The organism is Vreelandella lionensis (genome assembly GCF_044543515.1).
In the GTDB taxonomy this organism is placed as follows: Bacteria; Pseudomonadota; Gammaproteobacteria; order Pseudomonadales; family Halomonadaceae; genus Vreelandella; species Vreelandella lionensis.
On sequence record NZ_JBITWC010000018.1, the window covers coordinates 625 to 57,236 of the forward strand.

Sequence of the window (56,612 nt, forward strand, 5' to 3'; positions counted from 1 at the left end):
TCTCAGCAGTCTCAGCAGTCTCAGCAGTCTCAGCAGTCTCAGCAGTCTCAGCAGTCTCAGCAGTCTCAGCAGTCTCAGCAGTCTCAGCAGTCTCAGCAGTCTCATTCGCTACCGTCTGAGTCTGAGGCTCTTCTGTGGGCACTGTGCTTTCAGCAGCAGCTTCTGCCGCACTTGCTTCTGCAGCTGCGTCATTCGCTTTAGGCTCGCTCTCTGCGACGTGCTCGGCAGCGGTTTGCGGCGCTTCCGTGGCGTCTTGGGCTGCGGTTTCTTGAGCCACCGGCGGCTGTTCCGCTTTGAGGTCGTCAGTTTGAGCATCGGCGGCCTTGGTCTCGTCAGCGTTTGGCGCGCTCAAGGCTGCTGCATCGCTGCTGTCAGCCGCTGGTGTGCTGGTGGCTTCGTGCTGCACTGACTCAGGCTGAGCCTGACGGCGCTGGCGCGTCGACTTGCGCGCTTTGTCGGCGCTGTTGGCCGGGCGCTCAGCAGTTGTGCTGTCATCCGCTGCCGCTTGAGCCTGCTCAGCGCTATCGTCTTTTTCGCTGCTTACTTGCTCAGTTGCTGGCTTGTCAGCCGGTGTTGGCGGTGCTTCCGTGTTGTTGTCAGGCGCGCTTGCGGCTTCAGATGTCGCTGTGGCTGCCGGGGCTTCTTGGGGCTGAGGTGCCTGCTCCGCTTCTGCCTGCAGCTTCAGTTGTTCTGCTTCCGCTTGAGGGTTTAGCGCCTGCTTGCGCGAACGATGACGTGGGTTGTTACGCGTACGCTTCGGCTTGCCGTCGTCTTGCTTGCTGTCGTCAGCCTGGGCCGTAGGCGTGCGTTCATCGCTTTTGGGCTTGGCATCACGTGGCTTGTCACGACGGTTATCCGGCTGGGCGGCAGGCTTGGCTGCTTCCTCTTTAGGAGCGTCCTTGTTTACGGGCTCTTTCTGATGCGTGTTTTTCGCGCTCTCTTGGGCCTTGGCATCGTCCTGCTGCGGATGACGACGACGGTTGCGGGTGCGGCTGGGGCCGCTGCGCTTATCGCTTGCATCGTCATTGCGAGGAGTGGCATTACCGGATGGCGTGCTGCTGCGCTGCTCGTTTTTGGCCGTGGTATCACTACGCTGCTCTTGCTTGGGCGAGCTGTCGCTGCGCTCCTGAGCAGGTTTGGAGCGGCGTTCACTGCGTTGCGGGCGGCTACTCTTCGGCTGTTCGGTCTGCTTACTTGGTGCCTGGGCTTCCTGAGCTGGCTGCTGGCTGCCGTCATCGCCGCCCAGCAGTTTAGCAAAGCCGCGGATAAAGCGGCCAAGCACGCTGGGCTGTTCAGCAGTAGCGGCGGGTGCAGGGGTGGCTGCAGCCGCTTTAGCAGGCGTTTCTTCTGTTTGTAGCGATGCCGGTGCTGGGGCGTTGTGTACTACGCTCTTAACGGCCGCTTCGGCCCGCTGTGCGGGCGGTGCAAAGCTAGGGTCAGGTTCTTTGCCAACATCGGTGTCGGTAGACAGCTCGAAGCTGGAGAGCGTATGGCTCTCGTCTTCGTCCAAATGGTCATCCCGCAGGCGCTGAACATCGTAGTGCGGAGTATCCATTTCTGGGCTGGGTAGCAGCACCACGCGAACGCCTTGGCGAGACTCGATATCTGCCAGTACGCTGCGCTTTTCATTTAGCAGGTAAGTGGCCACCGGTACCGGCAAGATGGCGCGAATCTGCGCGCTGCGCTCTTTCATTGCCTCTTCTTCAATCAGGCGCATGATCGAGAGCGATAGTGAACGCACGTCGCGGATGGTGCCTTGGCCGTTACAGCGTGGGCACACTACGCCGCTTGTTTCGCCCAGGGAGGGGCGTAGGCGCTGGCGCGACATTTCCATTAAGCCAAAGCGTGAAATGCGCCCAATTTGCACCCGAGCACGATCTAGCTTCAGAGCATCGCGCATGCGGTTTTCGACTTCACGCTGGTTGCGCGCAGGGCCCATGTCGATGAAGTCGATCACGACCAAGCCGCCAATATCTCGCAAGCGAAGCTGACGGGCAATTTCGTCGGCCGCTTCGGAATTGGTTTGCAGCGCTGTTTCTTCGATATCACTACCCCGCGTTGCGCGGGCAGAGTTAATGTCGATAGACACCAGGGCTTCGGTATGGTCAATCACAATCGAGCCACCTGACGGTAGCTTTACTTCTCGCTGGTAGGCGGTTTCGATTTGTGACTCGATCTGGAAGCGGGAGAAGAGGGGAACTTCATCCGCGTAAAGCTTGATCTTCTGCTGGTAAGAGGGCATTACTTGGCGAATAAACGCCAGTGCTTCCGCATGAATCTCGGGGCTGTCGATCAGCACTTCGCCGATATCCTGACGAAGGTAATCGCGCATGGCGCGAATGATGACGTTGGATTCACGGTAGATTAAGAACGGTGCAGAGCGTTTGCCCGCTTCCGTGGTGATGGATTCCCACACCTGTACGAGGTAATCCAGATCCCACTGAAGCTCTTCCGGGCTGCGGCCAATGCCAGCGGTGCGCACAATCAGCCCCATTTTGTCGGGCACGGTGAGCTGGCCCATGGCGTCTTTTAACTGGCTGCGATCATCCCCTTCGATACGCCGTGAAATACCGCCCGCACGAGGATTGTTGGGCATCAAGACGAGGAAGCGGCCTGCCAAGCTAATAAAGGTGGTCAGCGCTGCCCCTTTGTTGCCGCGCTCCTCTTTATCGACCTGAACGATGACTTCTTGGCCTTCTTTGAGCACTTCTTTAATGCTCGGACGGCCAGAGACATCTTTGACAAAATATTCGCGGGAGATTTCTTTCAGCGGAAGGAAGCCGTGGCGCTCGGCGCCAAAGTCAACAAAAGCAGCTTCGAGAGAGGGTTCTACACGGGTGATTTTACCCCGATAAATATTGGCTTTTTTCTGTTCCCGAGCGCCAGATTCAATATCTAAATCATACAGGCGCTGTCCATCTACCAGTGCGACCCGCAGCTCTTCCGGCTGGGTCGCGTTAATTAGCATCCGTTTCATGTTGTCTCACGTAGCATGGCGTGCCGAAGCGCTTTTAAAGGCTAGCGTCGGCGAATCGCTGGGTGCTGCGTGCTTGTGCTCGGCGCATGGTTATGCTGACGCATTAAGCCGGGAAGGCAGTTTTGCCGACCCGGCCGAAAGGGCGTTGAGTACGTGGCGGCGGCAGAACATGTTTCGGTGGCTGTCACGTCCATCCGGCTCTGCTGACACCGCCCACACCTGGCATTCATCGATTCACCAACGCCGGTATCGGCACAGCGTTGATCTTTGCGCCCCAGAATTGACAGTGCCTTGTGACGAAAAGGGGCTGCCACTCTGAAGCGTAACGTTTATTTAATGACGGGCCTGCCGTTGCTGGCATGACCTGACGCTCTCTGTCGTTACCCATTTACTTAACGGCAGAGTTACTACATTTCAATACGTTATAAGCAGGTAGTGCGTACACTGATCCATGCTTTTTCGCTCTGACCTGCGTGTTTGTCGGGCAGGTGCGAAGGCAAAACGTGGGCAATCATTCGCCATACAAGAATTATATAAGCGGGCCACGTTCGGCCCGGCCACGTTGGCCGATGAGCGCTTTGGAATATAACAGTAAAGACAACCACCAGCAATTGACGCAATGCCGGTGGGTCTACGTTAGAATGCCGTTTTTAGCCTGACGTTAAAGAATGTCACCAGGAGTGCGCGGCAATGTCCGAAGGGCGTGAAGTACAGTGGGTGGATATCGCCCCGGAACAAGCGGGTCAGCGAATCGATAATTTTTTAATGACCCGGCTAAAAGGTGCACCTCGTGCATTGATCTACCGCATCGTGCGTAAAGGTGAGGTTCGGGTCAATAAGAAACGGGTAAAAGTGGATTATCGCCTACAAGCGGGCGATTTAGTACGTGTTCCGCCACTGCGCCTAGCGCCTAAAGAGGCGGTGAAAGAGGTGAGCGATAATCTGCGCGACCTGCTTGTCGGCAGCGTCATTATGGAAGGGCCCGACTGGATGGTGCTGAATAAGCCGTCAGGCTTAGCAGTCCATGGTGGCAGTGGCGTTAAGATTGGTCTCATCGAGGCGTTGCGCCAAGTGCGGGACGACCTAACGTTCCTGGAGTTAGTGCACCGCCTAGATCGTGATACCTCCGGTTGTTTGCTGCTCGCCAAGTCTCGCGATGCGCTGGTAACCCTTAACGAGGCGTTGAAAAAGCACGGCATGGATAAGCGCTATTTGGCGCTGGTGGCCGGGCGCTGGCCGGCCCGTAAAACTTATGAAAGTGCTCGGTTGGACCGTTTTGATGCAGGTAACGGCGAACGGCGCGTGCGGGTAGATCCCAACGGTAAAGTGTCGCGCACCCATTTCTCTGTAGTGGAAACCTTTGAAAAGGTCACGCTAATTGAGGCTGAGCCCGTTACGGGGCGCACACACCAGATTCGTGTGCACGCAGCCCATGCCGGCCATGCGCTGCTGGGGGATGATAAGTACGCTACTCGTGAGAGCGGCTTGTTAACCAAGCAGCTGGGGTTGGGGCGACTTTTTCTCCATGCACGTTCGTTAACATTCCCCGAGCCTGGCAACGGCAGGCCGGTGACGGTAAAAGCGCCGCTTCCGGAGGCGCTTGAAGAGACGCTCAAGCGCGCACGTCAATAAAAGAGAACTGTTATGCGCTACGAGCTAATTATCTTCGATTGGGACGGCACACTCATGGATTCTGTGCCGAAGATTGTTTCCTGTATGCAGGCAGCAGCGGCAGACGCTGAATGGGGTGAGCTTGAAGTCAGCGCCATAGAAGACATTATTGGGCTGGGTCTTCCTGAGGCGATTGCCAAACTCTGCCCAGACATTGATCCAGAGCAGGCGGAGCGCTTGCGCCAGCGCTATTCCCATCACTTTGTTCATGGTGACACCACGCCTATGCCCTTTTTTGATGGGGTTGAAGCGCAGTTGGCAAGGCTGAGAGAGCGGCCTCAGCAGCGACTTGCGGTGGCGACGGGTAAAAGCCGTCGTGGGCTTGATCGGGTTTTTAATGAAACAGGTAGCGGGGGGCTGTTCCACACTAGCCGGACTGCTGACGAAACGCGCTCTAAGCCCCACCCGCAAATGCTGCTAGAGATTTTGGCTGAGCTTCAGGTTCCCGCAGAGCGAGCGGTAATGGTGGGCGATACTGAGTATGATCTTGAAATGGCGCGTGCTATCGGTATGGATCGGGTGGGCGTAACTTACGGAGTGCATACTCCCGCTCGGCTAGCCGCTAGCCAGCCGGTGTGGGTCGCTGAAGACGTGCCGTCGCTATTTGACTGGCTGCGTCATGCATAAGGGCGTCCTTAAACGAAGAGTAGGAACCGACGATGAGTGATGAGCAGCAGCGCGGTGGTGACAGTGAAGAGGCTTCTCAAGGTGAAGATCAGCGTGGTGTTCATGATCGCTGGACCCAGGGGCCGGATGTCTCCACCAAGGCACAAGAGTCTCCGTTGCCAGGTGGGCAGGATGATGATGCGGAAATACTCAGAGAGCGTCAGCGCCTAGCGCAGCTTGAAATGATGGATCGCTGGATTGGTGGCGTCTTGACCGAGCAGCGTAGAACCCGCCGTTGGAAGCTGTTTTTTCGGCTGATGCTGCTGGCGCTAGTGCTGGTATCACTCACGGTTACGTTATATCGCGTGTTTTTAGCCGAGCCGTCAGCCGCGGTGCCTGCGCAGCAACATCTTGCATTGGTGGAAGTGCATGGCGTGATCGCCAGCGATTCGCCCGCTAATGCTGAGCGTATTATTCAAGGGTTAAACCAGGCTTGGGAGAGCCAAAGCGCGTCGGCAGTGGTGCTGCATATTGATAGCCCTGGTGGAAGCCCAGTGCAGTCGCAGCGTATTTACTCGGAAGTTATGCGGCTGCGTGAGCAGGGAGATAAGCCGATTATTGCCGTGATCGAGGATGTCGGTGCCAGCGGGGCGTACTATATTGCCGCCGCGGCGGATGAGATAGTGGCATCTCCCGCCAGCTTGGTGGGCTCTATTGGGGTGATCTATGCCGGTTTTGGCTTTCAAGAAGCCATTGATGAGCTGGGCGTCGAGCGGCGGGTGATGACTGCAGGCGAGAACAAGGCGTTTTTAGATCCATTCCAGCCCTTGGATGAGGAGGTGGCTCGTTTCTGGCAGAGCGTGCTCACTCAAACTCATGAGCAGTTCATCAATGATGTACAGGCTGGGCGTGGTGATCGTTTGAGTGATAGCCCGGAGATCTTTTCCGGGCTGATCTGGAGCGGTGAGCAGGCGCTTGGCTTGGGGCTGGTCGATGAGTTGGCAAGCCTTGAGCAGGTGGCGCGTGCTCAGGTGGGTGAGGCATCATGGGAGAACTATACGCCCCGCCTGGATCCCTTTGAGCGCCTAACGCGGCGTTTTACCCAGGCCGCAGCGGAAGTGCTTGGCTTGCACAGCGGTCATGCGCCTATAAAGTTTCAGGCGCAGTAGCATTAGGCATCGCCAAGCGGGTTCATGCCTGCTTGGCGAAGCATGTCGCACAAGGCAATCAGCGGCAGGCCGATCAGCGCATTGGGGTCACGCCCCTCTAAGCGCTCAAACAGAGCAATGCCTAAGCCTTCCATGCGAAAACTGCCGGCGCTATCCAGTGGCTGCTCTATTGCTACGTAGCGCTCAATCTCCCGCTCGCTCAGCGTGCGGAACACCACGTCAAACGGTTCGATATGGACCTGATGGCGCTGGTGGCGCGTGTCTAATAAGGCCAGGCCAGTTAAAAAAGTGACTCGTTGGCCTGAGAAGCGGGCTAAGTTAGCGCGGGCCCGCTCCGTAGTATGGGGTTTACCGAGAATATCCCCTTCAAACAGAGCAATCTGATCAGAACCAATAATGCAGTGGTTGGGGAAACGTTCCGCGACGGCATTAGCCTTGCTCAATGCTAGGCGGTGAACGAGTGCCTTTGGTGACTCGTCTGGAAGTGGCGTTTCGTCAATATCGGGCGAGTAGCATTGGTAGGGCAGGTGTAGCCTGTCCAGCAGCGCTTGGCGGAAGCGCGAGCTGGAGGCGAGTACGAGGGGGGCGTTTTGCGTTTGCGGCACTATCGTCTCCTTGTGGCCTGAATGGCGCAATATGTACTGGCAATGAGTGTAGCGAAAGCCCAGCGGCATGCCTATTGACGCTGTTTTCATCGATAAACCGATAAGAATTATGCCATGAGCTTTGACACCAGGAGGGCGAGTGCCTATCATTGCGCGCCTATGTTGACCTCACAACTCCCCAGCCGGGTTGAGCCTTATAAGCTTGCAGCCCGCCGCGAACGACTTGAAGGCTTAGTGGCGCTGAATAAGCTGCCCCGCCTCGCTGAAGAAGCAGGTGACCAAACCGGCGACTGTCACGTCGTGCTTGAGTTTGGTGTAGATGCCCAAGGCCGTCGCGAAATTCGTGGCCATTTGCAAGCGACCCTGGCGCTGCCTTGTCGCCGCTGTATGGTGCCGCTTAGCCAAGACGTTTTCAGTGACTTCCTGCTTGGAATGATTACCGACGAAACCTTGGCGGCCGAGCTGCCTGCCAGTCATGAGCCGGTGCTGGTGGAAAATGAACAGCTGGACTTGCTGACGGTAGTTGAGGACGAATTAATCCTCAGCCTGCCGCAGGTGGTCTATCACGATGAGACCGAATGCCATGTCTCGGCGGAGCAGCTGGTCAGCAAGACCGAAGGCGCGGCGGATGAATCCGCTTCAGCCAAGAATCCTTTCGCGGTGCTCAATGCTTTGAAAAGCAGTGGCGCTTTGAAAGGCAAAAAGTAAGCATCACTTACCCTACATACCTTGGAGTAAACACCCATGGCAGTTCAACAGAACCGTAAAACTCGTTCCAAGCGCGGCATGCGTCGTAGCCACGATGCGCTGAGCGCACCGACTCTTTCCCAGGATAAAGAAACCGGTACCACTCACCTGCGTCACCACGTTTCTCCGGATGGTTTCTACCGTGGTCGTAAGGTAGTTGAGGTTTAATCCTTAACTCTCTAACGAGTGGCGAAACAGAGTGGGTGCATTGCGCCTAGCGATTGATGTCATGGGGGGTGACCAAGGCCCTCGTGTCATCATAGAAGGCTCTGCAAGGGCAGTGATTGAACGTCCTGACCTAGAGCTCGCTCTGTTTGGCCCGCGTCAGCGTGTTGTCGCTGAGCTTTCGCGCTTGCCGCAGCCCTTGGCTGCGGCAGCGTCACGTTTAGTCGTCTGCGATGCGCCTGATACTGTGTCACAAGATGCTTCTGCTGCCTGGGCGTTACGCTCTGGGGATAAGACCAGCATGGTGCATATGTTGCGTTATGTGGCACAAGGTTATGCCGCCGCGGGTGTTAGTGCAGGAAACACAGGTGCACTAGTCGCGCTTGCAAGGCGTGAGCTTGGTATGCTGCCAGGCTTTTCCAGACCTGCTATCAGTACGGCGATTCCTGCACGGGGTGGTCGTCGCTGTTATTTGCTGGATTTAGGCGCAAATGTGGATTCGCCCGCATCACGGCTAGTGGATTTTGCCATGATGGGTGCGGCAATGGCGCAATGTATGGATGGTATTAATTGCCCTCGAGTCGCGCTATTGAATGTTGGCGCGGAAGCGACCAAGGGCAGTGCGACGGTGCGAGAGGCTGACCGGCTGCTGCGTGAGCGCGCTACCACATTAAGTTTTGCTTATCAGGGGTATGCCGAAGGTGGTGACATCTTCCAGGGCGATATTGATGTCATGGTCTGCGATGGCTTTGTTGGTAACGTGGTGCTCAAGGCGAGCGAAGGTTTGACCCGTATGCTGGTGGAGCGTGTGCAGATGGCGTTTGAATCGCGTCTTTGTGGCCGTTTAGCAAGCCTACTGGCCAAACCTGTGCTCAAACGGCTCAAGCAGGAGCTTGATCCCGTTCGCTACAACGGTGCCAGCCTACTTGGGTTAAATCGTATTGTAGTGAAAAGCCATGGTGGTGCCCGCGCAGACGGGTTCTACTATGCTATCCAGCGAGCATTGCAGGAAGTAGAGCATGATTTACCGACTCGGCTTGCCAGGCGTTGGGCTTAGCTCCGCTGGCAGCTGGGTGGGTGATAATAATACATTGCACGATTTTTTTGCGGGTTATTGGCGGCAGCAGGATGTGCCATAGCTGTTCTACAGTATTGCCAATAACGACGCCTATCGCTCAACTGAGCAAATGCCTACAAGAGCAAAGGTGAACGACATGTCTCAACCCCTTGCCCTCATTTTTCCCGGGCAAGGCTCTCAGCAGCTTGGAATGCTGCGAGAGCTAGCCGAGCGCTACAGTGTGGTGGGAACGACATTTGAGGAAGCGTCTGACGCGCTGGGCTACGATTTATGGAAAGTAGTCCAAGAAGGGCCGGAAGAAGCGTTGAATTCCACGGCTTGCACGCAGCCTGCGCTGCTGACATCAAGCGTTGCCATCTGGCGCGTCTGGCAGGAGCTGGAAGGTCCTCGCCCCAGCGTGATGGCGGGCCATAGCCTGGGTGAGTATAGCGCTATGGTCTGTGCGGGCGTAATGGGCTTTGCAGAGGGTGTCCAACTGGTGCGCCTGCGCGGAGAGGCAATGCAAGAAGCCGTACCTGCTGGTGAAGGCGGAATGGCCGCCATTCTTGGGCTTGATGACAGCGCGGTGGAAGCCGCTTGCACAAGCGCTGCCCAGGGCGATGTCGTTTCTGCAGTTAACTATAACTCCCCGGGTCAGGTCGTCATTGCTGGTAGCAAAGCAGCCGTTGAGCGTGCCATTGCTGCTTGCCAAGAAGCGGGCGCTAAGCGCGCACTTGCTCTCCCTGTGTCTGTTCCTTCTCACTGCGCGCTGATGCGACCTGCTGCTGAGCGTCTTGCCGAAGCGATGCAGGCGATTGAGCTACGTGCCCCTCGCTATACTGTTATTCAGAACGTCGATGCCCAGGCGCATGCAGATGTTGATACGCTGCGCACTCGTTTAATTGAGCAGCTCTACCAGCCAGTACGTTGGTCCTCCTGCGTTGAAGCAATGTCTGAGCAAGGTGCTAATGTCTTCATTGAGTGTGGCCCAGGCAAAGTGCTGACAGGTCTTAATAAACGTATTGTGCGCGGAGCCAAAGGACTTGCGGTCAATGACCCTGATAGTTTGGACGCAGCACTGGAGCTTGCGCGAGAAACGTTAGCGGGTAATGCGTGATAAACGGCCATTTTCAGCTACCCTTGCTTAGTTCAGTGGAAGGAAACGTGTTATGACGCAAGAAAAACGAGTTGCCTTGGTGACCGGTGCGAGCCGCGGCATTGGTCGCGCTATCGCCCATGAACTGGGCCGCCAAGGGCGTATTGTCATCGGCACAGCGACCAGCGAAGCTGGCGCAGAAAAAATCGATGCCGACCTGAAAGCTAACGGGGTTGAAGGCGCTGGTATGTGCCTGAACGTGACGGACCAAGCGAGCATTGATGAGGTCCTGAAAACCATTGGCGAGCGTTTTGGTGCCCCGACTATTTTGGTTAACAATGCGGGTATCACTCGTGATAACCTCCTGATGCGGATGAAAGAGGAGGAGTGGGATTCCGTCATGGATACCAACCTCAAATCTGTATATCGCGTCAGCAAGGCGTGTCTTCGTGGCATGACCAAGGCGCGTTTCGGGCGGATTGTATCGATCAGCTCTGTAGTGGCAACCATGGGCAACCTGGGCCAAACTAACTACGCTGCTGCTAAGGCAGGTATGGAAGGCTTTAGCCGGGCGTTGGCGCGAGAGGTTGCTTCCCGTGCCATTACCGTAAACGCCGTTGCGCCTGGTTTTATCGCCACCGACATGACCGAAGCGCTGCCTGAAGCCCAGCATGAAATGCTGCTAAAGCAGATTCCGCTGGCGCGTTTAGGTGGGCCGGAAGAGATCGCCGCAGCGGTTGGCTTTTTAACCAGCGATGCCGCAGGCTATATCACTGGTGAAACGCTGCACGTGAACGGCGGTATGAATATGCGTTGATGGCCTTAGGCTTGGCGGTTGCGTCAACTTAAGGGCGTCTATAAACTACCCCGCAGCTTTTGGCTTGCGGTTTCCAAATAGCTGGTTATCTCTAACGGCTAATGTGAACGACTGGAGTACGTTGATGAGTACTATTGAAGAGCGCGTTAAGAAAGTTGTGGCAGAGCGCCTGAACGTTAAAGAAGAAGACATCCAGAATAGCTCTTCTTTCACTGAAGACTTGGGTGCCGACTCTCTGGACACCGTTGAACTGGTGATGGCTTTGGAAGAGGAGTTCGATACTGAAATTCCTGACGAAGAAGCTGAAAAAATCACCACGGTTCAAGAAGCCATCGACTACGTAAACGCCCACCAGTAAGGGCGCGGTCGACGCTGTGAACCAGGGTGGGGTGCTCACCCATCCGTCTTAAAAAAGCCGTCCTGATATGGGGCGGCTTTTTTGCTTTACGCTCACAATGAATATAACGTTCAATCTCCGTTATACTAGTCACCAAATTTCTGCAGCAAATGACCCAGATGGGTCGTGTCACCATGGATGCCTGGAGGAAACTGATGGCGCGAAGAAGGGTAGTGGTAACTGGGTTAGGCCTGGTGACCCCAGTGGGCAATAGTGTCAATGAGTCGTGGGCGAACATTGTCGCCGGTAAAAGCGGCATAGCGTCTATTGAGCACTTTGATACCAGTGGCTTCAATACGCGGTTTGGCGGTTCGGTAAAGAATTTTGATATCAGCCCTTACCTGAACCCCAAAGACGCTCGCAAAATGGATCTGTTCATTCAGTACGGTATGGCTGCCGGTGCTCAGGCGGTACAGGATTCAGGGATAGAGTGCACAGAGGAGAATGCTGAGCGAATCGGCGTGGCGATTGGCTCTGGAATTGGCGGGCTGCCAATGATTGAGCATAACCATAATGCGCTCAATAAAGGCGGTGCACGTCGGGTATCACCGTTTTTTGTGCCTGGTTCTATTATCAATATGATTTCCGGCAACATGGCGATCCAGCACGGCTTTAAAGGGCCGAATATTGCGATTACCACGGCTTGCACCACCGGTACCCATAATATTGGCTACAGCGCGCGCACCATCGCCTACGGCGATGCGGATGTCATGATTTGTGGCGGCGCAGAAATGGCCACCACACCATTAGGTTTAGGTGGCTTCTCTGCCGCGCGCGCGCTCTCAACGCGCAACGATGACCCGCAAGCAGCGAGCCGTCCTTGGGATGCCGACCGCGATGGCTTTGTGCTGTCTGATGGTGCAGGGGTGCTGGTGCTAGAAGAGTACGAGCATGCGAAAGCCCGTGGCGCCACTATCTACGCGGAGCTGGCTGGCTTTGGTATGAGTGATGACGCCTACCATATGACCGCACCGCCTGAAGATGGCCGCGGCGCAGCGCTCTCCATGCGCAATGCGATTAAAGATGCCGCTATTGATCCGGCAGACGTGCAGTATATCAACGCCCATGGCACATCAACTGCCGCCGGCGATTTGGCTGAAAGTCGCGCTATTGAAAAAGTGTTGGGCAGTGCGGCCCAGCAGGTGGCCGTTAGCTCAACCAAGTCGATGATTGGCCACCTATTGGGTGCCGCCGGTGCGGTAGAGGCGGTATTCAGCATTCTAGCAATCCGTGACCAGGTCGCCCCGCCCACCATCAACCTGGATAACCCCCAGGAGGGCTGCAACCTCGACTACGTACCCCATACCGCGCGGGATATGCGTATTGATATCGCGCTCTCCAACTCGTTCGGGTTTGGTGGCACTAACGGCTCCCTGCTGTTCAAAAAGGTATAACTCTTTATGCCCATGCCCCAGGTGCCATTTGATGACCGCGGGCTAGCGTATGGCGACGGTGTATTTGAAACAGTGCTGCTGCGCGATGGGGTACCCGTACTTTGGGATTATCACCTCGCGCGCTTGGAACAGGGCTGTCGGCGCTTGAATATCCCGTTGCCTACCTCTCAACAGCTGGCGCAGGTGTGGCAGTCGCCCCCTGCGGCAGCGCTGGAAGTACTTAAACTAATATTGACACGCGGAAGCGGTGGCCGAGGCTACGCGCTGCCTGATCATCCTGAGCCCAGGCTGATCTTTCGGCGAACGCCTTTTGTTACCAACGGGCAGCGGTGGCAACACGGTGTCTGCGTACGTTTGTGCCATCTTCGTTTAGGGCATCAACCGCTGCTTGCGGGCATCAAACACCTTAACCGTTTGGAGAATGTGCTAGCTCGCCAGGAGTGGCAAGAGAGCCATATTGCCGAAGGTCTGTTAGCGGACCAGTCAGGCGAAATGGTGGAAGCAACCAGTATGAACCTCTTCTGGTCAACGGAAGGGCGTCTTTTGACCCCTCGGGTAAACCGCTGCGGCGTGGCAGGTACTCTGCGCGCTGCGCTATTGGCTAACGGCGTTATTGAAGAAGAGGGGCTGACAGTCTCGGAACTACCACAGGTTGAACGCCTTTGGGTGGGTAATTCGGTACAGGGCGTGTGGCCTGTGTGTGAATTGCTTGATACGCAGGGCGGCCTGATCGCGACTTGGCCTGTGTTAGCAGGGCCAGACCCACTGCAGCGTGAGGCTCACCGCCTGCTGGGCTATCCCAGTGTGTTTCTCGCATCAGAATCCAAATAAATAGATTGAGGTGTCAACGTGAAACGGTTACTTACCGTCTTTGGAATATTGGTTGTGCTGGCCGTTGCCGCTGCGCTCGGCGGTTATGCTTATTGGCAGCAGCGTCTAACGGCGCCAATTGCGGTAGAGGAACCCACCCTATATCAAGTGCCTGCCGGAGCTGGTTTTAATCAAGTCATTCGCGATTTAGAGGCGCAAGGAGTGCTTGAGGATGCCTGGGCATTTAAACTACTGGCGCGGATAGACCCAGAGCAGGTGCCAAGTCTACGGGTTGGCGAGTACCGCCTCACACCGGGGATGAGTGGGCGAGAGGTGATGGCCCTGCTGGGCAGTAATAACGTGGTGACTTATTCGCTGACCGTACCTGAAGGATGGACCTTTCGCCAAATGCGTGCGCTGCTAAATAGTGCGCCGAAGCTTGAACACCGTACGGCAGACATGAGTGACGAAGAAGTCATGACGCTGCTGGACCGTGAGGACACCTTTCCTGAAGGTTGGTTCTTCCCCGATACCTACCGCTATCATCTGGGCATGAGCGATGTCGATATTTTGAGCCAAGCGTTAAATCGGATGGAGCGCATTTTGGAGCAAGTGTGGGCGGAACGGGATGACGATTTAACCATTGAAACGCCCTATGAAGCGCTAATTATGGCATCGCTGATTGAGCGGGAAACCGGGGCGCCTGAAGAGCGCAGAGAGATTGCTGGGGTATTTAAGCGCCGGATGGAGCGTGGCATGCGTCTGCAAACAGACCCCACGGTAATATACGGCATGGGCGAGCGCTATGATGGTCGCATCACACGGGCAGACCTACGTGAAGCCACCCCTTACAATACTTATGTGATTGACGGCATGCCGCCGACGCCGATTGCCATGCCAGGGCGAGCCTCATTGGAGGCGGCGGTGAAGCCGCTACCCGGCGAAACGCTCTATTTTGTGTCCCGAGGTGACGGCACGCATCACTTCTCGCGCACATTACGCGAGCATAACAATGCCGTGAATCGCTATATTCGAAACCGTTAAATAGCTAAACACTGAACATGTCGATGGCGTATCTATTGAGTAAGGGGCAGCAATGAGCAAGCGCGGACGCTTCATCACCCTAGAAGGCGGTGAGGGAGTCGGTAAGTCTACCAACATGGCGTTTGTCGAAGCATGGCTAACGGCCCAGGGAATTGAAGTGGTGCGAACCCGTGAGCCGGGCGGCACCCCCCGCGCAGAAGCAATTCGTGAGCTGCTGCTTGACCCTGCCCCCCAAGAGCCGCTGAGCGTTGATGCCGAGCTGTTACTAGTCTTTGCGGCCCGTGCACAGCATCTAGCGGAAAAAATCCTGCCAGCGTTAGCACGGGGTGCCTGGGTGGTATGTGACCGTTTTACCGATGCCACCTTTGCCTATCAAGGCGGCGGGCGCGGGATCAACCCCGCACGCATTGCCCAGTTAGAGCAATTTGTACAGCAAGGCCTTGCCCCCGATCTCACTCTGCTGCTGGATATGCCGCCCGAAGCTGCCAAAGAGCGGTTAGAAGGCCGCCTACGCGACCTAAATACCCAGCGTGACCGGTTTGAGCAAGAGCAGGCGGATTTCTTTATGGCGGTACGCCGAGCTTATTTGGATCGCGCGGCCGCTTCGCCTGAGCGCTTTGCGGTGATTGATGCAGCTCAGCCGCTAGAGGTGGTTCAAGCGGCGCTAAGCCACGTATTGGAAGAACGGGTTGCCCAATGGCAATAACTGGCGTATTGCCCTGGCATCAGGCCACTTGGCAGCAGCTGGTGCGCCTTGCCAACAGTGGGCGCATGCCCCATGCCTTGCTGATTAGCGGTGCCCATGGGGTTGGCAAGCAGCAGTTGGCAGAAGCGTTGATCGCTAGAACGCTATGTGCCCAGCCCGGCGAGCAGGCTTGCGGGCAGTGTCACAGCTGCGCCATGTTGGCCTCTGGCTATCACCCTGATCTACTGCGGGTGTCGCCAGAAGAGGGCAAGCGCCAAATCCGCATTGACCCCGTTCGCGAAGTGAATCGGTTTGTCTCGCAAACGGCGCAGCAGGGTGGCTACCGAGTGATTGTGATCTCACCTGCTGAAGCCATGAATATTGCCGCCGCCAACGCGCTGTTGAAAAGCCTGGAAGAACCCGGCGATAAAACGTTATTTATCCTACTTTCAGATGTGCCCTCCCGCACGCTGCCAACGATTCGTTCGCGCTGCCAGCAGTGGCCCCTAGCAAGCGTGCCCTTTGATGATTGTAAAGGGTGGCTGACCCAGCAGTTGGGTGGCGATGAAGCTCACTTCTGGTGGCAAGTGTCAGGCGGCCTTCCCCTGTTAGCGGTTGAGCTGGCCGCTCCCGATGAACGGGCGCTGCGCCACCAGATTCACGACTGTTTCGAACAGTTAGTGCGCGGGGCAGAGCCTGTTTCAGAGGCGGCGAGGCTGGATCGCCAAGCGATTGATGCGATCTTATGGTACGGTATTGCTTGGCTTGAAGACTTGATTCGTCTGGGGCTATCGGGCGAGCAGAGCGTGCTACACAATCCTGATTTAACGCCGCTTTATCGCCAGGCGGTGAAAAATGGCCGCGTACAGGACTGGTTCCGGCTATTAGATTACGCCAGAGAGCAGCGCCGCTTGCTGGCCGTTGGAGCAAACCCGAATCCACAGCTGGTGCTTGAAGCTTGGCTGGTGCGCTGGTCTGCACTGCTGCGCTCCTGACAATCTAATGCAATGAGGTAGTGATGGCTGCTCAAAAAGCACTCTCTTTAACGATACCCGACGTGCCCACGCTGCTATCTGCCTACATGCCGTTTTTGGATCGAGGCGGTATTTTTGTGCCTACCAAAACGTTGTATAGCCTCGGGCAACCCGTTGTACTGCTGCTAACGCTGCCAGGGGAGAGCGAGCGCCTCTCCGTCACCGGTCAGGTGATTTGGATCTCGCCAGAAGGTGTTAGTGGCCGAAGACTGCCAGGCATTGGCGTGCACTTTAGTCAGCAAGATTACTCTGTGCGTGACCGTATCGAGACCCTGTTGGCCGGGCAGCTTGATAAAGCGCCTCCCTCGTTTACGCTCTAAGCTAGCTATCTCCTATTTACTTCCAAAGAGCACTGCATGTTTGTCGATTCTCACTGTCATCTAGACCGTTTATCAGAGCATACACATGGCGGCGATGTGGCCGCCACGTTGGATGCTGCCCGTGCTGCCAACGTTAGCCAGTTTTTAGCCATCTCTACGACGTTAGAAGAGCTGCCGGGCTTGGCCGCCATTGCCAGAGCACATCACGATGTGGCTATTTCTGCGGGCCTTCACCCGCTCCACCAAGCGCCAAATGAGCCGACGGTGGACGATATCGTAGAGGCTGCTGAACAGTATGGAGCGGTAGCGATTGGTGAGACAGGGCTGGATTATCACTACCAGGAGAGCGTGCCTGTCAGCGTTCAGCATGAGCGATTCAAGCGGCATCTCATCGCTGCGAATGAGCTAGAGTTGCCGGTCATCATTCATACCCGCGAGGCCAAAGAGGATACGCTGGCGCTGCTGCGTGAATACAGCAATCCTCAGGTGGGCGGCGTCATCCACTGCTTTACTGAAGACCTGGACATGGCGCGGGAGGCGGTTCGGCTTGGATTCTATATTTCTCTTTCCGGCATTATTACGTTTCGTAATGCGGCATCGCTCAGAACACTGGCACGTCAGCTTCCGTTGGATCGGCTGTTAATTGAAACCGACAGCCCTTATTTGGCCCCTGTCCCTTATCGCGGTAAGCCCAATGAGCCTGCCTGGGTCGTTGAAGTCGCGGAGTGTATTGCGCGTGAACGAGGCATCAGCGTGGATGAAGTTGCCATGCAAACGACCGTTAATTTTTACCATCTGTTCCGCGCTGCGGCACCAGACGCGCCTGCCCATGTCAAAGAGGCCTTGGCACAGTCTGGGCTTGTGGTGTAACACGCGGTGACAACCACTGGAGGTCGGTGATGAATATTGATCGACTATTGCAGCAGTCAGAAGGCTCAGCATCTATTCCCCCTGTTGATACCTGGCAGCCCGCGCTATCAGGAGAAATGGATATCCTGATTCAGGAGGATGGCTCCTGGCTGCATGAAGGGCAGCCGTTTGCTCGTCCTGCGATTGCCAAGCTGCTCTCCAGCCTGCTGCGTCTGGATGCCGATGGATACTGCCTGGTCACTCCCGTGGAGCGCTGGCGCATTGCCGTAGTGGACCGCCCCTTTGTCGTGGTCGAAGCGGATTTCCACGATGATGCCTGGTGGCTAAAGACTCAATTTGACGATGTAGTACGTCTGGATGACGAGCATCCCATTGCGCTGACCGCCACACCCGACGGTGAGCTGGCGCCTGAGTGTGCCATCCGGTTCGGCTTGGCAGCGCGGCTGCACCGCAACGTGTTTTATCGCCTAGTAGAGCAGGCCCGCATCGTAGAGAGCTCTGCGGGCGATAGCGAATGTCAGCTCTACAGCGCGGGCAGCTGGCACCTGTTGGGCCAGTGGAGCGATAGCGTACCAAGTGAGTCGCTGTGAAGTTAACTGCCGAGCAGCAAGCTGTTGTTCACCATAGGGAAGGGCATGCGCGTGTAGCCGCCGTGGCGGGCGCAGGTAAAACCACGACCATGGCTGCCCGAGTGCTCCACCTGTTAGGCAGTGGCGTTCCTCCCAGGCGAATGCTGGTGCTGATGTTTAACCGCTCAGCGAAAGATGACTTCCAGCGTCGCCTAGCCAGCATGGCCCCAGCAGGCCAGCCGTTGCCCGACGTTCGTACTTTTCACTCCCTAGGCCACCGGCTGACCCAAAGCCTGTGCCGCTGGGGGGCGCTCGCCCCCAGGCGGCTACTCTCTGCTGAATGGCAAATGGAGCGCTTGCTTCGTCAAGCTAGCCTGAATGTGCTTGCCGGCCAGGTAGATCGTCGCGACGCTGCGCTGGAAGGTGATCGGCTAGAGGCGTTGGCACATTTTTGTGGCCTAGTGAAGGCCGAAATGCTGCCTGCGGCGACGCTTTATGAGCGCCTTAATTACGAGCCGGATACCGACTATTTCCCTACGGCCTTCGAAGAAGCCGAGCGGCTGCTGCACGCTGAAGGCGTCATGACCTATGCGGACCTGCTCTACCGCCCACTGCAGGCCCTGGAAGCGGACGCCACGCTCCGCAAGCGGGTCGAAGGTTTCTTGGATCATGTGATTGTTGATGAGTACCAGGATATCAATACAGTTCAGCAGCGGCTGCTGGCCGTGCTTGCTGGGCCGAGTGCGAATGTGATGGCTGTGGGCGATGCTAACCAGTGTATTTATGAGTGGCGCGGTGCTCGTCCAGACACGATGCTGGAGAACTTTACCGCCACCTTCGGCAAAGCCACCGACTATCCGCTCTCCATGACCTTTCGCCACGGGCATGCCTTGGCGCTGACGGCTAACCACGCCATCATGGCCAATCAGCGTCGGCCCGATCAGCTCTGCTTGGCCGAAGCAGGTAATCCAGACACTCGCGTAACCGTAGGTCAAGGAAGCCGACTGTTACTGGATGCCTTGATTGACTGGCAGGCCCAGGGGAGGGCGCTCAGTGATGCTAGCCTGCTAGTGCGAAGCTGGGCGCTCTCGGTGCCTTTCCAGCTTGCCTTGCTGCAGGCGGGTATCCCCTTTCGTCTGCTGCGAGAAGATCGCTTCGTGTTCCGCTTGCCCCTGGTGCAGGCGTTGGCAGGTTATCTGAAGCTCTCCAGGCGTCCAGAACTGCTTCACGACCCAGAGCAGTTGCTGCTGCTGTTATCTCAGCCAACCCCCTTTGTCGCCCGTGAACGCCTGCAGCGTCTGGCTTACCAGTTAGCGACAACCCAGCAGTGGCCGGAGCGGCACGAGCCCGTTCTGGCAGCGCTAAAACCGTTACAGCGGCGCACGCTAAAAAAACGCTGGGAGCTACTGTGTGAGCTGCCCAAACTTAGCGCATGGCCCCCGGCCAAATTGCTCGGCCATGTGGTAGAGACGATTGACGCTGAAAAAACGCTGAAACGTGCCGCCGCTAGACGCGATAAAGGAGAGGAGGACGTGCGTTTGCTCGACGTGCTGATTGAGCAGGCTGAGAGCGTACAAGATCCAGACGCCTTCATTGAGCTACTTGAACGTCCGGTGGAGAATCAGGCTGGCGGCGTGCTGGTCAGTACCGTGCACGGTGCCAAGGGCCTCGAGTGGCCGCTAGTGGCCGTTGCAGGCGTTAATGAAGAAGACTTTCCCCACTATAGCCGCGATAACCCGCTGAATGATGAGCGCTTAGAGGAGGAGCGGCGGCTGTTTTATGTGGCCATCACACGTGCCAAGGAGCAGTTGCTGGTTCTTCACGACGGAGGAGCACATCGGCCAAGCCGTTTTATTGCCGAAAGTGCCTGGCAGGATGGTATGCGTGTCGCCGCTTGTTTAGCCAATCAGCAGGCGCCAGATACGCCGTTAGAAGTGCAATCCCCTAGCTTAGTGGCCCGTTACTTGGAAAGAGTAGGGCGCGCCGACATTGCCTTAGCCGCACCACAGGTGAAGGAGTCTTCAGCTGGTTACCAAGCGGGTAGCCACTACTACCCCGGTCAGCGCTTGCTGCACGCAGTGTTTGGAGAAGGCGAAGTGGCGGCAGTAGAGGGTAATCCGTCCGACCCGGTGATTGATGTGCGGTTTGTGCAAGCCGGGCGACGTCGTCTCATCGCCCGCCGTGCACCTATTGAGGTGATGGAGCCTCCTGTGCAGCCAGCGTAGCCAGCTGCACCATTGCGATCCCTGTTACATATTTGGCCTGTTACATATTTGGATAGTTCGGGCCGCCACCGCCTTCAGGGGCTACCCAGGTAATATTCTGGGCGGGGTCTTTGATATCGCAGGTTTTGCAGTGCACGCAGTTCTGGAAGTTAATCTGGAAGCGTGGCTTGCCTTGATCATCTTCGACGACTTCATACACCCCCGCTGGGCAGTAGCGCTGGGCAGGCTCGGCATACTTGGGCAGGTTGTCACGAATCGGTAGATCGGGATCTGCAAGCCGCAGGTGGCAAGGCTGATCCTCTTCATGGTTCGTATTAGATAAAAACACCGAGGTGGATTTATCGAACGATAGCTTGCCGTCCGGTTTCGGGTAGCTGATTTTCTCGAACTCAGCGGCAGGCTTTAGCGCGCCGTGGTCGGTAGTGGTGTCATGAACGTTGGGTAGTTTATTGCCCAGCAGCTGGTTCACGAAGTTATAGGCGCCGCCGCCAACCGTGCCATATTTGTGAATGGCAGGGCCGAAGCTCGCACTCTCTTTCAGCTCCTGGTAGGCCCAGCTGGCTTCCCACTTGCTGGTAAAGCTGGCAAGCTCTTGCCCACCCTCATCGCCATCTTTGATGGCTTCAAAAACGCTCTCTGCAGCGACCATGCCAGACTTCATCGCCGTATGCAGGCCTTTAATCTTGGCAAAATTCAGGGTGCCCGCATCACAACCAATCAACAGGCCGCCGGGGAAGGTCATTTTCGGCAGGCAGTTGAACCCTCCTTTGGCAATGGCCCGTGCGCCGTAAGCTACCCGTTTGCCGCCTTCCAGGTACTGGCTGAGCACCGGGTGGTGTTTCATGCGCTGAAATTCATCGAACGGGGAAAGCCACGGGTTCTGGTAACCGAGGTCCATAATCAGGCCCACTACCACCTGCTGGTTTTCCGCGTGGTAGAGGAACCAACCGCCGTGGGTGTTGCTGTCTAGTGGCCAGCCGGAGCCGTGAACTACCAAGCCGGGTTCGTGCTTCTCGGCGGGCACATCCCACAGTTCTTTCAAGCCGATGCCGTAATGCTGCGGGTCGCGTCCAGCATTCAGTGAGAAGTCATTGATCAGTCGCTTGCCTAGGTGGCCCCGTGCGCCCTCTGCAAACAGCGTGTACTTAGCGCGCAGCTCCATGCCAGGCATATGGCCGTCTTTGGGCGTGCCGTCGGCACCTACGCCCATATCGCCAATCAAAATGCCGCGTACCACATTATCTTCAATGATGACTTCCTGAGCAGCAAAACCAGGAAATATTTCAACGCCCAGCGATTCCGCCTGCTCGGCCAGCCAGCGGCACAGGTTGCCTGCGCTAATCACGTAGCGAGTTAAATCGCCGCCGGTGTTATGCATGCTTTTCGGCACCAGCGCATTAGGAATTTTTTGCGCTTTTTCGGCGTCTTTTAATAGATACACATCATCGCGAACGGCTGGTGTATTAAGGGGAGCATCGCGCTCCTCCCAGTCGGGGAAAAGCTCAGCCAATGCGCGCGGCTCGAATACTGCGCCGGAAAGAATGTGGGCGCCTACCTCAGAGCCTTTTTCGACGACACAGACGGTGAGCTCCTGCTCTGCCTCGTTAGCCTGCTGCATTAAACGGCAAGCGGCTGCGAGGCCTGACGGGCCTGCGCCAACGATAACAACGTCAAATTCCATTACATCACGTTCAACGTTTTCCACCCGGTTTCTCCTTATTCTCATAAGCACCATCTTTTCGCTAACTAGCGATTGAGAACTAGCTTATGAAAAGATGGCCTTAATTTAAAACGGTCGTTTGCTTCTGGTTATCTCCCATGATAGGCATAATACCTGTGTCAGGTCACCCCTACGATGGCAAATGCACACTTTATGAGCGTTGATAACAGCGATGATCATGGTGTGCTACGACCAAGGCCGCACGAATTGAGTGTTGTTGCTGGCAGGTGGGCTGTGGCAAATTGATAGGGTTTTTCATTTACTGCCCTATCAAACGCTTGCATGAATTTTTAGCGTCGCCATTTTCTTGGTGACGCCTGTCCGGGTTAACGGCTTCTATACACAAGCCAAGCGAGGAACCTATGAAAGTACTCGTCGCGGTGAAACGCGTCATCGACTACAACGTCAAAATCCGCGTCAAAGCGGACCATTCTGATGTGGACCTTACCAACGTCAAAATGGCCATGAACCCCTTCTGCGAAATTGCCGTGGAAGAGGCGGTGCGCCTGAAAGAGAAGGGCGTAGCCACCGAAGTCGTGGCCGTGACCGTAGGCCCCAAGGCCGCCCAAGAGCAGCTGCGCACCGCGCTGGCGCTGGGTGCTGACCGCGCTATCCATATCGAAACCGGTGAGCGCGCCGAATCGCTGGCAGTGGCCAAACTGCTGGCCAAAGTGGTGGGCGAAGAGCAGCCGGGCCTCGTCATCCTGGGCAAGCAGGCCATCGACACCGACAACAACCAGACCGGCCAGATGCTCGCCGCGCTAACCAATCTGCCGCAAGGTACCTTCGCCTCAGAAGTCGCGGTAGATGGCGACAAAGTTAATGTCACGCGTGAAATCGACGGCGGTCTGCAAACCGTTGCCCTCACACTCCCGGCGATCGTCACCACCGACCTGCGCCTCAACGAGCCGCGCTACGCCAAGCTGCCGGATATCATGAAGGCCAAGAAGAAGCCGTTGGATGTCAAAACCCCCGCTGACTACGGCGTGGAAGTGGCCTCCAAGGTTACGCTGCTCAAAGTGCAATCCCCCGCCGAGCGCAAAGGCGGTATCAAAGTCGCCTCGGTGGATGAGCTGATCGACAAACTGAAAAACGAAGCCAAAGTGCTTTAAAAGGAGCTGATCTCATGAGCATTCTGGTACTTGCCGACCTGCATGAAGGTCAGTTAGCGGGCGCGACCGCTCACGTCGTCGCAGCGGCCCAAGCCATCGGTGGCGATATTGATGTGCTGGTCGCCGGTGAAGGCGTCCAAGCGGCTGCCGAGGCGGCCGCTAAACTCGACGGCGTGAGCAAAGTGCGCGTGGCGGACAACGCCGTGTACGCCCACCAGCTGGCCGAGCCCATGGGCGCGCTGCTGGTGGAGCTGGCGGGTGATTACACCCACGTACTGGCCAGCGCCTCCACCACCGGTAAAAACGTCCTGCCGCGTCTGGCGGCTATGAAAGACGTCAGCCAGTTGTCGGATGTGATTGGGGTAGAGAGCGCCGATACCTTCCTGCGTCCGATCTACGCCGGTAACGCCATCGCTACGGTCAAAAGTGACGACGCGCTAAAAGTCATCACCATCCGCAGTACAGGTTTCGATGCGGTCGGTACCGGTGGTAGCGCCACAACGGAAGCGGTGGACTTCGTCGCCGACAACGCCCAGTCCAGCTTTGTGAAACAAGAGCTGGCGCAAAGCGACCGCCCGGAACTCGGTGGCGCCAAGGTCGTCATCTCTGGTGGCCGCGGCATGGGCAACGGCGAGAACTTCAAACTGCTGGACGGCATTGCCGACAAGCTGGGCGCGGCCATTGGCGCTTCCCGTGCGGCGGTCGATGCGGGCTTTGTTCCTAACGACATGCAGGTGGGCCAGACCGGTAAGATCGTCGCGCCTGAGCTGTACATTGCGGTGGGTATTTCAGGTGCGATCCAGCACTTGGCGGGCATGAAAGACTCCAAGGTGATCGTCGCCATCAACAAAGACGACGAAGCGCCGATCTTCCAGGTCGCCGACTACGGCCTAGTGGGGGATCTGTTTGAGATCCTGCCGGAGCTGGAAAGCAAGCTGTAAGCCGTTGAATTACTTGTCCGTCAAAAGCCGACTTCGCCAGAAGTCGGCTTTTTTATTTGGGGTGAATTCGATAAACTGACAATAGTTGACTAAGGTACTGGGATAAAAGATTTGCCGCCCATGGCAAAAAAATTGCCGTGGTGGTGGTTGAAAAGGGTGGAGTAAGACCACACCTACTGTAGTGAACGCAACAGAAGCCACTCAAGGAGAAGATAGCATGGCACATACCCTTCCTGAACTGCCGTACGCTTACGATGCTCTCGAGCCGAACATCGACGCGATGACGATGGAAATTCACCACTCTCGTCACCACAACACCTATGTCACCAACCTGAACGGCGCGCTTGAAGGTACTGGCCTTGAAGACGTTCCGGTTGAAGAGCTGGTTGCCAACCTGGATCGCGTACCAGAAGAGAAGCGCCAAGCCGTTATCAACAACGGTGGTGGTCACGCTAATCACTCCATGTTCTGGCAGATGATGTCTCCCAATGGTGGCGGTCAGCCCCAGGGTGACGTGGCAAAAGCCATCGACGCAGAGTTGGGCGGCCTTGATGCGTTTAAAGAAGCTTTCAAGAAAGCGGCGCTAGGTCGTTTTGGTAGCGGCTGGGCGTGGCTGTCCGTCACGCCGGAGAAAAAACTGGTCGTTGAGAATACCCTGAACCAAGACAGCCCGCTAATGCACGGCAACACGCCGGTGCTGGGTCTGGACGTTTGGGAGCACGCTTACTACCTGAAGTTCCAGAACAAGCGCCCGGATTACGTTGAAGCCTTCTTCAATGTTATCAACTGGGAAGATGTTGAGCGTCGCTACCAAGCCGCTACTGCTTAAATTTGCAGTCGGCAAGCGCGGTATAGGCTCTCTATACCGTGGAAAAACCGCCCTCAATCCAGGGGCGGTTTTTTTATTGCTGGGTATAGCGCTGGTAATTGACTGTCAATAACCTGTGGATGAAAAAATACCATATATGCTTGAATTGATTTTCTCGTGGTCTATATATAGTATGCGTGCTGTCTTTTAGAGGGGTAGAGCAGTTGCTGAGCGCTACCTGAAAAATGCCGCTATGAAAAGGAAAAATAGCCATGGAAATCCAAATTTATAGCAAGCCTGCCTGCGTACAGTGCACCGCCACCTATCGTGCGTTGGATAAGCAAGGACTCGAATACACGGTGATCGATATTACCGCTGAGTCTGGTGCTCAGGAAGAAGTAGAAGCACTTGGCTACCGCCAGCTGCCTGTGGTGGTGGTAGGTGAAGAGCATTGGTCTGGCTTCCGTCCTGATCGTATTCAAACGCTGGCGTAATCGGAATTTATGTGCACTGCCGACGCGGAAGCCAAGCAAACAGGTACGTTGGTTTATTTTTCCACTAAGTCAGGCAACACTCACCGTTTTATTGAAAAGCTTGGCTTAAGCGCCCAGCGGCTGCCGTTAAATCGTGAAGCGCCAACGCCGCGGGTAGAGCAGCCCTATATACTCATTACCCCCACTTACGGTGGCGGCGCTGTCAAAGGGGCGGTGCCGGGGCAGGTAATTCAGTTTTTAAATGACGAGCACAATCGACACCTCCTGCGAGGTGTCATTGCTGCTGGAAATACTAATTTTGGTGAGGCATACGGTTTGGCGGGGCGAATTATTGCCCAAAAGTGCCAGGTGCCGCTGCTTTATCGTTTTGAATTGTTTGGCACTGATGACGATGTCGCCAAGGTCCGCAAAGGAGTAGAAGAGTTTTGGAAACGTCAAGCTCAGTCTCTAAGAACGTAGCTACAAAAAACTCGGCAGAAACACCACGCCCTGCTGCGGGAGGAACCGAGGCGCGCACGTTGGATTACCATGCGCTGAATGCGATGCTTAATCTGTACGGTGCCAACGGCGAACTGCAGTTGGATAAAGACCGCGAAGCGGCGCGTCAGTACTTTCTGCAGCACGTTAATCAGAACACGGTCTTCTTCCACTCGCTGGAAGAGAAACTCGATTATCTGGTGGAAGAGCAGTACTACGAAGCCGACATGTTGGCGCAGTACAGCTTTGCGTTTGTGAAGGCGCTGTTTGAGCAAGCCTATGCCTACAAATTCCGTTTTCCTAGCTTTTTGGGCGCGTTTAAGTACTACACCAGCTACACGTTAAAAACCTTTGACGGTAAGCGCTACCTTGAGCGTTATGAAGACCGCGTGTGCATGGTCGCCCTGACACTGGCGCGCGGCGACGAAGCGCTGGCTAAGTCGCTCGTCGATGAAATTATTAGCGGCCGTTTTCAGCCGGCGACGCCCACGTTCCTTAACTGCGGCAAGCAGCAGCGCGGCGAGCTGGTCTCCTGCTTCCTGCTGCGTATCGAAGACAACATGGAGTCTATCGGGCGCTCCATTAACTCTGCGCTTCAGCTCTCCAAGCGTGGCGGCGGCGTGGCCTTCCTGCTGAGCAATATTCGTGAATCCGGCGCGCCGATCAAGCGTATCGAGAACCAGTCATCGGGCATTATCCCGATTATGAAGCTGCTGGAAGATGCGTTCTCCTACGCTAACCAGCTGGGTGCACGCCAGGGTGCCGGGGCTGTATATCTCAACGCTCACCATCCGGATATTTTGCGCTTCCTGGATACCAAGCGTGAAAACGCGGACGAAAAAATCCGCATCAAAACGCTGTCGCTGGGTGTGACTATTCCCGATATCACCTTTGAGCTGGCGAAGCGCAACGATGATATGTACCTCTTCTCGCCCTACGATGTAGAGCGGGTCTACGGCGTGCCGTTTGGCGATATCAGCGTCACCGAGAAGTACCATGAAATGGTGGCTGACGCGCGTATTCGTAAACAGAAGATTAACGCCCGTGCCTTCTTCCAAACCCTGGCAGAGCTGCAGTTCGAGTCTGGCTACCCGTACATCATGTTTGAAGATACGGTCAACCGCGCTAACCCGATTGCGGGCCGTATCAATATGAGCAACCTCTGCTCTGAGATTCTGCAGGTTAATACGCCGACCGAGTATGACGACGACCTTGGCTACCGTGAGATTGGTCAGGATATCTCCTGTAACCTGGGCTCTATGAACATTGCCAAGGTGATGGATGCTGGCGATATCGGCACCAGCGTAGAGATTGCCATTCGCGGCCTCACCGCCGTATCGGAAATGAGCAACCTGCGCAGTGTTCCTTCTATTGCTGAAGGCAACGCCAAGTCTCGCGCCATCGGCCTTGGTCAGATGAACCTGCATGGCTTCCTGGCTCGCGAGCATATTTATTATGGCTCAGAAGAAGGGTTGGATTTCACTAACCTGTACTTCTACTGCGTTGCCTTCCATGCCATTCGTGCGTCGAACCAGCTGGCTATTGAGCATAGTGAGACCTTTGCAGGGTTCGAAGACTCTACCTATGCGTCGGGTACATTCTTTGATAAGTACACCGACCAAGCGTGGCTGCCGCGTACGGAGAAAGTCCGTCACTTGTTTGAGCGTAGCGGTATTGCACTGCCTACTCAGGATGATTGGCAAACGCTGAAAGCCTCGGTGATGGCGCACGGCTTATACAATCGTAACCTTCAAGCGGTACCGCCGACCGGTTCTATCTCGTACATCAACCACTCCACCTCGAGCATTCACCCGGTGGCGGCGAAGATCGAGATCCGTAAAGAGGGTAAGCTGGGCCGCGTTTACTACCCAGCGCCATTCTTGAGCGAAGCGAACTTCGATTACTTCCAGGATGCTTACGAAATCGGTCCTGAAAAAATTATCGATACCTACGCAGAGGCGTCCAAGCACGTTGACCAAGGCCTCTCGTTGACGCTGTTCTTCCCGGACACAGCCACCACGCGGGATATCAACAAGGCGCAAATTTACGCATGGCGTAAAGGTATCAAGACGCTTTATTACATACGCTTGCGCCAAAGTGCCCTAGAAGGCACCGAGGTAGAGGGTTGCGTCTCCTGCACGCTGTAATCGGGTAACGCTTTTAAGATGATGTTTGTGAGAGACCTCTGATGACAATGATGCAACGTTTGTCGCGAGTGAATGCGATTAACTGGAACCGCCTTCAAGACGATAAAGACCTTGAGGTATGGAACCGTCTGACCAGTAACTTCTGGTTGCCGGAGAAAGTGCCGCTTTCCAATGATATTCAGTCGTGGAACACGCTGACGCAGCAAGAGAAGCAGCTTACTATCCGCGTATTTACGGGCCTGACGCTGCTGGACACCATTCAAAGCAGCGTGGGTGCGCCTGTGCTGATGGAAGATGCCCGCACTCCTCATGAAGAAGCGGTATACACCAATATCGCCTTTATGGAATCCGTGCATGCGCGCTCCTACAGCTCGATTTTCTCGACGCTGTGTGCAACGCGTGATGTAGACGACGCGTTCCGCTGGAGTGAGGAAAATCCGACGCTACAGATGAAGTCGGAGCTCATCCTGAAGCGCTACCGCTCGGACGACCCGCTGATGCGCAAGGTGGCGAGCGTTTTCCTGGAGTCGTTCCTGTTCTACTCAGGCTTCTACCTGCCCATGTACTGGTCCAGCCACGCCAAGCTGACCAACACGGCAGACCTGATTCGTTTGATCATTCGTGATGAAGCGGTGCACGGTTACTATGTGGGCTACAAATTTCAGCAGGCGCTGGCAGAAGAGACACCCGAGCGTCAGCAGGAAGTGAAAGACTACGCCTACGAGCTGCTGCTGGAGCTTTACGACAACGAAGTCCGCTACACCGAATCGCTTTACGATGAAGTGGGTCTGTCGGAAGATGTGAAGAAATTCCTTCACTATAACGCTAACAAAGCCCTGATGAACCTTGGCTTTGAGCCGCTATTCCCCAGCAGCGTGACGGATGTCGACCCAACGATCATGGCCGCACTGTCACCCAGCGCGGATGAGAACCACGACTTCTTCTCAGGGTCTGGCTCTTCCTATGTCATTGGTAAAGCGGTCGCCACAGAAGACGACGACTGGGCGTTTTAATCACCGCCGTGGTTACGTTCTCTACGGGAGCCTATGGCTCCCGTTTTTTATGCGCGCAACTCCCGCCAGACTGTTGGTGGATGTTAATGATAAATATTGTCATTTATTCTATTAGTGTTACGCTATGCACTGCACGCGTTAAACGCAAATCGTTCTTATACCTAATGAGTTTTAGCGCGCCGTTCGTGAGGGCGCGTTAAGCAGTGACGGAGACATAACGTGCTGAAAAGGCCTTTCTTTGCCTTGCGTGGGTGTTGGCTAGCAGGAGTGCTCGTCAGCGGTACGCTAATGGCAAGTGATGAGACAATGGATCAAGCGGCCCAAAGTGTCGAGGCCCAGCAAACCCAGTCTGAACTGCAGCAGCAAATTGACAGCGCGGATGAAGCTACGCGTTCCGCCATTGAAGAGTTGCGCCGCCTAGAGCGGGAAACCCGCCAGATGGAAACTACTAACGCAACGCTCAGTAGCCGCCTGGCTAGCGAAGCCGAGCGCCAGCAGCGATTAAGCCAAGCGCTAGATACGTTAAGCGATACCCGTGATGCGCTGCCCATGATTGAGCAGGATATGGCCGAGCAGCTAACCCGTTGGATCGAGTCAGATCTACCTTTCTTAACCGATGAACGCCTCGCCCGGGTGGAATCCGCCGGTAATCCCGAGGCAGGCAGCGCTGAACGCATTGCCAGCTTGCTCGAAGCCTGGCGCGCTGAGCTGGCCTATGGCCGTGAAGTGGATAGTTGGCGAGGCCGGTTGGTGATGGAGGGAGCGTCGCCAAGAGAGGTGGAGTACCTACGTATTGGCCGTATTGGCTTTTACTACCTCACGCCCGATGGTCGGGAAGGTGGTGTATGGGATAAAGAGGGCGGTGAATGGCTGGCGTTAGACGAGCCCGCTCGCCGTCAGGTACGCAACGGCCTGCGCATCGCTGATGATCAGCGCACGCCGGAGCTTCTGCAACTACCACTCTCTATTACTGCCAATGACCAAGGGGGCCAGCCATGAGTCTATTCTCTCGCCCAAAAGCATGGCTTTGCCTAACGTTACTGGTCGGCGCATTAACGAGCAGCGCTGCCATGGCCCAAAGCGATGAACTCGGGTCGCTAAGGGAGGCCCGAGAGGCTGCCCAAGCGCGTGATCAGGCGCGGCTGCAGTCATTCTTAGAAGATCAAGAGGGCCTGGAAGCCGCCTTGGAGGAAGCACGTGCTGCCCATGAGGCGGCTGAAGAAGAGCAGGCAGCCCTTGAAGCGCAGCAGGAAGAGCAAAGCGAGCAGGCCCAAGCGCTTGCCCAGCGGCAAGAGGAGCAGGGAGAAGCGTTAACCTCATTGCTGGCAGATCTTGCCCGTCACAGTGAAGAAATTCGCAATGAGCTAGGCGGCGATAGCTGGCTAACGCTAGAGGCAGATGCGCTGCCGCCGCGCCTTAATGATGTCGACGTTCTGGAGCGCTCACAAATCGAGGCCGTGGTAGATAGCCTGGCAACACTCACTGTGAATACCGGTCGTGCCGAGCGCCTGGAGCTGCCGGTGGCGGATGCAAGCGGCGACATAGAGTCACATAGCGTCGTGCGGCTGGGTGATTTTGCTGCCTTTACCGAGTCTGCGCTGCTTAGAAAGGGGCAAGACGAAGAGAGCAGCCTCGCCGAAGTGCCGCGCACGCCAACAGCAATCAGCGACCTGTTAGTGGCTTACCATCAGGGCGAGAGCCGTGAATTTGCCATTGACCCCACGCAAGGCAGTGTTCTGGAAGCGTTGGCGCAACAGCCCACGCTCTGGGAGCGCTTTCAGCAAGGAGGCTACGTCGGTTACGTCGTTGTCGTGCTCGGTGGTATCGGGCTGCTGGTTGCGTTAGCTCAGTATATTTACCTACTGACGGTGAGTGCGCGTGTGCGCCGCCAGCGCCAAAACTTAGATCAGCCAAGCAAGGATAATCCGCTTGGTCGCGTGTTAGAACGCTTTAAAGAGATGGATAAGCACCAAACGCCAGAAGCGCTCGAAGCGAGGCTAGATGAGGCGGTGCTGGCCGAGTTGCCGAAGATTGAGCGTGGTCAGCCTATCGTTAAATTGCTGGCCGCCATTGCACCTCTGCTGGGGCTACTGGGTACCGTGACTGGCATGATCGTGACCTTCCAAGCCATTACGGTATTTGGAACGGGCGACCCGCAGCTAATGGCTGGCGGTATTAGTCAGGCGCTGGTGACCACCGTGCTGGGCTTGGTAACCGCTGTGCCGCTGCTGTTTGCTCAAACGGCGCTCTCCAGTCGCAGCCGTTTTATTACCCAGGTGATTGAAGGCGAAGCCAGCGCCACTTTGGCCGACCATCTGGAGGCGCAGTCCACCCTTTCTGGGCAAACGGTGAACTAGCATGCCGAGCTTACCCCTTTGGCTAGAGCCAGTAGAGCGGCTGTTAGAGGCGGGCGGCGCTGTGCTAGTCGTGCTTGCGCTGGTGGCGGTGGTGGTGTTCGCCATGGCGATTGAGCGCTGGTGGTACTACCGCATCAGTTGGCGGCGCGCGCGCCATGAACTGGTTCGTCGCTGGGCGGCCCGTAGCGACCACCGCAGTTGGAGTGCGCGTACGCTACGCCATGTATGGAGTGCGGCCTTGGTAGCCAAGCTTCGCCGCCCGCTGCCCTGGATCAGACTGCTGGTGGTGCTCTGCCCGCTACTGGGGCTGTTGGGTACCGTCACCGGTATGATTACCGTTTTTGATAGCCTTTCGATGAGTGATACCCACCAAGCCCGGGCCATGGCCGATGGCGTTGCCCGAGCAACGCTGCCTACCTTAACGGGAATGGCCATTGCGGTAGTGGGTATGCTGTTTATTAGCCGTTTAGAGCACGTTATCCGTCGCGAAGACCAGCGTTTGCATGACCGCTTAGCGCGTGCCTTGGAGGAGAGTGATGCGTAGACGCCGTTCTATAGAGGCTGCCGACGACAGCAATGAGGTGAACTTAACGCCAATGCTGGATGTGGTGTTCATTATGCTGATCTTCTTTATCGTCACGACCAGCTTTATCAAGGAGAGCGGGGTGGAGATTGACCGTCCTGAAGCGTCTGCGGCCACTCCGCGCCCCGATGCCCAGGTGCTGATTGCTGTCACGCCGGAAGGAGCGGTATGGGTAGATGGCCAGCCGGTAGATCTACATCGTGTTGGTCAGCAGGTGGCCGGAATGCTCAGCGGTGAAGGGTCGGTGGTTATTCAGGCCGATCGAGAGTCCACCACGGGCGTGCTGATTGAGGTTATGGATCGTCTCCAGCAGGCAGGGGTCGAGCAGGTCGCCGTGGCAGCGAGCCGGAGCGCGCCATGATGCGTCATGCGTTGTCGATGCTAGGCGGTATTGCCCTGGCCGTCGGACTCTTCTGGATGCTGGCGCTGCTGGTGGCACCACCTGAACAGCAAGTCGATGAGCCCATTATGACGATGTCCATGACCATGGTGGAAGCGCCGGAGGTGGCGCCCGAACAGGAGGCACCGCCTCCCGCGCCTGCGCAAGCAGCACCCGCGCCTCCGCCCATGCCGACTCCCGCGCCTGCACCAGTGGCCACCAGTACGATTGCGTTGCCCGAGGTAGAGCTGCCTAACGCGCCGGTAGAGCCCGTCGAATTAGAAAGCGAGCTGCCCGAGTTGACCGAAGCTCAGCCCGAACCCGAGCCGCAACCACAGCCACAGCCAGCTCCTGAACCTGCGCCGGAACCCTCTCCCGAGCCAGCAGAAACGGCAGCGCCATCCCCTGAGCCCGCCGCTGCCCAGCGCGACGCGGCACCGGCCGCTGAGCCTGCGCCCTCCAATGAACCGGTGAGCGTTGGGCAGGTGGCGCCGACGAATCGCGTTAACCCGTCGTATCCACCCCGTGCCCAGCGTCGTGGCATGGAGGGGTTTGTGGAGGTGGAGTTCGTCATTCAGCGTAACGGTAGTGTCGACGGTAGCTCTATTCGGGTGACCAATGCCCAGCCTCGTCGGGTCTTCGAAGACGCCGCCCGCGAAGCAATTGCGCGTTGGCAGTTCGAACCCAGCCAGCAGCTACGTCGCGCCACCCAGCGTATTGAGTTCCAGTTAAGGTAGCGGTGACATGTCTCGTAGAGAAAAATCGCCAAACAGGCCAGTGAACGATACTAGCCGGGGGAAGGGGATGCAGCGTTGGGTCGCCATCATGTTACTGAGCGCTATGAGCGCTACTGCCGTGGCCAATGAGCCGCTGCCCGGTGACATTATTCAAGACCTGAACGGGTTGCAAAGCCAGTTAGCAAGCCAAGCAAACGGTTCGGCAGATCCAGAGGTGTTAAGCCGTATTATTAGCCATGCGCGCTCTCAGTCTGAGCGGTTGGCTGGCGGTAACCGGGCCGACCAGTGGGCCAGTGCGCTCTATCACCAGTTAGCGGCAAGCGCCCTTGTGCGCCAGGGGGAAAACCTTGCGGCCGCCGATGAACTGGCCAGCGCTCGCCAACGCCCGAGCGTTCCCGATAGCCAGGTACGCCGCTGGCTGCGCGATGAGGCGTCGCTGCGCCGTGCAGCCGGAGAGCGTGATGAGGCCATTGCTCTGTTCGAACAGTGGTTGTCAGAGTCCTCGGGCAATGAGCGTTACGCAGAAACGGCGTGGCTGTTGGTGCGAATGCTGGCCGAAGAGGAGCGCTGGAAGGCTGCGTTAGAGTGGCTGGTGCCGCTGCTAGAGCAAGGGGATCTCAGCGCTGAACAACAAACGCTCACGAATGTTGTGCTACGGCACACAGGAGAGAATGAGCAGGCGCTAAGTTGGCTGTTGAAGGGCTTAAACGCTGAGAGCGAAGCCGATGCATGGCGTCAGGCAGCCGGGCTTGCCCAGCAGGCAGGCCAGTTGGGCGTAGCAGCCGCCGTCTGGGAGGCGGCATGGCAACTAGGCAAGCTCTCGACCCCAGATGAGCGCCTTACTCTTATCCAGCTTCATCTGGCAGGCGGGACCCCCGCTCGTGCCGCGGAGCATTTAGAGGCAGCGCTTGAGACAGGCGAGCTTCCTAGCAACGAAGAGACGCTGCGCTTGCGAGCGACGGCCTGGCAGCAGGCGAAACATATTGATAATGCCTTGGGCGCTTGGCAAGCGCTCGCTGAAGTAACGCAATCAGCCGATGACTGGCGCCAGCTGGGTCAACTTGCTTATGGGTGGGGGAGAAATGAGCAAGCAGAGGCGGCGCTTACAACCGCTGCTAACCTTGGGGATCCCCAAGCGGAGGAGTGGCTGGCCAATTTTCACTGATAAGCAAAGCCCCTTTGCTAAGCAAGGGGCAGGCTGTTGTCTTGTTGCTGAGTTTGCTTACTACTGACTTCGCCTACTACTGAGTAATAGGAAGCGTTAATGTAAAGTCGCTCCAGGTCGGGGCGTGGTCAGAGGGGCGCTCCATACCGCGTAGCGGGTAATCGATGCCTGCGCCTGTCACGCACTCGGCCAAAGGCTTTGAGACGAGAATGTAGTCGATACGCAGGCCGCGCTTTGGCTCTCGATCAAACCCTTTAGAACGGTAGTCAAACCAACTGAACCACTCGCTGTTATCAGGGTGGCACAGCCGGTAGCTGTCGCTAAGCCCCCACGCTTTAATGCCTTCCAGCCACTCACGCTCAATGGGCTGGAAGCTGGTTTTACCTTCGCGTAGCCAGCGTTTACGGTTGGCTTCGCCAATGCCTATATCCTGGTCTTCCGGTGAGATATTAAAATCACCCATGACCGCCAGCCGCTCTTCAGGAGCATGCTGGGTATTAAGCAGGTGTGCGAGCTGTTGATAAAAGCGTGCTTTGTGCGGAAACTTGGTGGGGTGATCAATACTCTCGCCTTGCGGAAAGTAGCCGTTCCACACAGTGACCGCTTCGCCATCGTCGGCGAGAAGCTTGACGCCAATCATGCGGCGCTGCGCATCCTCTTCATCATCAGGAAAACCGTAAAACACCGCCTGCGGCTGTTGGCGGCACAGTAACGCAACGCCGTAATGCCCTTTCTGGCCATAATAGAAGACGTGATAGCCCATGGCTTCTACGTCAGCCACGGGGAATTCACTATCCTGCACTTTGGTTTCTTGTAAGCCAATGACATCAGGTTGTTGAGTGTCGATCAGCGCTTGAAGCTGATGTAGCCGTGCCCGAATGCCATTGATATTAAACGACACCAAACGCATTACGAAGGGTCTCCTGATGAGTTGTCGCCCCCTTTGTCAGGGTGAATCGCAATCGGTTGGCCACTTTGCTGGCGCGCTAGTTTACGCACGGCTTGTAGTTTGCGCTGCTGCTGCTTTTTAGCCACAAAGCGGCGCGATGAGGTCACCTGATCAGGGTTCTCATGGCGCCACTTTTTATAATCTTTGCGGCGACCAGTGCGGATAGTCACTTTATCCGCTAATGAACGAGTCTTTTTCTTACGCGTCATGTCGCGCTCCTTGGGTTAATGTATGCCTCATTCTAACAGGCAAGCGTGCTCCTTCGACAGCAGGGCGCGCTCTTATCGCCAACCCCTGGTACAATGCGCACTTCGTGATGCCTAACATCCACAGAAATGGACAGATACACAGCCTATGAGCGAGTCGGAACAGACCACAGCATCGGCCCAGAACCGCAAGCCTAAACGTCGTCGTCGGAAACCGCGTCGTCGTCAGTCGAACTGGGATCTTCGTCAGTTTCAGGTGCCCGCCGTTGCCGGCAAGTGGCGCTTCCATGACTTTGATCTGCCGCTGCCTCTAATGCGCGCTATTCATGCCCAAGGGTTTGAGTACTGCACGCCCATTCAGGCGGAAGCACTGCGCCACACGCTGTTAGGTGGCGATATTGTCGGTAAAGCGCAAACGGGCACCGGGAAAACGGCCGCGTTTTTAATCTCGGTGATGGCTTACTTCCTTGAAGAGCCCACGCCGGATGGCCAAAAGCCGGGCGCACCCCGTGCGCTGATTATCGCGCCGACCCGAGAGCTGGCGCTGCAGATCGAGAAAGACGCCAAAGCTCTTGCGCGTTTTACTCAGCTTAACGTTGCCAGCGTAGTCGGCGGTATGGACTACCAGAAGCAGCGCGAGAGCCTGGGTAAGAAGATCGATATCCTGGTTGCCACGCCTGGACGCCTGCTGGACTTCCATCAGAAGCGCGATATCGACCTCTCTGAAACCGAAGTGCTGGTGCTCGACGAAGCGGACCGTATGCTCTCCATGGGGTTTATTCCCGACGTGAAGCGCATTATTCGCTACACGCCGAAAAAAGAGGAGCGCCAAACGTTCCTGTTCTCGGCCACCTTTACCGACGATATTCTCAATCTGGCAAGCCAATGGACGCTTGATCCGGCGCATGTCGAGATCGAAGTGACCGTCGAGAATCAGGCGGATATCGACCAGCGCGTCTATCTTGTCTCCGATGACGATAAGCAGCGGCTGCTGGTGAAGCTACTGGAGCAGGAGAGCTTTGAGCGCGTCATGGTATTCGGTAACCGCCGTGATTTGGTGCGCAAGCTTGACGATCTGCTGAAAAAAGCGGGTGTCAGCGCGGCTATGCTGTCCGGCGATGTGCCTCAAAACCAGCGTATTAAAACGCTGGAAAGCTTCCGTGAGGGAGAGATTCAGGTACTGGTCGCCACCGATGTCGCGGGTCGCGGTATCCATATTGAAGACGTCAGCCACGTTATCAACTACACGCTGCCAGAAGACCCTGAAGATTACGTCCACCGTATTGGCCGTACTGGCCGCGCGGGCGCCAAAGGGGTCTCCATCAGCTTTGTTGGTGAAGAAGACGCCTTCTCACTGCCAGAGATTGAGCGCTACATTAACGGTAAGCTGCCCTGCGAACATCCGCCGGAAGGCATGCTGTAACGGGCATGCTGGATAACGCGCTTAAAAACGATATTCAGCAGGCCTACCGTAACGTGGTGGAAAAGCTAGGGCTGACACCACGTTACGGGCAGCGCTTAATGATTGCTGAAATCGCCCGCACCCTAGGTGATATCGAGTGCGACAGCGAGGGAAAGCGCGTTAGCGATAGCCACGTTTGCGTGCTGGAAGCCGGCACCGGCACGGGCAAGACGCTGGCTTATCTCATTGCAGGGCTGCCCATAGCCAAGGCGCAAGGCAAACGGCTCATTGTCTCCACGGCCACTGTTGCCCTTCAAGAGCAAGTGTTGAATCAAGACCTGCCGTCGCTGGCTAGCCATAGCGGTGTTGCTTTTCGCTATGCGCTAGCGAAAGGTCGCGGCCGTTACGTCTGCGTGGCGCGGCTGGATCAAGCGCTGGAAGGTAGTGAGCCCAACCCAACGCTTTCGCTGTTCGAGCAATCCCTTCAAGCTGATAGCAGCGACTTTAACGTACTGGCCACCGATATGGCGGAGGCCTACGGTAAAGGCGAGTGGGAAGGCGATCGCGATACCTGGCCGGTGTCTATCGAAGACAGCCACTGGCGTCAGCTGACGGTTGACCACCGCCAGTGCACTGGCCGCCGTTGCGGGCATTTTGGTGCCTGCGCCTTTTTCCGCTCTCGTCGAGAGTTGGAAAATGCGGATGTTATCGTTGCTAACCACGACCTCGTGCTGGCGGATCTTGCCCTTGGGGGTGGTGCGATTCTGCCAGACCCTGCCGACTGCATCTTTATTTTCGATGAAGGTCACCACCTGCCGGATAAGGCGCTGTCCCATTTCGCCCACCGCTTTGCGGTGCACGGCTGTCTGCGCTGGCTAAAAACCCTGAAAAGTAGTTTGACGGATTTGAACCAGGGGCTGGCGGTACAGCCCACCATTGCTCGCTTACTGGCAGGGCTGCCTGAGCTACTGCATAGCTTGGAGCCTGCGCTGGGTGACGTGTTTAGCATGGGGCATCAGCTGGCAGGGCGTGAAAATGGTCTGGCAGATGAAGAGGCGACCCATCAGCAGCGCTTTGAAAAAGGCCAAGTGCCCGAGGCGCTGCGCGAACAGGCGCAGCAGCTGCTAGTCATGTTTGCCACCCTGTCGAGAAGTCTAGAAAGCATTAGCGATATTCTGCGCGAAAGCCTGGACCCGGATAAACAGACCGGCCTGGACCGTGACCAGGCGGAAACGTGGCTGCCTCTAATAGCGTTGCTCCATGGTCGCGCCCTGGAGGCTCATGCGCTGTGGCAAGCGTTTAGTGAACAGGATGCCGCCAATGCGCCGCCCAGCGCACGGTGGATAACGCTCAGTCGTGTGGCGGGCGAACCAGAGATTGAGTTCTCAGCAAGCCCGGTTTCTGCAGCGCACACGCTTGCCAAGCACCTATGGGGGCGCTGCCACGGGGCGGTTGTCACTTCGGCAACGCTCACGGCGCTTGGCCGTTTTGAGCGCCTGCAGGAGCGGGCTGGTTTAGCTAACCGCTACCGTTATCAGGCGCTGCCTAGCCCGTTTGATTACGCTAATGCAGTTCTGCGGGTGCCCGCAGAAGCAACGGACCCCAGTGACCGGGATGCCCATGAGAACGCCATTGTGCGCTTTGTGTCGCAGCTAGGTGAGGAGGAGGCGGTACTGGTGCTGTTTTCCTCTCGCGCACAGCTGCGTGCGGTGGAAAAGGCACTGCCTGCTGCGGCAAAAGAGCGCATCTTGGCGCAAGACGCGCTGCCCAAACGTGAACTCATCGAGCGACACAGAGCGGCGGTGGATAGCGGTAAGGGCAGCGTGATTTTCGGCTTAGCTAGCTTTGCCGAGGGTATCGATTTACCGGGGGATTATCTCACCCACGTGGTGATTACCCGGCTGCCGTTTGCGGTGCCGGATGACCCCGTTGGGGCAACGCTTGCCGAATGGATCGAGAGCCAGGGCGGTAACCCGTTTATGCGCATTAGCGTACCGGATGCTTCGATTAAACTGGTGCAGGCGTGTGGTCGTTTAATCCGTAAAGAGAGCGATCGGGGAGTCATTACGCTGCTGGATCGGCGGGTGATTACGCGCCGCTATGGCCAGGCGCTATTAGATGCGCTGCCGCCTTTCAGGCGCGATATACAGGCATAGGTGATAGGGGGCGTTAGGTTCTGGCGATAAAAAACGCCCGCTAAGCAGCGCTCGGCGGGACGTTTTTGAGAGCGGTGGCTTGTTACGCGATGCGTTTCGCCAGTACCGATGCTAGTTTCTCGTTCATACGGGTGAACGTTTCCACTGTGGTGTCCCAGTCGATGCAGGCATCGGTGATCGATACGCCGTACTGCAGCTGGCTTAAGTCTGCAGGCACTTTTTGATTGCCCCAGCCAATGTTGGATTCCACCATCAGACCGATAATCGAGGTATTGCCTTCGAGAATCTGGTTGGTCACGTTTTCCAGTACCAGTGGCTGCAGCGCGGCATCTTTGTTCGAGTTTGCGTGTGAGCAGTCGATCATGATGTTGGCAGAGAGATTAGATTTTTTAAGCTCTTTCTCCGCCAGGGCAACACTCACGCTATCATAGTTAGGCTTGCCATTGCCGCCACGCAGGACCACGTGGCCATAGGCGTTGCCGCGGGTGCGGATAATCGCCACTTGGCCTGCCTGGTTGATGCCCAGGAAGTTGTGCGGGTTAGCGACAGATTGCAGTGCGTTAATCGCCACATCCAGACTACCATCGGTGCCGTTTTTAAAGCCAACCGGGCAGGAGAGGCCGGAGGCCATTTCACGGTGAGTCTGTGACTCGGTGGTGCGGGCACCAATGGCCGACCAGCTAATGCAGTCCTGCAGGTACTGCGGAGAGATGGGGTCAAGCGCTTCAGTAGCTAGCGGCAGACCCATTTCGGCTAAATCGACCAGCAGTTTGCGGGCAATGTGCAGGCCTTCGTCAATTTCGAAAGAGTCGTTCAGGTGCGGGTCGTTAATTAACCCTTTCCAGCCCACGGTCGTCCGCGGCTTTTCGAAATAGACACGCATCACGATATAGAGGCTGTCGCTCACTTGATCAGCCAGAGTGCGCAGGCGGCGGGCATAATCAAGCGCTGCTTCAACGTCGTGAATAGAGCAGGGGCCAACGACCACCAGCAAACGCGGATCTTTGCCATCTAGAATGTTTTGGATGGTCTGACGGCCTTCGATAACCGAACGCTCGGCGCTTTCCGTTAAGGGGATAGCGTTTTTCAGTGCTTCTGGGGTGGTAAGAACATCCTGTGCAAGGACGTTAAGGTTACTAACCTGTTGATCTGACATCTTGCTACCTGTGCGTGCGCGATGGGCTAAAAGTGGCCACTACTATGGCGCGTCACGGTGGTAAAAATCAATTGTTACGGAACTTTGCATTAAGGAAAAATGTCAGCCTCAGGGTTTTAACAGAGGGGGCAAGCGCTTGATGCGCTGCTAAGAACGCGTAACACTAGACGATATTGGTGTTTAGCAATTCAACGCGTGCAACATAACCAAGGGGGCAGGTGGAGCTTTGCCTGTTAATTTCCTCCATGATGATTAACTTATGCCCAAGGGACGCTATGCTGCTTGCTGTGAAGGCCCGGCTTACAGGGCGAAAAAGACACAAAGCTCGGCGTAAAACGTTCGAGCAGAAGGAGCGTGTGAATGGGCACTCGTGAAACAGACCAACAGCTGGTTGAACGTGCCCAGAAAGGCGATACACGCGCTTTTGATCTGCTGGTGAAAAAATATCAGCATAAAATCATTGGCTTGATTGGACGCTACGTCCACGACCATGCAGAAGTACAGGACGTGGCGCAGGAAGCTTTTATCAAGGCTTATCGTGCGCTGGGTAAATTTCGCGCAGAGAGCGCGTTTTACACCTGGATGTATCGCATTGCGATTAACACGGCGAAAAACTACTTGGTATCTCGTGGACGTCGGCCACCAGGTAGCGATTTAGATATTGTCGACGCTGAAATTCTCGATCAGAGCGGTCGCTTGGCGGACTCAGAGTCGCCAGAAGCATCTATTGCTCGGGATCAACTTGAGGCGGCGGTATATGAAGCGATTGAGAAACTGCCAGATGATTTACGCACCGCTATTACGCTGCGTGAGCTGGACGGCTTAGCCTACGAAGATATTGCCCAAGTGATGCAGTGTCCGGTGGGCACCGTTCGCTCGCGAATTTTTCGCGCTCGGGAAGCGGTTGATGAGCATATTCGTCCGCTAGTCACTACGGCGCGTAACAGCCGCGATGACTAAGCCGCTGACTAATGAAAGTAGTGCTTTGGTCACAGTCATTTACGTTTTTGCTTTTTTTGTGAACTGTCTGGCAAGTGAGGCGTCATACAAGTTATCTAGCTTTAACGAGTTGAGCCGCCGACAGCTACCGTAATGCTATCTGCCTGTCAGTGATTAGCATTATGCAAACGGTGATTTGTAATAGGGTCTTGGCCTGCGAGGTTTTGCGGTTAAAACACGCACTAGCCGTGTTGCCGCTGAGCTTCTTCTAACACAGTGTGAGGGTGTGAAGTATGAGTCAAAGCACACGGGAATCACTTTCAGCATTAATGGACAGTGAAAGTGACGAGCTTGAATTGCGCCGGGTGTTGAAATCACTGCCCGATGATGCCGACGCGGCAGAAACGTGGCGTCGCTATCACTTAGCGCGCAGCATGATGCAGCGCGAGCGTGGGGTAGACGTTAGCGTAGACCTTTCTGCTGGCATTATGGCTCGCCTGCGTGAAGAACCAGCGCCTGTTATGGGTGGCGATAGCGCAGCCTCACCTGTACGAGCAGGTGGAATATCGTTTGCTCGTGGTGCCGGTGTCGCTGCTGCGGTGTCGTTGATGGTCATTACGGGCGTTCAATTCTTTAATGGTAGCGCCTCTACCGGTGGTGCTCAGCCCGCGAGTAATACAGTGGCTTCGCAGAATGGCGCTGGAGCTCAGGTGCAGCCGGTAAATTTGGCAGCATCACAATCTGCCGCTATGACGGCTTCCGACATGCCTATGTTTGAACCTACACCATTTCGCATTAATGGTCAGTCGGGCAACAGCGGCTTAATGAATATTAGCGAAGCTGGGTTTTCTGCCCCCGTTGCTCCGCAAGGCACGATGGCACAGCAAGCGACGACGATTGATGTTGATCAATTGCGCATGCTTCAGTCCTACCTAGAGCAACATGCGCAGGGTGCTGCAACGGGCGGTGGTGACAGCTGGATGCCGCTGATGCGCTCAGCAGTGACAGAACCACTGGGTCAGCGTTAAGCAAGGCGGGTCGCCGGACAACGTGATCGCTGAGTAAGGGGCTGATAGATTGGTATGGTGACTGCCAGATGTGCTTTATGGGGAGGCAGGCTTGCATTAACGTTAAGCCTGTTGAGTGCCAGCCTGCATTCCTCGTTTGTTACTGCTGATACCCCTACGGTGCTCTCCTGTGCCGAGGTTGCTGAACAGCAAACACCAGCAACCACGCAAGCATGGCTTGAGTTAGCACTGGTTGCGGGCCACTGTTATGACTTTCAGGCCCGAGCAGTCGCTATCGATGCCTTGGGTGTACGTACGCTTGCACTTTCCCACCGCATTCGTGATGGTGTTCGCCAGCAGGTCGTACAACATCTTGATGGGCCATCGGTAAGTATTGAGCGACGCTCTATTGCTGGCTATATGGCGCGCTTTACGCCAGAAGTGAACAGTGGCTTAAAAGCCCCTGAAGCTTGGGCGCAACATGTGGCTTCCTATTACGATATTTCCCTTCAAGAAGATGCCCGGGTGGCAGAGCGCGATGCAGTGCAACTGCGTTTTTCACCCCGGGATCAGCAGCGCTACTATCATGCATGGTGGGTTGATAAAGAGACCGGGCTGTTACTTAAGCATGTTATGAGTGACCGGCAAGAACGTGTGCTGGAAACCTTTCAAATTACCCAGCTTCACTCTCCTAAACTTTATGATGGCGGCGTCGCCGATGACGTGAGCGCCGAACATGTCGATCACTCTTGGCACGCAGAGTGGTTGCCAGAGGGGTTTGTTGCTCAGCCGCAAGATCCAGGGCAGCCTGTCAGCAATCAGCGGGTATATAGCGATGGCTTGGCCGCGGTCAGCCTTTTCGTTAACCCTATTGAGCAGAGCGTGTTGAAAGAAGGCGTTCACCAGCTAGGTGTTTCAACAGCATCAGTGGCGCTGGTGTCCGAGGGTGATCAACGCTGGCAATTGATAGCCATTGGGGAGCTCCCTTCGGATATGCTGCAGCGTATTGTGCAATCTGTTCGTATTGAGCCATAGCCATGTCTACCCCTTATGCCGCCTGCGCATCGCTTTTAAGAACGGGTATCGTCGTTGGCTATACGGGTGATGGATTGACCGTTGATGTGTCGCTTAACGCTGCCTGCCAGCAGTGTGCTGAAGGGCGTGGTTGTGGTATGGGGCTGTTAGCGCGGCGCCAACAGCAGCACATCACTGTGTATCCTAAGGCGCGCGTCGCTAGCGGTGCGTCTGCTTACCCTCTTGGTAGCCAAGTTACCATTGCACTACCTAAACACGATATCAGCTATTTGGCGCTTCTGATTTACGCGTTGCCACTATTGGCGGCGTTGTTAGTCTCTGGAGGCGCCTCGCTGCTAGGCACTAATGAATGGTTAAGCGCAGCGCTTTTCTTTAGTGCATTGATATGCGGTGTTATTGTCCTTAAATATCTAATGCGTGGGCGGATGGAACGCTTCCGGCCGCGCTTGGTCAGTTAGTTGTTCCGTAGCTCGCTAAGAGTTGCACTCCCTTCGTTTCGTATCTGCTTTACTAGGAGCTGTTGCATGAAGCGCTTGGTTCTTCCCTCGACACTATGGCTATGCTTAGTCGCGATGTTTTTTATAGGCCAGAACGCCTATGCGCAAACGCTGCCCGATTTCACTGAATTGGTGGAAGATGCTGCACCGGGCGTTGTGAATATCTCCACCAGTCGAACGGTTCAGCGTAGCCCGGCCATTCAAGGGTTTGGCGGCCAGGAAATCCCTGAAATCTTCCGTCACTTCTTTGGCGATAGTTTTCCGACACCCCCAGGCAGTAGCGGGGGAGGCAGTGAGGAGCGCCAATCGTTAGGCTCTGGCTTTATTATCAGCGCTGATGGCTATGTCATGACAAACGCCCATGTGGTGCAGGATGCCGACGAAATCCTGGTGCGCTTGAACGACCGGCGCGAACTGTCGGCTGAGCTGATCGGTAGCGATACTCAAACTGATGTGGCACTCCTGAAAATTGATGCTAACAATCTGCCAGTGCTTAATCTTGGCGACTCTGACGAACTGAAAGTAGGCGAGTGGGTCGCTGCCATTGGTTCACCGTTTGGGTTTGATCACTCGGTGACTGCAGGCATCGTTAGCGCGATTAACCGCACGCTACCCCGTGATGCCTACGTACCGTTTATTCAAACCGATGTAGCGATTAACCCTGGCAACTCCGGTGGACCGCTGTTTAATTTACAGGGAGAGGTCGTGGGTATTAACTCGCAGATCTTTACCCGCAGCGGTGGCTTTATGGGGCTTTCGTTCGCTATTCCGATTAACGTTGCTATGGATGTCGCCGATCAGCTTCGTGAAGATGGCCACGTTAATCGTGGTTGGCTGGGTGTCATGATCCAGCCGGTATCTCAAGATCTGGCTGAGTCTTTTGGCATGAGCAAAGCCATTGGCGCACTGATCGCCGACCTTGATCCAGAAGGCCCTGCGGCCCAGGGTGGCCTGCAAGCGGGAGATGTCATTATCGAAGTGAATGGCGAAGAGGTTGACCGTTCAAGCACGCTGCCTCGCTTAATTGGTCGCGTAGCACCTGGCGATGATGTCGAACTAACGCTAATGCGTGATGGCGAGCAAGTCTCAGAAACGGTAGAGCTGGGCAGCTGGCCCGATATGAACGAAGCAACATCGGCAGCCAATAGCGATAGCCAAGTACGCCTAGGTGTCGCAGTTGCTGAAGTAGATCAAGCAATGCGGGAGCGGCTGAACATCAATGGCGGCGTTGTAGTCAGTCAGGTAGAGCCTAATAGTGTGGCTGCCCAGGCGGGCCTGCGCGCTGGCGATATTCTGGTGAGTATTGATCACCGCAGCGTGGCGTCGGCAGACGAGCTAATGCGCATTGTAGAAGAGCTGCCCAATGACCGTGCTATTCCTGTGCGGCTATACCGTGATGGTCGTTCGTTGTTTGTGGCATTAAGACTCGAATAACCCCTCCTTGTCTTCACTCCAGTCCGGCGGTTCTCGCCGGACTGCTGTTCCTATCCCCCGCATATCGCTACAATAGCGCTTATCTTTTGACGAACTTTGGCAATGCAGTGGTGCGGTCCTCGATTTTTTGCCCTTCGGCCTAGCGCCGCACCCCCACGCTTGCGTACCAATAAGGCAGAACACACTCGATGTCTCATGACGTTTCCAGCGGAAAGCTCAAGCATATTCGCAATTTCTCCATCATCGCGCATATCGACCACGGTAAATCGACGCTCTCTGATCGTTTGATTCAAACCTGTGGCGGTTTGACCCAACGTGAGTTGAAGGAGCAGGTGCTCGACTCCATGGATATCGAGCGTGAGCGGGGCATTACTATTAAGGCGCAGTCGGTAACGCTGGACTACACCGCTGCCGATGGCCAGGTTTACCAGCTCAACTTTATCGATACACCAGGGCACGTTGACTTCTCCTATGAAGTCTCGCGCTCGCTGTACGCCTGTGAAGGGGCGCTGCTGGTGGTTGATGCCGCCCAAGGGGTGGAAGCACAGTCAGTGGCTAACTGCTACACCGCGATTGAGCAGGGCCTGGAAGTACTACCGGTACTTAATAAAATTGACCTTCCCCAGGCCGACCCCGACCGGGTAGCCCAGGAAGTAGAAGAGATTATCGGCTTAGATGCCACTGATGCCTGCCAGGTATCAGCGAAAAGCGGTATTGGTATCGATGCGTTGCTAGAGCGGCTAGTGCGGGACATCCCTCCGCCCAAGGGTGATCCTGAAGCGCCCCTACAGGCGCTAATTATCGATTCCTGGTTCGATAACTACCTCGGCGTTGTCTCACTGGTGCGCCTGTTTGACGGCACGCTGCGTAAGGGCGACAAAATTCGCATCAAGTCGACTGGCCGCGACTGGAACGCCACGGAAGTGGGTATTTTTACCCCGCTGCGCAAAGAGACCAATATCCTCCGTGCCGGTGAAGTCGGCTTTATCGTGGCCGGTATCAAAGAGATTCATGGGGCACCCGTGGGCGATACCATCACCCACACCAAGACCCCAGACGTGCCGCGTCTGCCAGGTTTCCAGAAAGTGAAGCCGCAGGTTTACGCCGGTATGTTCCCAGTGAGCGCGGACGATTATGAAGATTTCCGCGATGCCCTGGAAAAGCTCGCCCTTAACGATGCTTCTCTTGAGTACGAGCCGGAAAACTCCGATGCACTGGGCTTTGGTTTCCGCGTAGGCTTCCTCGGCACGCTGCACATGGAGATCATCCAAGAGCGCCTGGAGCGTGAGTACGATCTGGATCTGCTGACCACCGCGCCAACGGTTGTCTATGAACTCGCCATGAAGAACGGCGACATCCAGTACGTCTCCAACCCCTCCAAGCTGCCTGACATGGCCGATGTAGAGCAGATGCGCGAGCCCATCGTGCGTGCCAGCATTCTGGTACCTCAGGAGTTTGTAGGTAACGTCATCGCCGAGTGCGAGCAGCGTCGTGGCACCCAGTTGGACATGCAGTTTTTAGGTAACCAGATTCAGCTGACCTATGAGCTGCCCATGTCGGAAGTGGTCATGGACTTCTTTGACCGTTTAAAATCCATCTCTCGCGGTTATGCATCGCTGGAGTACAACTTCGAACGCTTTGAAGCGGCGAAACTGGTGCGTCTAGATGTATTGATTAACGGCGATAAAGTCGACGCCCTGGCGGTCATTATCCACCGCGACCATGCCCACAACCGTGGCCGTTTGCTGGTGGAGAAGATGAAAGAGCTGATTCCGCGTCAGATGTTTGACGTAGCGATTCAGGCAGCGATTGGTGGTCAGGTGGTTGCTCGTTCTACGGTGAAGGCTCTACGTAAAAACGTCACGGCTAAGTGTTACGGCGGCGACGTCAGCCGTAAGAAAAAGCTGCTAGAGAAACAGAAAGCCGGTAAGAAACGGATGAAACAGGTGGGGCGTGTTGAAATTCCCCAAGATGCCTTCCTTGCTGTGCTCAAGGTAAACGACTAGGGATACGAACCCCACATGGATTTTTCACTATTACTGGTACTCGCCGTTGCACTCTCTGGAGCCATTTACCTGCTGGATGTGCTGGTGCTTCGGCCAAAGCGCCGTGAGCGTGTGGCCAAAGCTGAAACGGCCACCATGGAAGGCCTGGATGCGCCGACTCGGGAAAAGCTCCTAAAAGAACCGTGGCCAGTTGATTACTCGCGTTCGTTTTTTCCGGTGCTACTCGTCGTGTTGGTGGTGCGTAGCTTTATCGTAGAGCCGTTTCAGATTCCCTCTGGTTCCATGAAGCCTACCCTGGAAATCGGTGACTTTATTCTAGTGAATAAATTTGCCTATGGGCTTCGGCTGCCTGTCGTCCATAACCGCTTTTTGGAAGTAGACGACCCTGAGCGGGGCGATGTGATGGTGTTCCGCTTCCCCGAAGAACCATCGGTGAACTTTATTAAGCGCGTGGTGGGCCTGCCCGGCGACCGTATTCGCTATGAAGGCAAGCAGCTCTATGTGAACGGCGAGCCGGTCACCAAAGCACTGATTGAAGAGGGCCCGGAGCTCTCTCCCCAACAGCTACTGCTGGAAGAGCAGTTAGGCGAAGTCAGCCACTTTATTTATAACAACCCCCGTGACCCAGGCCCGCAAATGCGCGAAGTCGTCGTGCCTGAAGGCCACTACTTCACCATGGGGGATAACCGCGACCATTCCAATGACAGCCGCTACTGGGGCTTTGTGCCCGAAGATAACATTGTGGGCCGCGCGTTTGCTGTTTGGATGCACTGGGATGGCGGCCTGCCCAGCTTCACCAGCGTACGGCGTATTGAATGAAGCAGCATAATTTACAAACCGTTAGTGTGGTTATCTTAGTTAACGTCAATGACGTAGGAGCACTGTGAGTAATTCCTTAACCGCTTTTTGCCGACGAATCGGCCATACCTTTGGCGACCCAACGCTTTTGGAACTGGCCATGACCCATCGCAGCTACGGTGGTCGTAACAATGAGCGCCTGGAATTTCTAGGTGACTCTATCGTCAATTTCGTGATTGCCGAAGCGTTGTTTCAGCGCTTTCCCCAGGCGCGAGAAGGGCAGCTTTCCCGCCTGCGTGCCCGCTTGGTAAAAGGCCAAACCCTCGCCGAACTGGCACGCGAAATGGCCTTTGGCGAGTGCCTACGGCTGGGCTCCGGTGAAATGAAAAGCGGCGGCCACCGCCGCGAATCGATTCTAGCGGACGCCGTAGAAGCCGTGATAGGCGCGATTTACCTGGATGCCGGTATGGATGCGGTACGCGAGCGCGTGCTGGCGTGGTATGCCGAGCGTCTAGAAAATATTTCGCTGCAAGATACCCAAAAAGACCCCAAAACACGCTTACAGGAGTTTTTGCAGTCGCGCCAAGCGGCGCTGCCGCGCTATGAAGTGGTCTCTGTAAAGGGAGAGGCGCATGCCCAGACCTTTACCGTGGAGTGCTACATCGAGCTACTAAGCGAGCATACCACTGGTAAAGGCCCCAGCCGCCGCCACGCTGAACAGCAGGCTGCGGAAGAAGCACTGTCCTATCTCGAACAACCCCCTGGAGACAAATCATGAGCCAAACCTGCGGATTCGTGGCCATCGTTGGCCGTCCCAACGTAGGCAAATCAACCCTCATGAACCGGATTCTGGGGCAGAAAATTTCGATTACCTCGCGGCGGCCACAAACCACCCGCCACCAAGTGATGGGCATTAAAACCGTTGAAGAGACGCAGTTTATCTACGTTGACACGCCGGGCATGCACATCATGTCCAAAGATCGCAACAAGGCCATCAACCGCTTCATGAACCAGGCGGCGACCCAGGCGCTTCGCGATGTGGACTGCGTGGTGTTCATCATCGACCGCACTCGCTGGACCGACGAAGACCAGGCCGTGTTAAAGCGTTTAGAGCATGTGAAAGCGCCGGTAATTCTAGCGGTCAATAAGGTCGATCGTCTCCAGGATAAAGCCGACCTGCTGCCTTGGCTGGCCGAGGTAGGCGCACGCCGTGAGTTTGCTGCCGTTGTGCCCATCTCCGCCAAGCATGGCACCCAGGTAGAGACCCTGGAAGAGGAAGTCGCCAAGCACTTGCCGGAGAGCATCCACTTCTTCCCAGAAGATCAAATCACCGACAAGAGCCTGCGCTTCATGGCGGCAGAGCTGGTGCGTGAAAAAGTGATGCGCCAGCTAGGTGACGAGCTGCCCTACCAGATGACGGTCGAGATCGAAGAGTTCCGCGAGACCGAGCGCGTCACGCACATCAGCGCGCTGATTTTGGTGGAGCGCCAAGGTCAGAAAGTGATTTTGATCGGCGAGAACGGCGACCGGATCAAGAGTATTGGCCGTGAAGCGCGCCTGGATATGGAGCGTGCGCTGGGTACTAAGGTCATGCTGAATATGTGGGTGAAGGTGAAGCGCGGCTGGTCGGATGACGAGCGGGCACTGAAGAGCCTGGGTTACGATCTCGATTGAGCACCGCCATGACCGCCGAGCCTGCGTTTCTGCTGCACCGTCGGGCATATCGTGAAACCAGCGCGCTGGTCGACTTATTAACGCTCAACCATGGCCGCATCCGGGCGGTTGCCCACGGCGGCCAGCGGCCCGGTTCTAAATCTCGCCAGCGGCTGCAGCCGTTCACCCCGCTATTTGTGTCATGGCGGGGAGAGCGAGAGTTAAAACGGTTAACGTTGATGGAATCGCGAGGTCACACCGCGCTGCTGGCAGGCGAAGGCTTGCTGTGTGGTCTCTATGCCAATGAAATTGCTACTCGCTTACTCCCGCTTGAACTGGCCGCCACCGATGTCTTTGCTTTTTATAGTGCTTTGCTAGATGCGCTGCCGGTACCTGCGGAGCGGGGCTTGGCGCTTAGACGCTATGAGTGGGCGCTATTGGAGGCGCTTGAGGCCACGCCGCGTTTCTGTACCCTTGAAGGCGGAGCGCTGGACCCGCACCAACGCTATCGCTTTGATGCTGACAGCCGTGCTTTTGTGGCGGCGGAACAGGGTATTGAAGGTCGCACCTTACGCTACATAGAGCAAGGCGACTGGCAGCCTACGGGCTTAGCGAGCGCTCTGAAAGCGGTCATGCGGGCAGCGCTGGCCCCCCATCTTGGCCCAACGGCATTACGCTCTCGCGAGCTGATGCTAGATTTAGCCCGCCGCCGTCATCGTTAGTGAACCACCGTTACTATTGATCGCGATAACGACCTATCGCTGCTTATTGATTGGAGACCCGCTATGCATCCCCCACGGATATTACTCGGCGTTAACATCGACCATATTGCCACGCTGCGCCAGGCCCGTGGCACTCGTTACCCTGATCCGGTTCAGGCAGCGCTGTTGGCGGAAGAAGCTGGAGCCGATGGGATTACCGTCCACCTACGCGAAGACCGCCGCCATATTCAGCCCCGTGACGTGCGCCTGCTGGCGGAGGTGCTCAATACGCGCATGAATCTTGAAATGGCGGTCACCGAAGAGATGCTGGCGCTTGCAGAAGAAGTGCGCCCGGCCCATGTGTGCTTGGTGCCCGAGAAGCGCGAAGAGCTGACCACCGAGGGCGGGTTGGATATCGTCGGCGGTTTCGATCATATCGCCAGTGCTTGCCAGCGTCTCGCTGCGATTGGCTGCGATATATCGCTGTTTATCGACCCGGATGAAGCACAAATTGATGCTGCCAAGCGCGCAGGCGCGCCTACCATCGAGTTACACACCGGAGCCTATGCAGAGGCAAAACCGGGGAGTGCCGAGGCCAACGCCGAGTATGACCGCCTCAGCGCGGCGGCGGTACACGCCGTATCTCTGGGCTTGGTGGTCAATGCTGGTCACGGGTTGCACTACCACAATGTGGAAGCCATTGCGGCGCTACCCGGTGTTAATGAACTGAACATTGGCCACGCGATCATTGCCCGTGCGCTGTTTGTCGGCTTGAAAGAAGCCGTGCAAGAGATGAAACGACTAATCATTGCCGGGCAAGAAGCGGGCTTAATGGCTGCGCTTGATGCCCATGAGCACGAACATGACCACGATCACGGCGACAGTCACCACTGCTGCGGCCATTAACATGATTGTGGGAATTGGCTCGGACATTGCCCGAGTTGAGCGTTTTCGCCAGGCCGTGACGCGTCACGGCCCGCGCTTTGCTAAGCGTATCTTAGGGCCCGACGAACAGGCGGTGTGGCAGGAGAAGGGGCAAGCAGTCGCCTATCTCGCCAAGCGCTTTGCGGCGAAAGAGGCTTTTGTGAAAGCCCTGGGCCTTGGGCTTCGCCAGGGGATGCAGTGGGGCGATATTCAGGTAATCAATGATGCCCTGGGGAAGCCCAGCCTTAAACTGAGCGGTGAAGCGCAGCGGCGGTTCACCGCCAGCGGGGCGACCGCCGCGCATATTACGCTGAGTGATGAAGCCGACTACGCCGTCGCCTTTGTTATTTTAGAGAGCTGATAATATGCCTCATACTGGGCAGTTATCAGCTCACCAGTGAGTCGCGCTCTTGGCTAAGGCGCGTCATGGCGGCGTATAGCTCGTCAAGCAGTGCCTCTACATGGCGTAGGCCACTGGTACGCAGGCGCGTTTCTAGGGTTTCCACCAGCAGGGCTAGTTCTGGTGCGCCGCAGTAGCGGCTGGCTCCGTTTAGTCCATGCACCCAGTCCAGTAGCGCCGTTAGATCGCCTGCCTGAAAGGCGTCGCGTATCTGCTGCTCGCTCTCCGGCAGGCTGTCAATGAGCCGTACCAGTTGCTGCTTGGCTAAGGTCTCCCTGCCTCCTGCCAAGCGTGCTCCTAGCATCAAATCGACCGCTGGCAACGAGCTAGGGGGAGCGGTGGCAACCTGTGACTGACGAGTGGAAGCTGCTTCAGTAGGGGCTGCTTTTCGTGGTGCAATTCCTAAAAAGCGCTGCAACAGCTGTTGTAGTTGGGCATCGTCGATGGGTTTGACCAGCACATCATCCAGCCCTTCGGCCAGCCACTGCTGTCGTTCAGTGCTCAGTACATGGGCCGTCACGGCAATAATAGGGCAGCGCGCCCAGCTATTATTAATACGCCGCAGCGCTTGTGTGGCCTGTATGCCGTCCATCCCCGGCATGCGGATATCCATCAATACCATATCGGCAATTTGGTGGCGCGCAAACTCCAGTGCTTCTTGGCCGCTTTCTGCTAGCACAATGTGTAGCGTATCGCTCTCCAGCATCGCTTTTAACAGTTCACGGTTTGACGAGTTATCGTCGACAATCAAAATTGTTAGGCGAGGGGCAAGCGGCGGTTTGCTGACTGCTTCACTGGCAAGGGGGAGTGGTTGCAGTTGCAGCAACTGACGCAGGGTGGTCACAAGCTGCGTCCGAGTAAACGGTTTGCACAGCATTTCGCCGCCGTAGGGAAATTCCCACGTGGGTAGGTCGAAGCTAGTAGTATTCGCCAGAATAATGACCGGGCAGGGAGTTTGCGCAATCACGGACTGCCAGTACGCTTTGCGATCCCCTTCAAAGTCACTCTGCGCCAGACATAGCATCAGCAGCGATTCATTGCCGGCATTAATAAAAGATACTGGGCGCGCGCCCCAGCGTACTAGCAAATGCTCTAGCACATGGCGAGTGGGCGGGTGCGTTTCGTGAAGGCGAATAGTGGGGTTATCTAGCGTCAGCTCCGGCGGGCGCTCAGCCGCCTGGTGTGCCAGAAGAGGCAGGGTAAATGAGAAAGTCGACCCCTTACCCAGCTCGCTTTCTACCGTAATCTCCCCACCCATCCGCTGAATAAGCTGGCGGCAAATGGTCAGCCCTAAGCCGCTGCCGCCAAACTGGCGAGAGTGACTCGGTTCGGCTTGTGAGAACGCGCTAAAGAGCTGCTGCTGGTGCTCATCGCTTAAACCAATGCCGGTATCGCTCACGCTAATATGCAGTACGACATGCTGGCCCTCTTGGTTATCCAGCATGACGCGGATGATGATCTCTCCTTCGGTGGTAAATTTCAGCGCGTTGCCCAGAAGATTATTCAACACTTGATGGATGCGCAGTGGGTCGCCGCAAAGGGGAGTGGGGACATCGTCGTACACCATGGCGACCAAGTGTAGCTGCTTGCGCTGTGCCTCGGGCGCATGCAAGCCAATAATCTCGTCAACTAGGGTGACAATGTCGACATCGACCTCTTCCAGAGTCAGCCGATCGGCTTCCAGCTTAGAGAAGTCCAATACATCATTCACCAGCATCAGTAGGTTATCGCAGGCGCGGCGAACGTGCTCCAGCCACTCTTCTTGCCGGGTGTCGAGGGATGAACGGCCCAGCAAGCGGCAAAAACCAATAATGCCGTTGAGCGGTGTGCGGATCTCGTGGCTCATATTGGCCAGGAATTCGGATTTAACGGCATTGGCGCGCAGCGCGCTGCGGTGAGCAAGGTCTAGCTTGATATTCTGCTCTTCGATGGTCTCCATCGACTCCTGCAGCTCGCTGGTGGCCTGCTCAATCTGGCTCTGCATATCCCGCTGGGCTTGCTGAAAATGTTCCGCTAAGCGGTTAATGTGGTTAGCAAGCTGTTTGAACTCGGTGGGTTTGGCTGCGGGCATCACTAGGCTGTAATCGCCACGGGAGAGGCGGTACAGGGCTTGGTTAGCCTCTTCAATAGGGCGGCTTGCATAGCGGCTAATGGCAAAAGCAATTAAAAACAGCAGCAGCCCCAGCAGCATGCCGCCTAGGCTTAAGCTCGCAATTAGCCGGTAGCGTTCAAGTGTTAGCGCGCGAATATCCATTTCGGCTTCTAGCCAGCCGTTAGTCACGCGGCGAATGTCGCCCATTGCTTCACTGGTCAACGGCACCTGTAACCGCCAGGCATCCTCTTCCATGGTAATGGCCGTTGCTTCTGGCGCATGCAGCCGAGGCGGGGGCGGCATAGAGTGGCCCATCACTAGTAGGCGGTTACCCAGTTCATCAAATAGGGTCACGGCCCGCAGCCCGCGATGTTCCAATAGCTGCCTAGCCAGCTCTTCAAGGCGCTGTAAATCTCCGTCTACCATCGCAGTGTTAAAGCTGGGGGCTAATAGCTCACCGGCACTGGTGAGACGGTCTTTAAGGACGTCACGGCCGGTGTGATCGCTCTGAATAACAAACAGTATCGCCATGACGGCGTAAACCAGCAGTGGAAAGCCAAGCAGGGCAAACAGCAGACGCGTGTTTAATGACATGAAAGAAGCTCGTTGAATCTAGTAGGTTGCCTGTCCAGTCACAGACAGCACCGATATAATGCAGCATAACGGTTACGATAAGGAATGTTCGATGAATTATCCCACGCTTGAAGATGTGGTCGGCAATACGCCGTTGGTTCGCCTGAAGCGAATTACCGCTGGGAAGAACAATACGCTGCTTGCCAAACTCGAAGGCAATAACCCCGCGGGCTCGGTGAAAGATCGCCCCGCGCTCTCTATGCTGAGTGAAGCGGAAGCTCGTGGGGAAATTTCCCCAGGGGATACGTTAATTGAGGCGACTTCCGGCAATACCGGCATTGCGCTTGCTATGGCGGCGGCTCTAAAAGGGTACAACATGACCCTGATTATGCCGGAAAATGCTTCCGCCGAGCGCAAGCAGGCCATGGCGGCCTACGGCGCTAAGCTGATTACGGCCAGTAAAGAAGGCGGTATGGAAGAGGCTCGTGACATCGCAGATGCCATGATTGCCCGGGGTGAAGGTAAGCCGCTCAATCAGTTTGCTAATCCAGATAACCCGCTGGCGCACTACCGCACTACCGGGCCAGAAATATGGCAGCAAACCGGCGGTGAAGTGACCCACTTTGTGAGCTCAATGGGCACCACCGGTACCATTATGGGCGTGTCGCGCTATCTTAAAGAGCAGAACAGCGCGATTCAGATTGTGGGCTTGCAGCCCGCTGACGGGGCCAGTATCCCCGGCATTCGTCGCTGGCCTAAAGAGTATCTGCCAGCGATTTTTGAAGCGCCGCGCGTGGATACCACCCTGGATATCGGCCAGCAAGAAGCGGAAGCGCATATGCGCCGCCTGGCCCGAGAAGAGGGCATTCTGGCAGGCGTTTCATCTGGCGGAAGCCTAGCAGGTGCGCTGCGCATCGCTGAACAAACCGAAAATGCGGTCATCGTGTTTATTGTCTGTGACCGTGGTGATCGCTATCTCTCCACGGGCTTATTTGCCCCGGAGGTATAGATGGCTATGTTGGGTAAGCGGCGGCCGCCTAGGCCCGCCTCCGGCCACTCTGGGCTGGCACGTCAGCCAAGCAGTAATACAGCGCCTGCCAAGCAGCCAGCAGCTGACGCTGATGCGCCGTTAATGATTGAGCGGCTAGCTCATGACGGGCGTGGCGTGAGCCATAACTCGGCGGGCAAAACCGTCTTTGTCGACCAAGCGCTGCCTGGTGAGCAGGTCGAAGTGGCGGTGCACGTCACCCGTAAGCGCTTTGATGAAGCGCACGTAAAAACCCTGGTCACTGCCTCGCCGCAGCGAGTAGAGCCACCTTGTGCTCATTTTGGCCACTGCGGTGGTTGTGATTTGCAGCACTTGGCAGTAGACGCCCAGCGTGCCCACAAGCGTGAGGTCGTCAGCGAATTGATGGCGCGCCAAGGCATAACGCTGGATGAGGTGGCGGCAATCAATGGTCAGCAAGAAAGCTACCGCCGTCGGGCGCGTCTAGGGGTGAAGGTCGATAGTCAGGGTACCGTTCGGTTGGGGTTTCGGGCTGCAAATAGTCACCGACTAGTGGATATTGACCACTGCCATGTATTGGTACCTGCCCTTCAAGCACTGATAGCCCCACTAAAGCAACTGCTTACTGAACTGGATGCACCCCGCGCGGTAGGGCATATTGAACTGCTGGCGACGCCCCAGACTACGGTGGTGCTGGTCAGGCAGTTAAAAGAGCAGCCGCAGGATTGGCAGCGCTGGCAAGGGTTTGCTGACCAGCACCAAGTGAGATTAGGCGCATGGTTAGGGCGTGAGTCACCGTCCTTGCACTGGCATGGTGCAGAGCCTGCGCTGGAAGAGCGCTTTTCGCTGAGTGCGCTTGGTGTGTCGCCCCACCAAGAAAGCGCTGAGTCTGAGTTGGTGCTGCAGTTTGCCCCCGGTGATTTTTTACAGGTAAATGCCGAGGTCAATCAAAAGATGGTGTCTCAGGTGGTAGCATGGTTAACGCCAGCACCTGGGATGCAGCTACTCGACCTGTTTGCCGGGATGGGGAACTTCAGCCTTCCTCTGGCCGCTGCAGGCGCCAGCGTGCACGCGGTAGAAGGTAACACCGCCATGGTGGAGCGCCTTGGCACTAACGCAGCGCTGAACCAGCTCAATGTGAGCGTTCAACAGGCAGATCTAAACGATGCAATAGCGGTAAAAACACTGCTTCGCGAGCGTTCGGTGGATGCGTTGGTATTAGATCCCCCACGCAGCGGGGCGGAAGCTATTTGCCAAGCAGTGGGGCGCCATAAGGTGGCGAAGGTGGCCTATATTTCCTGTGACCCGGCCACGCTGGCCAGGGATGCGGCACACCTTGTGCATGCGGGATATCGCGTCAAGCAAGTCACAGTGGCAGATATGTTTCTGCACACTGCCCACATGGAAACGCTGATGCTGTTTGAATACGCGGGCTAGTTTGCCCTTTGCAGCAAGCCTTGGTGGCAGCAGTGTGAAAGCTGCCACCC

At 56.2% G+C, this 56,612-nt stretch carries 54 protein-coding genes; 47 read left to right on the forward strand and 7 right to left on the reverse strand.

Going from position 1 to position 56,612, the window contains the following annotated elements:
- A partial coding sequence (rne, locus tag ACIGG6_RS12015) for a ribonuclease E (RefSeq protein ID WP_399844659.1) occupies positions 1 to 2,977 on the reverse strand: 2,977 nt, incomplete at its 3' end.
- A gap of 690 nt (positions 2,978 to 3,667) precedes the next feature.
- Here rne and ACIGG6_RS12020 point away from each other — a divergent pair.
- The 3 genes from ACIGG6_RS12020 to sppA are packed head-to-tail and all read left to right on the forward strand — an operon-like array spanning position 3,668 to position 6,423.
- Entirely contained in the window at positions 3,668 to 4,609 is a 942-nt protein-coding gene (locus ACIGG6_RS12020) for an RluA family pseudouridine synthase (RefSeq protein WP_054645061.1), read from the forward strand.
- Positions 4,610 to 4,621: 12 nt separating this feature from the next.
- Positions 4,622 to 5,275 carry an HAD family hydrolase gene (locus tag ACIGG6_RS12025; RefSeq protein WP_399844661.1) on the forward strand — a complete coding sequence of 218 codons (654 nt, stop codon included), beginning with the start codon at positions 4,622 to 4,624 and terminating at the stop codon, positions 5,273 to 5,275.
- A 32-nt stretch (positions 5,276 to 5,307) separates the two neighbouring features.
- On the forward strand, positions 5,308 to 6,423 hold the full coding sequence (gene sppA / locus ACIGG6_RS12030; RefSeq protein ID WP_399844662.1) for a signal peptide peptidase SppA: 1,116 nt from the start codon (positions 5,308 to 5,310) through the stop codon (positions 6,421 to 6,423).
- A 2-nt stretch (positions 6,424 to 6,425) separates the two neighbouring features.
- On the opposite strand, the gene ACIGG6_RS12035 is transcribed toward sppA, so the two are convergent.
- Positions 6,426 to 7,028 carry a Maf family protein gene (locus tag ACIGG6_RS12035; protein WP_399844664.1) on the reverse strand — a complete coding sequence of 201 codons (603 nt, stop codon included), beginning with the start codon at positions 7,026 to 7,028 and terminating at the stop codon, positions 6,426 to 6,428.
- A gap of 159 nt (positions 7,029 to 7,187) precedes the next feature.
- Here ACIGG6_RS12035 and ACIGG6_RS12040 point away from each other — a divergent pair, with 159 nt between their 5' ends.
- From ACIGG6_RS12040 to ACIGG6_RS12110, 15 genes are all read left to right on the forward strand, one after another.
- Complete coding sequence (locus tag ACIGG6_RS12040; RefSeq protein WP_399844666.1) at positions 7,188 to 7,736, forward strand: YceD family protein; 549 nt, start codon at positions 7,188 to 7,190, stop codon at positions 7,734 to 7,736.
- Positions 7,737 to 7,772: 36 nt separating this feature from the next.
- Positions 7,773 to 7,943, forward strand: a complete 171-nt coding sequence (gene rpmF / locus ACIGG6_RS12045) for a 50S ribosomal protein L32 (protein WP_009099300.1) — start codon at positions 7,773 to 7,775, stop codon at positions 7,941 to 7,943.
- Between the two features lie 40 nt (positions 7,944 to 7,983).
- Complete coding sequence (plsX, locus tag ACIGG6_RS12050) at positions 7,984 to 8,997, forward strand: phosphate acyltransferase PlsX (RefSeq protein WP_253503078.1); 1,014 nt, start codon at positions 7,984 to 7,986, stop codon at positions 8,995 to 8,997.
- A gap of 157 nt (positions 8,998 to 9,154) precedes the next feature.
- Complete coding sequence (gene fabD, locus ACIGG6_RS12055; protein WP_399844667.1) at positions 9,155 to 10,114, forward strand: ACP S-malonyltransferase; 960 nt, start codon at positions 9,155 to 9,157, stop codon at positions 10,112 to 10,114.
- Between the two features lie 52 nt (positions 10,115 to 10,166).
- Positions 10,167 to 10,910 carry a 3-oxoacyl-ACP reductase FabG gene (fabG, locus tag ACIGG6_RS12060; protein WP_253503055.1) on the forward strand — a complete coding sequence of 248 codons (744 nt, stop codon included), beginning with the start codon at positions 10,167 to 10,169 and terminating at the stop codon, positions 10,908 to 10,910.
- 124 nt (positions 10,911 to 11,034) lie between these two features.
- Positions 11,035 to 11,268: an acyl carrier protein gene (acpP, locus tag ACIGG6_RS12065; protein WP_008956801.1), complete on the forward strand. Its 234-nt coding sequence runs from the start codon at positions 11,035 to 11,037 to the stop codon at positions 11,266 to 11,268.
- 194 nt (positions 11,269 to 11,462) lie between these two features.
- Positions 11,463 to 12,701 (forward strand): beta-ketoacyl-ACP synthase II, encoded by a 1,239-nt coding sequence (gene fabF, locus ACIGG6_RS12070; RefSeq protein WP_253503058.1) that lies wholly within the window; start codon positions 11,463 to 11,465, stop codon positions 12,699 to 12,701.
- Between the two features lie 6 nt (positions 12,702 to 12,707).
- Positions 12,708 to 13,532 (forward strand): aminodeoxychorismate lyase, encoded by an 825-nt coding sequence (gene pabC, locus ACIGG6_RS12075; protein ID WP_399844670.1) that lies wholly within the window; start codon positions 12,708 to 12,710, stop codon positions 13,530 to 13,532.
- 18 nt (positions 13,533 to 13,550) lie between these two features.
- Positions 13,551 to 14,555: an endolytic transglycosylase MltG gene (gene mltG, locus ACIGG6_RS12080; protein ID WP_253503064.1), complete on the forward strand. Its 1,005-nt coding sequence runs from the start codon at positions 13,551 to 13,553 to the stop codon at positions 14,553 to 14,555.
- A gap of 52 nt (positions 14,556 to 14,607) precedes the next feature.
- Positions 14,608 to 15,261, forward strand: a complete 654-nt coding sequence (gene tmk / locus ACIGG6_RS12085) for a dTMP kinase (protein ID WP_399844673.1) — start codon at positions 14,608 to 14,610, stop codon at positions 15,259 to 15,261.
- Complete coding sequence (locus ACIGG6_RS12090) at positions 15,252 to 16,235, forward strand: DNA polymerase III subunit delta' (RefSeq protein ID WP_044629222.1); 984 nt, start codon at positions 15,252 to 15,254, stop codon at positions 16,233 to 16,235. Before tmk ends, ACIGG6_RS12090 begins: the two co-directional genes overlap by 10 nt.
- A gap of 23 nt (positions 16,236 to 16,258) precedes the next feature.
- Positions 16,259 to 16,594 carry a PilZ domain-containing protein gene (locus ACIGG6_RS12095; RefSeq protein WP_058577895.1) on the forward strand — a complete coding sequence of 112 codons (336 nt, stop codon included), beginning with the start codon at positions 16,259 to 16,261 and terminating at the stop codon, positions 16,592 to 16,594.
- Positions 16,595 to 16,630: 36 nt separating this feature from the next.
- Positions 16,631 to 17,464 carry a TatD family hydrolase gene (locus ACIGG6_RS12100; RefSeq protein ID WP_058577896.1) on the forward strand — a complete coding sequence of 278 codons (834 nt, stop codon included), beginning with the start codon at positions 16,631 to 16,633 and terminating at the stop codon, positions 17,462 to 17,464.
- 29 nt (positions 17,465 to 17,493) lie between these two features.
- Entirely contained in the window at positions 17,494 to 18,054 is a 561-nt protein-coding gene (locus ACIGG6_RS12105; protein WP_399844675.1) for a DUF1285 domain-containing protein, read from the forward strand.
- The gene (locus ACIGG6_RS12110) at positions 18,051 to 20,258 is read left to right on the forward strand and encodes an ATP-dependent helicase (RefSeq protein ID WP_399844677.1); all 2,208 of its coding nucleotides are present in this window, start codon (positions 18,051 to 18,053) and stop codon (positions 20,256 to 20,258) included. Before ACIGG6_RS12105 ends, ACIGG6_RS12110 begins: the two co-directional genes overlap by 4 nt.
- Before the next feature lie 40 nt (positions 20,259 to 20,298).
- On the opposite strand, the gene ACIGG6_RS12115 is transcribed toward ACIGG6_RS12110, so the two are convergent.
- Complete coding sequence (locus ACIGG6_RS12115) at positions 20,299 to 21,963, reverse strand: electron transfer flavoprotein-ubiquinone oxidoreductase (RefSeq protein WP_399844679.1); 1,665 nt, start codon at positions 21,961 to 21,963, stop codon at positions 20,299 to 20,301.
- 377 nt (positions 21,964 to 22,340) lie between these two features.
- On the opposite strand from ACIGG6_RS12115, the gene ACIGG6_RS12120 reads away from it, so the two are divergent.
- From ACIGG6_RS12120 to ACIGG6_RS12180, 13 genes are all read left to right on the forward strand, one after another.
- Complete coding sequence (locus ACIGG6_RS12120) at positions 22,341 to 23,090, forward strand: electron transfer flavoprotein subunit beta/FixA family protein (RefSeq protein ID WP_399844681.1); 750 nt, start codon at positions 22,341 to 22,343, stop codon at positions 23,088 to 23,090.
- 14 nt (positions 23,091 to 23,104) lie between these two features.
- Entirely contained in the window at positions 23,105 to 24,031 is a 927-nt protein-coding gene (locus ACIGG6_RS12125) for an electron transfer flavoprotein subunit alpha/FixB family protein (RefSeq protein WP_399844683.1), read from the forward strand.
- Between the two features lie 217 nt (positions 24,032 to 24,248).
- Positions 24,249 to 24,860 (forward strand): superoxide dismutase, encoded by a 612-nt coding sequence (locus ACIGG6_RS12130; RefSeq protein ID WP_399844684.1) that lies wholly within the window; start codon positions 24,249 to 24,251, stop codon positions 24,858 to 24,860.
- Between the two features lie 251 nt (positions 24,861 to 25,111).
- Positions 25,112 to 25,333, forward strand: coding sequence for a glutaredoxin-like protein NrdH (nrdH, locus tag ACIGG6_RS12135; RefSeq protein ID WP_399844686.1), 222 nt, complete (start codon positions 25,112 to 25,114; stop codon positions 25,331 to 25,333).
- Positions 25,334 to 25,342: 9 nt separating this feature from the next.
- Positions 25,343 to 25,792, forward strand: a complete 450-nt coding sequence (gene nrdI / locus ACIGG6_RS12140; protein ID WP_399844688.1) for a class Ib ribonucleoside-diphosphate reductase assembly flavoprotein NrdI — start codon at positions 25,343 to 25,345, stop codon at positions 25,790 to 25,792.
- Positions 25,759 to 27,957: a class 1b ribonucleoside-diphosphate reductase subunit alpha gene (gene nrdE / locus ACIGG6_RS12145; RefSeq protein ID WP_451923651.1), complete on the forward strand. Its 2,199-nt coding sequence runs from the start codon at positions 25,759 to 25,761 to the stop codon at positions 27,955 to 27,957. Before nrdI ends, nrdE begins: the two co-directional genes overlap by 34 nt.
- Positions 27,958 to 27,998: 41 nt before the next feature.
- Positions 27,999 to 28,970, forward strand: a complete 972-nt coding sequence (gene nrdF, locus ACIGG6_RS12150; RefSeq protein WP_044630793.1) for a class 1b ribonucleoside-diphosphate reductase subunit beta — start codon at positions 27,999 to 28,001, stop codon at positions 28,968 to 28,970.
- A gap of 219 nt (positions 28,971 to 29,189) precedes the next feature.
- On the forward strand, positions 29,190 to 29,969 hold the full coding sequence (locus ACIGG6_RS12155; RefSeq protein WP_399844690.1) for a DUF3450 domain-containing protein: 780 nt from the start codon (positions 29,190 to 29,192) through the stop codon (positions 29,967 to 29,969).
- A complete protein-coding gene (locus ACIGG6_RS12160; RefSeq protein ID WP_399844692.1) occupies positions 29,966 to 31,327 on the forward strand; it encodes a MotA/TolQ/ExbB proton channel family protein in 1,362 nt (453 codons plus the stop codon). The genes ACIGG6_RS12155 and ACIGG6_RS12160 overlap by 4 nt, the downstream gene beginning before the upstream one ends.
- A gap of 1 nt (position 31,328) precedes the next feature.
- The gene (locus ACIGG6_RS12165; protein ID WP_399844693.1) at positions 31,329 to 31,871 is read left to right on the forward strand and encodes a MotA/TolQ/ExbB proton channel family protein; all 543 of its coding nucleotides are present in this window, start codon (positions 31,329 to 31,331) and stop codon (positions 31,869 to 31,871) included.
- Positions 31,864 to 32,271, forward strand: coding sequence for an ExbD/TolR family protein (locus tag ACIGG6_RS12170; protein ID WP_044628390.1), 408 nt, complete (start codon positions 31,864 to 31,866; stop codon positions 32,269 to 32,271). The genes ACIGG6_RS12165 and ACIGG6_RS12170 overlap by 8 nt, the downstream gene beginning before the upstream one ends.
- Positions 32,268 to 33,026: an energy transducer TonB gene (locus ACIGG6_RS12175; RefSeq protein WP_399844695.1), complete on the forward strand. Its 759-nt coding sequence runs from the start codon at positions 32,268 to 32,270 to the stop codon at positions 33,024 to 33,026. Before ACIGG6_RS12170 ends, ACIGG6_RS12175 begins: the two co-directional genes overlap by 4 nt.
- 67 nt (positions 33,027 to 33,093) lie before the next feature.
- Complete coding sequence (locus ACIGG6_RS12180) at positions 33,094 to 34,191, forward strand: hypothetical protein (protein ID WP_399844697.1); 1,098 nt, start codon at positions 33,094 to 33,096, stop codon at positions 34,189 to 34,191.
- A 76-nt stretch (positions 34,192 to 34,267) separates the two neighbouring features.
- Here ACIGG6_RS12180 and xthA read toward each other — a convergent pair whose 3' ends face one another.
- On the reverse strand, positions 34,268 to 35,101 hold the full coding sequence (gene xthA, locus ACIGG6_RS12185) for an exodeoxyribonuclease III (protein WP_399844699.1): 834 nt from the start codon (positions 35,099 to 35,101) through the stop codon (positions 34,268 to 34,270).
- Positions 35,101 to 35,349, reverse strand: coding sequence for a hypothetical protein (locus ACIGG6_RS12190; RefSeq protein ID WP_074210491.1), 249 nt, complete (start codon positions 35,347 to 35,349; stop codon positions 35,101 to 35,103). The genes xthA and ACIGG6_RS12190 overlap by 1 nt, the downstream gene beginning before the upstream one ends.
- Before the next feature lie 145 nt (positions 35,350 to 35,494).
- On the opposite strand from ACIGG6_RS12190, the gene rhlB reads away from it, so the two are divergent.
- On the forward strand, positions 35,495 to 36,769 hold the full coding sequence (gene rhlB / locus ACIGG6_RS12195) for an ATP-dependent RNA helicase RhlB (protein WP_253502964.1): 1,275 nt from the start codon (positions 35,495 to 35,497) through the stop codon (positions 36,767 to 36,769).
- 5 nt (positions 36,770 to 36,774) lie between these two features.
- A complete protein-coding gene (dinG, locus tag ACIGG6_RS12200) occupies positions 36,775 to 38,904 on the forward strand; it encodes an ATP-dependent DNA helicase DinG (RefSeq protein ID WP_289110664.1) in 2,130 nt (709 codons plus the stop codon).
- An 82-nt stretch (positions 38,905 to 38,986) separates the two neighbouring features.
- Here dinG and ACIGG6_RS12205 read toward each other — a convergent pair whose 3' ends face one another.
- Positions 38,987 to 40,060, reverse strand: a complete 1,074-nt coding sequence (locus ACIGG6_RS12205) for a 3-deoxy-7-phosphoheptulonate synthase (RefSeq protein ID WP_044628383.1) — start codon at positions 40,058 to 40,060, stop codon at positions 38,987 to 38,989.
- Between the two features lie 360 nt (positions 40,061 to 40,420).
- On the opposite strand from ACIGG6_RS12205, the gene rpoE reads away from it, so the two are divergent.
- The 12 genes from rpoE to acpS all read left to right on the forward strand — a co-directional run bounded on the left by rpoE (position 40,421) and on the right by acpS (position 51,415).
- On the forward strand, positions 40,421 to 41,020 hold the full coding sequence (gene rpoE, locus ACIGG6_RS12210) for an RNA polymerase sigma factor RpoE (protein WP_399844702.1): 600 nt from the start codon (positions 40,421 to 40,423) through the stop codon (positions 41,018 to 41,020).
- 272 nt (positions 41,021 to 41,292) lie between these two features.
- A complete protein-coding gene (locus ACIGG6_RS12215; protein ID WP_399844704.1) occupies positions 41,293 to 42,027 on the forward strand; it encodes a sigma-E factor negative regulatory protein in 735 nt (244 codons plus the stop codon).
- A 54-nt stretch (positions 42,028 to 42,081) separates the two neighbouring features.
- A complete protein-coding gene (locus ACIGG6_RS12220) occupies positions 42,082 to 43,041 on the forward strand; it encodes a MucB/RseB C-terminal domain-containing protein (protein ID WP_399844706.1) in 960 nt (319 codons plus the stop codon).
- 2 nt (positions 43,042 to 43,043) lie between these two features.
- A complete protein-coding gene (locus tag ACIGG6_RS12225; protein ID WP_399844707.1) occupies positions 43,044 to 43,499 on the forward strand; it encodes a SoxR reducing system RseC family protein in 456 nt (151 codons plus the stop codon).
- Between the two features lie 66 nt (positions 43,500 to 43,565).
- Entirely contained in the window at positions 43,566 to 44,972 is a 1,407-nt protein-coding gene (locus ACIGG6_RS12230; RefSeq protein WP_399844709.1) for a DegQ family serine endoprotease, read from the forward strand.
- Between the two features lie 188 nt (positions 44,973 to 45,160).
- Positions 45,161 to 46,978 (forward strand): translation elongation factor 4, encoded by a 1,818-nt coding sequence (gene lepA / locus ACIGG6_RS12235; RefSeq protein WP_399844711.1) that lies wholly within the window; start codon positions 45,161 to 45,163, stop codon positions 46,976 to 46,978.
- Positions 46,979 to 46,993: 15 nt separating this feature from the next.
- Positions 46,994 to 47,797: a signal peptidase I gene (gene lepB / locus ACIGG6_RS12240; protein ID WP_253502987.1), complete on the forward strand. Its 804-nt coding sequence runs from the start codon at positions 46,994 to 46,996 to the stop codon at positions 47,795 to 47,797.
- Positions 47,798 to 47,861: 64 nt separating this feature from the next.
- The gene (rnc, locus tag ACIGG6_RS12245) at positions 47,862 to 48,554 is read left to right on the forward strand and encodes a ribonuclease III (RefSeq protein WP_044628375.1); all 693 of its coding nucleotides are present in this window, start codon (positions 47,862 to 47,864) and stop codon (positions 48,552 to 48,554) included.
- Entirely contained in the window at positions 48,551 to 49,450 is a 900-nt protein-coding gene (era, locus tag ACIGG6_RS12250) for a GTPase Era (protein ID WP_074210492.1), read from the forward strand. Before rnc ends, era begins: the two co-directional genes overlap by 4 nt.
- Before the next feature lie 8 nt (positions 49,451 to 49,458).
- Positions 49,459 to 50,151, forward strand: coding sequence for a DNA repair protein RecO (recO, locus tag ACIGG6_RS12255; protein WP_399844713.1), 693 nt, complete (start codon positions 49,459 to 49,461; stop codon positions 50,149 to 50,151).
- A 63-nt stretch (positions 50,152 to 50,214) separates the two neighbouring features.
- Positions 50,215 to 51,036 carry a pyridoxine 5'-phosphate synthase gene (pdxJ, locus tag ACIGG6_RS12260; RefSeq protein WP_399844715.1) on the forward strand — a complete coding sequence of 274 codons (822 nt, stop codon included), beginning with the start codon at positions 50,215 to 50,217 and terminating at the stop codon, positions 51,034 to 51,036.
- A 1-nt stretch (position 51,037) separates the two neighbouring features.
- Positions 51,038 to 51,415 carry a holo-ACP synthase gene (gene acpS / locus ACIGG6_RS12265; protein ID WP_399844764.1) on the forward strand — a complete coding sequence of 126 codons (378 nt, stop codon included), beginning with the start codon at positions 51,038 to 51,040 and terminating at the stop codon, positions 51,413 to 51,415.
- A 25-nt stretch (positions 51,416 to 51,440) separates the two neighbouring features.
- On the opposite strand, the gene ACIGG6_RS12270 is transcribed toward acpS, so the two are convergent.
- On the reverse strand, positions 51,441 to 54,140 hold the full coding sequence (locus ACIGG6_RS12270; protein WP_399844717.1) for an ATP-binding protein: 2,700 nt from the start codon (positions 54,138 to 54,140) through the stop codon (positions 51,441 to 51,443).
- A 91-nt stretch (positions 54,141 to 54,231) separates the two neighbouring features.
- Here ACIGG6_RS12270 and cysM point away from each other — a divergent pair, with 91 nt between their 5' ends.
- Both cysM and rlmD read left to right on the forward strand, forming a co-directional pair.
- Positions 54,232 to 55,128, forward strand: a complete 897-nt coding sequence (gene cysM, locus ACIGG6_RS12275) for a cysteine synthase CysM (RefSeq protein WP_044628370.1) — start codon at positions 54,232 to 54,234, stop codon at positions 55,126 to 55,128.
- The gene (gene rlmD / locus ACIGG6_RS12280; RefSeq protein ID WP_399844719.1) at positions 55,129 to 56,562 is read left to right on the forward strand and encodes a 23S rRNA (uracil(1939)-C(5))-methyltransferase RlmD; all 1,434 of its coding nucleotides are present in this window, start codon (positions 55,129 to 55,131) and stop codon (positions 56,560 to 56,562) included.
- Positions 56,563 to 56,612 lie beyond the last annotated feature (50 nt).

What these genes read in the sequence shown, in the direction of transcription:
- ACIGG6_RS12020 (WP_054645061.1), top strand. Translation starts at nt 3,668, where the DNA reads ATGTCCGAAGGGCGTGAAGTACAGTGGGTGGATATCGCCCCGGAACAA.
- ACIGG6_RS12025 (WP_399844661.1), top strand. Translation starts at nt 4,622, where the DNA reads ATGCGCTACGAGCTAATTATCTTCGATTGGGACGGCACACTCATGGAT.
- sppA (WP_399844662.1), top strand. Translation starts at nt 5,308, where the DNA reads ATGAGTGATGAGCAGCAGCGCGGTGGTGACAGTGAAGAGGCTTCTCAA.
- ACIGG6_RS12040 (WP_399844666.1), top strand. Translation starts at nt 7,188, where the DNA reads ATGTTGACCTCACAACTCCCCAGCCGGGTTGAGCCTTATAAGCTTGCA.
- rpmF (WP_009099300.1), top strand. Translation starts at nt 7,773, where the DNA reads ATGGCAGTTCAACAGAACCGTAAAACTCGTTCCAAGCGCGGCATGCGT.
- fabD (WP_399844667.1), top strand. Translation starts at nt 9,155, where the DNA reads ATGTCTCAACCCCTTGCCCTCATTTTTCCCGGGCAAGGCTCTCAGCAG.
- fabG (WP_253503055.1), top strand. Translation starts at nt 10,167, where the DNA reads ATGACGCAAGAAAAACGAGTTGCCTTGGTGACCGGTGCGAGCCGCGGC.
- acpP (WP_008956801.1), top strand. Translation starts at nt 11,035, where the DNA reads ATGAGTACTATTGAAGAGCGCGTTAAGAAAGTTGTGGCAGAGCGCCTG.
- fabF (WP_253503058.1), top strand. Translation starts at nt 11,463, where the DNA reads ATGGCGCGAAGAAGGGTAGTGGTAACTGGGTTAGGCCTGGTGACCCCA.
- pabC (WP_399844670.1), top strand. Translation starts at nt 12,708, where the DNA reads ATGCCCATGCCCCAGGTGCCATTTGATGACCGCGGGCTAGCGTATGGC.
- tmk (WP_399844673.1), top strand. Translation starts at nt 14,608, where the DNA reads ATGAGCAAGCGCGGACGCTTCATCACCCTAGAAGGCGGTGAGGGAGTC.
- ACIGG6_RS12090 (WP_044629222.1), top strand. Translation starts at nt 15,252, where the DNA reads ATGGCAATAACTGGCGTATTGCCCTGGCATCAGGCCACTTGGCAGCAG.
- ACIGG6_RS12095 (WP_058577895.1), top strand. Translation starts at nt 16,259, where the DNA reads ATGGCTGCTCAAAAAGCACTCTCTTTAACGATACCCGACGTGCCCACG.
- ACIGG6_RS12100 (WP_058577896.1), top strand. Translation starts at nt 16,631, where the DNA reads ATGTTTGTCGATTCTCACTGTCATCTAGACCGTTTATCAGAGCATACA.
- ACIGG6_RS12105 (WP_399844675.1), top strand. Translation starts at nt 17,494, where the DNA reads ATGAATATTGATCGACTATTGCAGCAGTCAGAAGGCTCAGCATCTATT.
- ACIGG6_RS12120 (WP_399844681.1), top strand. Translation starts at nt 22,341, where the DNA reads ATGAAAGTACTCGTCGCGGTGAAACGCGTCATCGACTACAACGTCAAA.
- ACIGG6_RS12125 (WP_399844683.1), top strand. Translation starts at nt 23,105, where the DNA reads ATGAGCATTCTGGTACTTGCCGACCTGCATGAAGGTCAGTTAGCGGGC.
- ACIGG6_RS12130 (WP_399844684.1), top strand. Translation starts at nt 24,249, where the DNA reads ATGGCACATACCCTTCCTGAACTGCCGTACGCTTACGATGCTCTCGAG.
- nrdH (WP_399844686.1), top strand. Translation starts at nt 25,112, where the DNA reads ATGGAAATCCAAATTTATAGCAAGCCTGCCTGCGTACAGTGCACCGCC.
- nrdI (WP_399844688.1), top strand. Translation starts at nt 25,343, where the DNA reads ATGTGCACTGCCGACGCGGAAGCCAAGCAAACAGGTACGTTGGTTTAT.
- nrdF (WP_044630793.1), top strand. Translation starts at nt 27,999, where the DNA reads ATGACAATGATGCAACGTTTGTCGCGAGTGAATGCGATTAACTGGAAC.
- ACIGG6_RS12160 (WP_399844692.1), top strand. Translation starts at nt 29,966, where the DNA reads ATGAGTCTATTCTCTCGCCCAAAAGCATGGCTTTGCCTAACGTTACTG.
- ACIGG6_RS12165 (WP_399844693.1), top strand. Translation starts at nt 31,329, where the DNA reads ATGCCGAGCTTACCCCTTTGGCTAGAGCCAGTAGAGCGGCTGTTAGAG.
- ACIGG6_RS12170 (WP_044628390.1), top strand. Translation starts at nt 31,864, where the DNA reads ATGCGTAGACGCCGTTCTATAGAGGCTGCCGACGACAGCAATGAGGTG.
- ACIGG6_RS12175 (WP_399844695.1), top strand. Translation starts at nt 32,268, where the DNA reads ATGATGCGTCATGCGTTGTCGATGCTAGGCGGTATTGCCCTGGCCGTC.
- ACIGG6_RS12180 (WP_399844697.1), top strand. Translation starts at nt 33,094, where the DNA reads ATGCAGCGTTGGGTCGCCATCATGTTACTGAGCGCTATGAGCGCTACT.
- xthA (WP_399844699.1), bottom strand. Translation starts at nt 35,101, where the DNA reads ATGCGTTTGGTGTCGTTTAATATCAATGGCATTCGGGCACGGCTACAT.
- ACIGG6_RS12190 (WP_074210491.1), bottom strand. Translation starts at nt 35,349, where the DNA reads ATGACGCGTAAGAAAAAGACTCGTTCATTAGCGGATAAAGTGACTATC.
- rhlB (WP_253502964.1), top strand. Translation starts at nt 35,495, where the DNA reads ATGAGCGAGTCGGAACAGACCACAGCATCGGCCCAGAACCGCAAGCCT.
- dinG (WP_289110664.1), top strand. Translation starts at nt 36,775, where the DNA reads ATGCTGGATAACGCGCTTAAAAACGATATTCAGCAGGCCTACCGTAAC.
- ACIGG6_RS12205 (WP_044628383.1), bottom strand. Translation starts at nt 40,060, where the DNA reads ATGTCAGATCAACAGGTTAGTAACCTTAACGTCCTTGCACAGGATGTT.
- rpoE (WP_399844702.1), top strand. Translation starts at nt 40,421, where the DNA reads ATGGGCACTCGTGAAACAGACCAACAGCTGGTTGAACGTGCCCAGAAA.
- ACIGG6_RS12215 (WP_399844704.1), top strand. Translation starts at nt 41,293, where the DNA reads ATGAGTCAAAGCACACGGGAATCACTTTCAGCATTAATGGACAGTGAA.
- ACIGG6_RS12220 (WP_399844706.1), top strand. Translation starts at nt 42,082, where the DNA reads ATGGTGACTGCCAGATGTGCTTTATGGGGAGGCAGGCTTGCATTAACG.
- ACIGG6_RS12225 (WP_399844707.1), top strand. Translation starts at nt 43,044, where the DNA reads ATGTCTACCCCTTATGCCGCCTGCGCATCGCTTTTAAGAACGGGTATC.
- ACIGG6_RS12230 (WP_399844709.1), top strand. Translation starts at nt 43,566, where the DNA reads ATGAAGCGCTTGGTTCTTCCCTCGACACTATGGCTATGCTTAGTCGCG.
- lepA (WP_399844711.1), top strand. Translation starts at nt 45,161, where the DNA reads ATGTCTCATGACGTTTCCAGCGGAAAGCTCAAGCATATTCGCAATTTC.
- lepB (WP_253502987.1), top strand. Translation starts at nt 46,994, where the DNA reads ATGGATTTTTCACTATTACTGGTACTCGCCGTTGCACTCTCTGGAGCC.
- era (WP_074210492.1), top strand. Translation starts at nt 48,551, where the DNA reads ATGAGCCAAACCTGCGGATTCGTGGCCATCGTTGGCCGTCCCAACGTA.
- recO (WP_399844713.1), top strand. Translation starts at nt 49,459, where the DNA reads ATGACCGCCGAGCCTGCGTTTCTGCTGCACCGTCGGGCATATCGTGAA.
- pdxJ (WP_399844715.1), top strand. Translation starts at nt 50,215, where the DNA reads ATGCATCCCCCACGGATATTACTCGGCGTTAACATCGACCATATTGCC.
- acpS (WP_399844764.1), top strand. Translation starts at nt 51,038, where the DNA reads ATGATTGTGGGAATTGGCTCGGACATTGCCCGAGTTGAGCGTTTTCGC.
- ACIGG6_RS12270 (WP_399844717.1), bottom strand. Translation starts at nt 54,140, where the DNA reads ATGTCATTAAACACGCGTCTGCTGTTTGCCCTGCTTGGCTTTCCACTG.
- cysM (WP_044628370.1), top strand. Translation starts at nt 54,232, where the DNA reads ATGAATTATCCCACGCTTGAAGATGTGGTCGGCAATACGCCGTTGGTT.
- rlmD (WP_399844719.1), top strand. Translation starts at nt 55,129, where the DNA reads ATGGCTATGTTGGGTAAGCGGCGGCCGCCTAGGCCCGCCTCCGGCCAC.